Here is a 57,671-nt window from a genome sequence, read left to right as displayed (position 1 = left end):
GCTTGTTGATAGCTTTCTAAAAGTGCTTCCCTTACCTCTAGTTCTGTTTTCGCAAGCACATACTGACCACCGTACATGTGGACCGCATGTTTAAAATCAATATTTAGAGGTGTACCAAATAATGATTCGAAATGCTGTTTGTCATTTGCCTGTGATAAAAAAGAAAAAATGCCCCCACCGTTATTATTAATTAATAAAATAGTAAGTGGTAATTGATAATGCATAGCAGCATGCAACCCATTCATATCATGAAAAAATGATAAATCTCCTAATACAAGAGTTACTCTACTTCCAGCTGCACATGCTCCCAAACCACTTGATACGACACCGTCAATTCCGTTTGCCCCACGGTTAGCAAGTACTTCGATTTGCTTTTTTGTGGTCCAAAAGAATGAATCTAAATCACGTACTGCCATACTGTTTCCAACAAAAATACAGCTCTTTTCCGGGGTTGTCTCGAGTAAAGTACGTACTGCTTCCCCCTCTTTAAGCTCCTGATCTGGCTTATAGTTTAGGTGCTTTTTCGCAATCTCATTATATTGCTTCCAGATTTGCAACCATGTTTTTGAACCCTTTAGCGTTGCTGAAGCTGCAAAATCCTGGCAGCACTCAACTGCATCAGCAAAGATAAACGTGGTTGATGTACTCGTTGGTTCACGAAATCCTTCATAGTCTTCCACAACTATTTGCATTGCATGAGGATGTTGTTTTACATAAAATGAATATGCTTTGGAGACTGGCATTGCGCCAAAGCGAATAATAAATTCCGGTTTCAACCTTTCTCGAATTGCTTCATTGCGTAATAATGCGTCATAACTTTCAATAATTACATCTGAGACATGGCTTCCAGCTCGAACCTGTGATAATGGGTCTGCTAAAATAGGAATTTCCCATTTTTTAGCTAACGTCGTAATTGCCTCTGGTAATTCAGGATCTGTTTGTGGTCCGCAAACCAGAACACCTTTTTCCTTATTCGCTAATTTTAGTAATATCTCCTCCATCTGCTGTTTGGATAAATGTTTCTTCCCTTCATAAGCAGGTAAGATTGAAGTCGGATGAGAACGTTCATGAATCCCCCACACGTTTTCATACTGAAAATCTACCATTAATGGTTCCCGAAAAGGAAAGTTCAAGTGAACCACACCAGGGTTCCCTTCCAGAGCCATATAGCACGCACTTGCAGCTTTATTTCGTACATATTGAAGCATGTGCGGAGCAGCTTCCGGAAGTGCCATTTCATGAAACCATTTTACATAATCTCCATACATTTTTATTTGGTCAATAGCCTGAGGAGCACCAACATCCCGTAATTCATGCGGGCGGTCAGCAGTCAAAACAATTAGCGGAACCCTGCTATAATAAGCCTCGACGATAGCTGGAAAGTAATTGGCAGTTGCTGTTCCAGATGTACAAACAAGAATAACGGGTCGCTTTGTTTTCTTCGCCAGTCCAAGTGCAAAAAAAGCAGCGGACCGTTCATCAATAATAACCCATTCTTTCATCTTTTTATGCTCAGCCAACGTTAGCGCTAGCGGTGTGGATCTGGAACCAGGAGAAATAACGGCATCCGTTAATCCGTTGGCAACTAATTCATCGACAAAATTCGTCACATAGCGTGTCAAAACTTCTGTATGATTCATGCTTGTCCTCCTAAAACAGTTAACATTGGAAAGAATTTAATGCGTGTTTCTTCAAATTCTTCCTCTGGATTTGAATCTTTGACAATTCCACAGCCTGCAAACAAAGACGCTTCATCTTCTTGAATTAATGCCGAACGAATCGCTACTGCAAATTCCCCATGGTCGTTACTATCTAGCCAACCAACAGGAGCACCGTACCATCCCCGGTCTAACCGTTCATAATCCCGAATAAACCTCATTGACAAATCTCGCGGTACTCCACCAAGAGCTGGTGTAGGATGTAATTCTTTGACAACATTAAAAATCGTAAAACCATCTTTTAGCCTTCCTGTCACAGGCGTATATAAATGCTGTAGATTTTTCAACGGATATACAACGGGTGTATCTGGTATGTGCACATCCGTGCAATATTTGTTTAATCCTTGTTTAATCATTTGCACGACAAACTCATGTTCTTCCCTATTTTTCTGGTCATGTAATAGGTTGTCTGCCATTTGTTGATCTTCTACTTCTGTTTTACCTCGTGGTGCGGTTCCTGCTAGGCAAGTTGATAACAGCTCCTGTTTATCTACCTTTACAAGTCGTTCCGGGGTAGCGCCTACAAAGCAACTATTATGTTGTTCAAAAGCAAACACATAACTGTTCGACTGTTTTTTAATTAAATCACCTAAAATATGACTAATATTCACTTGCTTACTAAATTGAAGACGCAACTCTCTAGCAAGCACGATTTTATCCATTTGCTTCTGTTGGATCTCTTGTTTCGCTTTTTGTACAGTTTGCTTCCATTGTTCTGGAGCAATCACTTTGGAGTTTACTAGATGCGGTACCCCATGTGGATCTTTAGAAGCTTGAAACAACATCCTTTCAACATCCTCTATTGCTTTCATTAACTGAACAGGATGATCATCCTTACGTATCTTCAAGTTAATGGTAAAATAAACATCTTCCATATTCTTTGTCAGCATATATTCTGGTACAGTAAATTTAGCTCTAGGGAAATCAGCCCACAGTTCCGTTCTTGGCTTTTGTGGGTCAAAATCTAATCCACCTAGACTTACTAATCCGGTTCCAGGTGCTTGAAAAGGGTTATAAATTCGTACATCATCTAGTAGTTTCTTCCAAGTAATTTCTGTATAGTGAAAACGATCTTGGTTGGCACTTATTTCAAATACATTTCCAACCCCAACGATGGAAAAAGAATCCTTTGTGCTTGTCCAAAAACATCGCTCTTTATTTAATTTTGCAGCTGCTGCAAAGAAAAGAACTGGATCTTTTGGTTCTACCCGTTTCGTAATGCTAACAAGTTGAGTCTCTTTCGTTAATGGCATCTGGTGAATGGCATCCCGCAAGAGTTTTTCCACTTGCTGATCCTGTACTTCTATCATTTCAATTAACCTCCGTTAAACTAACAATGACAAACTTTCTTCTTCATTTTATTCTCTTTTAAGCTTATTCTCAAGGAAATCAATCGCAAGCGTTGACACTCTATCATAAATTCCATAGAATTAATATGATTATCGTTCTCATATTTTATTAAGTAGTAACAGTAGCTCATGTTATACACTTTATATATAGTAACAAACAAGGAGAGGGGAGAATAGATGCATTCATCCAATAAAGTTACCGTCAAAGATGCACTTAACGAAAGAGATGGTTTTCAGATCTGGTGGCGACTACTACGCCCTCATACATTAACCGCTTCATTTGTACCAGTGTTTGTCGGCTCTATGCTTGCTTTTCATGAAGGTCATATGAACATACTCCTTTTCATGGCCATGCTTATTGCTTCCATGCTTATTCAAGCTGCCACAAATATGTTTAATGAGTATTATGATTTTGTTAAAGGTCTCGATAACGAAGAATCTGTTGGTATCGGTGGTACGATCGTCCGCGACGGAATTAAACCAAAAACAGTCTTGCAACTAGCACTAAGCTTTTTCGGAATTGCCATGTTACTCGGTGTTTTCATTAGTGCTACATCAAGTTGGTGGATTGCAGTTATTGGTTTAATCTGTATGCTTTTCGGATATTTATATACTGGAGGTCCTTACCCAATAGCCTATACCCCATTAGGGGAGTTGTTTTCGGGATTCTTAATGGGCACTGTCATTATCGGAATCAGTTATTTCATTCAAACCCAAACCATCACGTTAGAAGTAATACTTGCTTCCATTCCAATTGCCATATTTATCGGAGCCATCTTGCTTTCCAACAACATTCGTGATTTGGACAATGATAAAGAAAGTGGTCGAAAAACGCTTGCGATTTTATTAGGTCGAAAGCGAGCTATTGGCTTTCTAGCGCTGATGTTTTTAACAGCCTTCTTCATCACCGCATGGCTTATTATAAAAGGTATTTTTCCATTATGGTCACTCATTACTTTTATCGGTGCCATAAAAGCTGTTGATGTGATCCAAAAGTTCAAAGGCAAGACACAGCCGCTTGAAATGATGCCTGCTATGGCAGCCACTGGTAAAACCAATTCCATTTATGGGATTCTGTTAGGTATCTCATTATTCATTAGTACGTTTATAAATTAGGAGGAAGCTTCATGGTTTATCCGAACACGTTAATGGAAACTCTTGGCATGGAGTCGGTGACGATGACAAAAGAAAAAGTCCAGCTTACAATGCCCATCGACCACCGAACTCGCCAACCATTCGGGTATCTGCATGGTGGTGCATCTGTTGCGCTTGCTGAATCAGCAGCTAGTATTGGTGCCAGTCTACATGTGGATCTCCAATCAGAAGCAGTTTTTGGAATAGAAATTAATGCCAATCATATCCGCAGTGCTAAAAGCGGACTTGTAACAGCAACAGCAATTCCTTTACACATTGGCAAATCAACGATGGTTTGGGAAATAAAGATTACCGATGAACAAGGTCAACTCCTATGTGTTTCCCGATGTACCATTGGTATAATTACCAAGAAAAAATAATCCTCGGACCTTCAGAAAGGGATTCTCCAATGAAAACATATCTTAGCCAAGATAAATTATTTGAGTTTCAAGAAAAACTCTTAAAAATGAAAAAAGAAACAGAAGAAGCTATCGAAGCGAATAAGACGGTAGCTCCCAACGAGGCTTTACAAGAATTAGCCGATTATGATAACCACCCCGCAGACATGGGAACAGAACAGTTTGAGCAGCAAAAACAAGCTAGTGTGAAGCAAATGTTAGAAGAACAATTACAAGCAATTGATGATGCGTTACAGAAAATTGAACTGGGAACGTTTGGATTAAGTGAAAAATCGGGAAAACCAATCCCGATTGAACGGCTAGAAGTACAACCTACAGCTCGTTGCTTGGTGGGGGAAGAATAGGAATCACACTTCATTTCAGTGGTGAATCCCCACTGAAATGAAGTAGTCATTTTCCAGTTAGAATCAAATAAACCTGCTACCCTTTTGGCTTAAACGTTTGGTAGGAAGGGACGTTACCCATCGAACTAGCTGAAATAATTGCTTGAACAATCGCTTCTTCGACTACTTTCACTGCCATGCTACCAATAAGATCAACGGAAACGCGTTTGTTCCCTGTTGCTAGTGTAAACATCGTATCGCCATCCAACATAGTATGTACAGGATAGATTGTCTTAGCTAGCGCATTATGCGCTATTTGTGAGATTTTTGTAGCCTCTGCTTTAGTAAGAGAAACATTAGCTGCTACAACACCAAGCGTCGTATTCATGCCAGGCGGTATTTGTATTTGGTTCTTTTGCATGTACGTAATACTGTCAATTATTTGTTGCGTATTTGGATCAATCGGACCTGCAAGTATTTTTCCACTATCTGGACACCTAATATCCCCAACTGCATTTACAGCTACTAATGCACCGATAATAATACCATTTTCTAATTCCATAGAAGCACTGCCAAGACCACCTTTCATACAATGTTTTATACCTGTTAATTTACCAACCGTTGCACCACATCCAGCACCAACATTTCCAAACATAAAGGTTCCCTTTTTAGCCTGTTTGGCTGCTTGGTAACCCATTTCCTTATCGGGACGGATATTCCCATCCCCAACAGCTAAATCAAATAATATCGCTGCTGGAACAATTGGCACTTTAGCAACACCAACATCTAAACCAATTCCTTGTTCTTCTAAATAGTCCATCACTCCATCAGCCGCTGCTAACCCAAAGGCGCTCCCTCCAGAAAGCGTAATTGCATGAACTTGTTCTACTGCATTCACTGGATTTAACAACGCTGTCTCACGGGTTCCTGGAGCAGCTCCTCGTATATCAACACCACAAACAGCGCCAGTCTCTAAAACAATTACTGAACAGCCTGTCATCGCCTCTGTATCCTCAACATTTCCCACCTTAATCCCAGGTACATCCGTTATATTACCGTACATTATGAAAACACCTCTTTCCTTCTTCATTTTTGCAAATAAAAGTTGTTGCTACTATAACATATTTAATCATAAGAAGATTAGCACATAAATTCGATTGACTGAATTCACTTTTCAATGGTAGCACTTAAAGACTGAGTGCTTACGAAATAAAGCATATGTGTTTATATTATCCACCTACTTAGACACGTTGCCACAAAGAATATCAGTCTCCGGAAGTGGAGTCTAAGAGCATCTTATTTATAGGATAAATTTCTACAAGCGTTATTGTATTTACATAATAGCTTTCTTAAAAACCATGTTATTTTGCAATGTGATTAAGCATTACTAAAAACTCACCTTTTCATCCAAAACTTCACGGGAAGGAGGGATTATTTATACTTCGTGCACAGCACATACACTTCACCAAAAACTCAACCTTAAACTAACACGAGCAACATTTCGCATCGAGCAGGTGGAACAAAGGCGCAAGGCGCCCGGTTAGCAACGTAGCGACTGGAACGAAGCAACTAAAGTTTTAGGAATCATGGTAAGGATACGAACCAATGATGACTTATCGTAGGGCGATTCGTGAAGTTGCCTAGTTGCTGGGCGCTTGCGACGGACGTGGCTAAATAACTTCGTAAGTTTATCCACAACGGCAAAATTTGATAATTTCCTAGACCGTAAAAAAGCAGTGCAGCCCATTAGAAATAAAGAACTGCACTGCTATATTTATTCATTTATAGAATTATGTTACGACGAAGCAAATTTTGCTTGTTTTACTTCAAGCCATGTACGTAGCTTTAAAAATAACGGAACAAATAATAAACCAACAATAATTCCTTTTATTATATTAAATGGTAAGATCCCACCATAGACAACTCCCCATTTAACCGCTGTACTGGACATATCCTCCCAACCCATGAACCACGCATATGCCGGTAAGAAAACGAAATAATTTAATACACTCATTCCAACTGCCATAATAATAGTCCCAGTAACTAAGCCAGAAACAATACTTTTCACGCCTTTAAATTTGTGATACAGCATGGAAACTGGTACGACAAACAATATGCCCGCTATTAAGTTAGCAAGAACACCGATTGGATCAGATGCTCCAGAGACGGCTAAATACAAAAGGTTTTTAATAGCCACTACAAGTACGCCAGCAAATGGTGAAAAGATTAATGAAGCCATTAAAGCCGGAACATCACTGAAATCAATTTTCAAAAAAGCTGGTAATAACGGCAGTGGAAAGTTCAAGAAAAACAATAATAACGAGATCGTACCTAATAAAGCTAATACAATAACTTTCATCAGTTTCGACGATTGTTTATTCATTGGTTGCATATTCTATTTCTCCCTTCATCATGTATCGATTCCAATCTCGTGATGAAGGATCTAAGCCTGTTCCTTTTTCTCACACTAAAAAACCCTAAAGCACCTAATCGGGGCTTTAGGGTAAACGTAAACAAGCATAGGAAAAAGCAAGGCACATATGTGTACCTATGATTCGGCTCGACATCTTCTCCCATCCAGACTGTAACTGTCGGTTCTGGACTTGCACCAGATCAACCACAATAATGATTGTGGGTCACGGACTTAAAGCATACGCTTTTTACCGTCGGTCGGGAATTTCACCCTGCCCCGAAGATGGAATCGATATTTTATTGTTACAATTATTTTACATGACATGCATTGGTTTTGCAAGAAAATAAAACGAAATAGTATATTTACTAGTGAGCTAGTTAGAAAAACAGAATAATAACTCCTATACTTTTTTTAATAATATGTAAGTGTCCCTAAAAAATTATACACCAACTAATTTACCTACAACATTTGGTTAAAAAACGAGTTATAGTTGCGGTAATCGAGTGCGAAGTATGGAGGTGAACTCTCAAATATATATTGTGGATAGTTTCATAGGCAGTAAAACGATGTAATAAAGAAAACTACAACGTGTCTAAAGTTCTATAGTCTCTGGCTAGATTTATTTCACTTTATCCTTAGCTCTAGACACTGAATTAGCAACCTATTGACCCCGCTCAGAACAAAGGCGCAAGCGCCCGTTTAGCAACGAAGTGACTGGAACGAAGCAACTAAAATTTTAGGAATCAAGGTGAGGCACGAACCAATGAGGACTTATCGTAGGGCGCTTCGTGAAGTCGTCTAGTTGCTGGGCGCTGAAGTCGGACGGGGCTATTGGGTTATATCGGTATCCCAAAGCAACAAATTTTATACTTTCTTACCTTTTAAAACAACCCTCGCATCCCGTTTGGATGTGAGGGTTTACAATAGAACTACTTTTCTACGTTAATCCATAATTTACCTTCCGCCTGCTTGCGTTGTTCATTGCCGTAATCATCTTCTACCTTGACTTCTATAACTGCACCTTCTGCAACCACACTGCTCGTTGCTGTCCAATAGCCGACATAATGACCTTCTGATGTTTCCATCATTGGCAGTTCCTTTGCGTTCGTTACAGTATTTGTTAGCGGCATATGGATGACATAGGTTGCTTTTAAACCTGGTTCACTGTCCAATTCGAATTTCACCGATTCTCCAGCTTTTAGATTAACATCTTCTGTCGGCGTTAAATTCTCGATTTTCGGAGCAGTGTAATCAACATCCAAGCTAATTTGTTCTTTTGTTTTATTGCCTGCTTCATCTTGCGCTACGACCTTAATTTTATTATTTCCATTATCTAGTAACATGCGCTTAGAATACTTGCCATTCTCCACTTTTGCTTTCTTACCGTTCACTTTAACGACATCCAGATGATCATCAGAGACAGTACCTTCCACAGTTACAGTTTCTCGATTAAATTTGTCCTTATCTTTTGGTGAGTCGATCGTTAATTCAGGCTTTTTCGTATCCAATGTAATATTTACTGGCTCCGACTCTCCTGTCGTTGTTCCTTCAAGCAGCGATACAGCCGTTAATTCATTTTCCCCTTCTGATAAAACTGCAGGGATGGCAAACGAACCATCATCGCCTATTTCAGCTGAGTCAAGCTCTTTACCATTATTCATCAATTGAATGGTCGTCGTTGGTGAAGCAGTCCCTTTCACCGTAACCTCTTTTTCATTCGTAATCGTCCCATCCTTTGGGGAGATAATCACAGGTTGCTCCACTTCGTAATTAACACGGGCACGGATCATATAGTTCCCTTCATCTGCTGGTGATTTTGACCATGCACCACCGACTAATTGATAGCTCCTATCCGAATTTGGACTACTCTCATCCGTGGCAAGTCCAGGTGCTCCTGTATTTGGTGCTGTTTGTACATAGACGACGTAGAATTCTTCTTCTACAACTATGCCATGCTTTTTTAAGTCAACAACCGTCCAATCATTTTCATCGCGAACGGCTTCTGCGTCGACAGGACCAGCTAACTTCTTACCCGGTGTACCATCAGTTCCAGTTGCATCCCAAATCTCTACTTGGAACGCGGTACCGCCTGGATCTGGAAATTCATCGTTCCAAAATTTAAAGACAGCTGCATCTACAATACCATTCTCTTCACCTTCTGGTAACGTCATCTTTACGCCCCAGCCATTTCCAGCATCATAGAAGGCCCGAGCATTTTCTGCAGTTCCATCATCATACGCAATTTCACCACCTGGCACGGTATAAAATGCTTCTAGTTCAATGTTTTCAGTAATATCGCCATCCTGTAAAACGATTTCTTTCTCGGTACCATGGTAGCCCGTTGCCAGTACTTTGAGCGTATACGTTCCACGATAAGCGGTTAGTGAATAATTCCCATCTTCATCCGTTATTACTGGATCAATATTTGCATCCTCTACTACTAGAATGGTAGCATTTGAAACAGGATTACCAGTTTGTTCATCCTTAACTGTGCCACTTACAGTGTATTGATCCATTTCTTCTAACGTAAAATCCGCTTCCGCTGTCCCATCTGCTTCAATAGTTACAGATTGCTCCTGAGACTCAAATCCATAAGCTTCTGCTTTTACAGTGAAATCACCAGCACCATGCAACAGAGAATAATTCCCTGTAGCTGGATCTGTAGTTACCGTGCGTCCACTTTCTAATACACTTACTTGTGCTTGCATTGGCAATAACGTTGGATTGATAGGATTTTGTTCGGTTTGTGGTTTCTTCTTTGGAATTACAGGCTTAATTTTTGTAGGGTCTACTTTTTCCTTCTTAGCTAGCTTTTTATCCTGTTTATCCTTAGCGTTAACACGTTGCAAACCACTAAATCCTAACAAACTAGGGTTAAGCTGCGCTTTTTTCAATGATACGCTATCTGTATTAGGTATATCAGTTAAGGCTACGTCATCGATATACCAGCCCTCTCGGGTGACGCTACTATCCGTATCTAAATTAAAACCAATATAAATCCGTTGCCCAAGGTAATCAGACAAATCGACCTCCGCATTCTCCCAACCATCGGATACATCCGAGATTTCTTTAAGTTGTGTCCACTCCTCCTGATCTGTAGAAATAAAGACATGACCATAGTCGTAATTATTCTCCAAATTATACCATTGGTTGAATTGTAAATAGGCTCCTCCTTCTTTAGGAAGATCAATTGGCGGCATCACAAGTGTTGTATTCGAATCACTCTCGTATTCACCTGCTAAATTAGTTGCATATACATTTTTTCCAGAAGCTCCACTTTCCGGTCCAGAAGTTGGCACTCCACGCTCCCAACTGTTGTTTTCACCAAATACAGTCCAGCCTGCAGAAACCGCTTCAAAATCTTCTTCATACCCAACCGTAATTCCCGGAAGTAGAGCAACCTCGTACGTCTCACTGTTCACTTTATTATTCCCAAAATCATTTATATGCCATGTATAAGATAGGGTTTCCCCGGTTAGGTGTGCACCAGGGATGGAAGCTTGATAGCTTCCATCCTTATAATCTCCAGAAACACGCTTTGCTTCTACTGTTTCCTTTTTTCCATCCGCTTTCGTATATTCTAAATTTACACCATTTATACTAATATTATCGCGGACTTGAATTAATAAATTCAAATCCATGCCTGTATACGCTTCTGCTATAGGTTCATATTCAAAAACTGGTGCTTCTGTGTCTTGTCCAGCTTTCGTTACTTGTCCTTTAATGGTTCCCAAACCAGAAACTAATGAAGAAACAGCGTCATAGGCATTAACTAAACCATGTCCATACCCATTATTTGGTGATTCGGGAAAATCACTATCCGTTAATGGATTTGCAGTTGACATCGCGATCTCTTCCATTTCATCAACTGTTAAGCTAGAGTCCGCTTGTTTCATTAATGCCAAAACACCTGAAAGTGCTGGACTCGCCATTGAAGTGCCATTCCATCCGCCTTCATAGCCTCCGCCTGGTACACTTGAACGTATATTAACACCAGGTGCTGTTACTTCTGGTTTTATTTCGTCATAAGGTGAAGGTCCAAGTAAAGAAAAACTTCCTAGCACATCATTAACGTCTGTAGCACCAATTGCGAATGATTCAGGATAATTAGCTGGTACTGCTACCGAACCAGGGCCGCCAGGGTTAAATAAGGTCGTATTTCCTGCAGCGAACGCTGGAAAAATTCCTGCTTCTCTCCAAGCTGTAACCACATCCCGATACCATTCATCCAGACCAGATCCCCCACCCCACGAGTTATTTACAATGTCTGGGGCCATGGAAGCGTCTCCATTTGGTGCCAACATCCACTCCGCTGCTGCTAATAACCAATTGTCATATCCACTACCTGCTGCATTTAAACCTTTTGCAGCAATCCATTTTGCCCCAGGCGCTACGCCTATTTGATTGGAACCATCTGGCTCGGCTCCAACCATTGTGCCTGTAACATGTGTGCCATGTCCATGATCATCATAGGCCTCTTCTTCTCCAGCGGTAGCATCGAAGAAACTAGCAGTATGGTCTACTTCACCGGTTTCTGAATTATATCCGCGATACTTCTCCTGTAGAGCTGGGTGGTCCCACTGCACACCACTATCAATGCTTCCAACCACAATTCCTGTCCCGTCAAAGCCCATATCCCAAGCAGATGGAGCTCCAACTCGCTCGACATTCCATTCTAGATCCGCATCTTGAGCTTTTATTTTTTTTGCCTTTTTATCAACTTTTACTTCAAACAGCTTTCGCTCTTCATTCGGCAAAATTTTCTCTACTTCAGGGTAAGTGGCAATTTTTTCAGCTATCTTTTTGGTAGCGGTCACTGACATCCCATTCACAATATGGTAGGCTTGGAATGTCTCTACTTCCCCTTTTTCTTTTTGCTTTTGTATATACTCTTTAACACTCGCTTGTGACTCAAGGGCAGTAGCTTTCAATTCCGAGATAACTGCAGAGCGTTGCGCATGCTCTATTTTTTGAGCTGTCAAGCTAGCTTTTTTCGCTTTTTTCTTTGCTTGTTTCGCGGCTCCTTTCACATCTGCTTTGTCAGCAAATTTCACAAGGAAAGTCACTTTATCACTAGCTTTAAACTGCTTCGTTAATTTGCTGCTCAGCTTATTTTCCATTACTTTACTGGAATCGCCTACCGACTCGTGCAATTTCGGTGAACCTTGCGCATTTGCCATTCCGGGTGTTAGTAAAGAAAATGCAATAAAGAATGTTGCGGCAATGCTGATCAGTTTGGATTGTCGCCTTCTTTGTCTTTTCAAAACTATTCCTCCCTTCTTTTTTCACCAAAGCTACAATGAAAGAACTCTAACTTATCGCGCCCCCTTCCTTTTTTGGTTCTATGCTTTTGTAGCTAGCATGTCAGTCTATGTTGTTAGACTAAGTATAGTAGAGAATTGAAGGGAAATTGTGTCGATACAAGTCGAATTATATATCAATATTCTAAATTGATTAAATAGTCACACTTTTTCTTTTATATATTCATGTAGCTTATTGCCGATTTCATATTTTTTTGCAAATAAAAACGCTGTTCATTCCCATAAAAATAGGAAAAAAAACAGCGTTTACTTGTTGATAGATGTTCAATTAAAAGGGAAATATCTGTAAAAAACGATAAAATTGACCTATTTATCCAAAATACAGATTGAATTTTTTGCTTGTAATAGGAAAAAACGAGACTTTAAACTTGCGGGTCACATTCCAGAAATAGATCATAAGCCTATATCTGTACCAAATCACCTTCCATATACCTATAAGTCCCGTGTTAATTATTTTCTCATTCAGAAAGTTGCATTATACCGTGGATATAAAAATCTATTTAAAGTTCAAGTGGACTTAAACTTTCTTCTCCAGTTAAGGAAGATATCATAGCCACCAATAGTTCAATTTCCTCCATTATATCTTTAATGCTTACTGTTTCTACAGGAGAATGCATATAACGCAGTGGCAACGACACAAGTGATATAGGGACTCCTTTTCCGGTTAGTCGCATTTTATCAGCATCTGTTCCAGTCATTCGCGGTGTAAGCTCATATTGAATGTCCATTTTTAATGATTTAGCTGTTTTTTCTAATAGTTGGTTCATATTTCGATTGATTGGTGCGCCTTTTGCTAATACCGGTCCTTTTTCTAAACGAACATCACCATACTTGTTCGTATTAACGCCGGGATAGTCCGTTGCAAATGTTACATCACAAGCAATTGCCATATCAGGCTTTACACCTGCAGCTGCAAAATAAGCCCCTCCCATATTTGTTTCTTCATTTACAGTGCTAGCTGCATAGACACCTACTTGACATTTCGTTTCTGTTAATTTTCTTAATACTTCTGCTACAATAAACGCTCCTGTCCGGTTATCCAATCCGCGCCCAGCAATATAACGATCTAACAATATTTCTGGCTCTGTTTTATACACTGCTAAATCACCAATATGTATTTGTTCCTCGGCTTCTTCCTTCGTTCGAAAACCGCAATCGATAAACAAATCTTCCAAGCCAAAATCATTTTTTAATCCGCCATGATGTTGGGCATTCACGCCGATAACACCTGTAACTCTTGTACTTTCTCCTAACACAGTCACCTTCATTCCAACAGCTGCTTTTGGATTAATGCCACCCATTTTATCAAAATGCAGAAAACCATGTTCATCAATGCGGTTAATAACAAGTGCAATTTCATCACAGTGACCAGCTAAAAGCACTTTAAATGGTGCTTCTGGATTTATAATACCAATTGCATTGCCAGCATGATCAGTTCTTATTTCATCCACAAATTTTTCAACATACTTTATCCACTTCTTTTGTATTTCCATTTCATAACTAGATGGAGATGGTGTGTTTAGTAACTCTAATAAAAATTCTTGATTTGCTAATTGCATCTAAATTCCTCCTATTCATCCAAAAGATTCTATAGTTATCATAGCAAAAAATCATTCCATAAGCACTTTTGTTTACGATTCATATATGTATCGGTAGACTTAATAAAAGCAATTGATTGGGAATTAAACTAGCAGATATCTTCATACAAAATTCATGGAGTTATGCTAAAAAATATGGAAAGGAAGCGATATGTGTGAATCTCCTACAATGGTTTGAAAAAGGTATAGAACCAGACGCCTATATCGAAGCAATGACAAAGCATAAGGAAAATTTGCTCACCATTTATGATCACTTCGATTTACCAGCTGACCATCATTTTTGGGAGCAAGTTAAAGAAAGGCAATTGCAGGTCATCGTAATTACAGAAGACTGGTGCGGTGATGCCATGCTTAATATCCCCATTTTACTTAAACTGGCAGAAGCAACCGATATGAACGTTCGAATGGTGTATCGTGATCAGAATTTAGAACTGATGGACCAATATTTAACTAATGGAAAATCGCGATCCATACCGATTTTTATTTTTATCGACCAGCATGGAAACGAAAAAACCAAATGGGGACCTCGTGCAGAAAGCATTCAAGCATTTGTAAATGAAGCGCAGGCAAAGCTCCCAAATAAAGAGTCGAGCGATTATCAGGAAAAGTTTAAGGAAATGATTCTATTTATGAATAAAACCTTCCGTGATAACACCCATTTTTGGCAAGATGTTTATAGTAGCTTAAAAAACGCATTGCAGCAAGCTCTTTAATGGTCGATTAAAAGATCTACTTTTAGCCCGATAAAAAGAAAACCTAAACTTATCGAAATATCTGTTACTTCAAATTAAAATTGCATTTAACCAAACTCGTTTATGAGCAAGTTAAACATCGTTTTCTTCTGGAAGCGGGGTATTAAAGTTAATACTGTTGTTTAAAATAAGCCACCTATTCAAACCTGCTTTCCAAAAACGCCCATCGCTTTATGGTTATAAAGGATGGAACTTGTCCATACTGTTTTAGAAAGATGTTCCGAAAAAGTTGTTGCATACTGTTACTTATACGAAAACGAAAAGTTTTTTTAGAGGAACTGTATTTACTTCCAGAATAAATTGCATTTTCCACAGTTCCTCTTCTGCATTTCGTTTACTATCTTGAATACTATGTCATGTATTATAAGGAAATCATTTTTTATTACAAATAACTTCTCGTTTGCAAATGACCTTGTTTCGTTATCCAACACGAAATGAACAAGTGAATTTTCCAACAGCAGGGTTTTCTTTCACCTCTTCACGGATTGTTAGTAGCTCAAGGTTATGACCAAAAGACCTCTTACGAAAACGGGTATTTAGGTGCTGTTATCTCCTACTTAGACTTATTGCAGTACAGATTATATTATCCTACTCCTGAAGTAGGGGTCTTACAGCGCCTTATATACGAGATAATAATAGCAGGTTTTCCATTATGATGTGATTATTATGAAGAAAGATATTTACAGTTTCCTTCGAGAAAGCATGCAGAGTCAGGTGAGTAGTGTGAGCATTCGTCTTATTAAACAAATCTATTTTAAGCTTCCTTTATTAATCAAACTGCTGATTAGCATTTTTTTATTTATGTTCATTTTTGGATATCTTATTCATATTGCGGAACCAGACCAATTTCCTTCCATTTTTGACGGTATATGGTGGGCATTCATCACTGGAGCAACAGTTGGTTACGGAGACTTCGTGCCGTTAACCCCTATTGGGAAATTAGTAACGATACTGTTAATTTTAACTGGCTGCAGTTTAATTGCTTTTTACATTACTTCTTTGGCAGCTTCCACTTTTCGTCAGGAACAGGCTATTGAAGAAGGAAGAGTAGCGTTTAAAGGAAGTCATCACCTTGTACTCATTGGTTGGAATGAAAGGAGCAGACGGTTAATTGAAATCATTGCTCAGTCCAATTCACACATTCAAATGGTACTTGTCGATACGACATTAGAGCATGTATCGTTTTCTGATTACCCCGTCCATTTTATACAAGGTGATCCGACAGAGGATCGTGTTTTAAAAAAAGCAAATATTAAATTAGCAGATCGCGTATTAATAACAACAGACACTGCCAAAAATGAACGCGATGCTGATAATATCACTATCTTGACGGCTGTTGCTATTCGCGGAAACCATCCAACCATTCCAATTATTGCAGAAATCGTTACGTCTACGCAAATTGAAAATGCACATCGTGCTGGAGCTACGACGATTATTCGCTCCAATGACTTTACCAGTGTGCTGTTTTATCAAGAGCTATTTCGGCAAGCAACATCCAAACCATTTGAAGATGTTTTTCATCTATTAGGTACCCAACAATTTTACCACGAAGAAGTACGAAAAGATCTGGAGGGTGTATCTTTTCAAGATACAGTTGCTCTATTACGGAAGAAACAACAAATTCTGTTAGGAATTATCCGCGATAACCGCTACCATATAAACCCTTCGCCTGCATTCCGCTTAAAAAAAGGGGATCAGTTAATTGGACTCATTCCGCGGGGTAAGTAATGCTTCCACTTCCTTTATACATTCCTTTCCTATGTCTATATATGTTTTAGGAATCTCCGTATCTGGGTCGGTTGGGGTTTGGAATTGATTAACCAGCCCCTGTATAGCCCCATTCCTGCTATCTTGATCATTTCCTCCTTCATATTGATGCCCTAGTAAGAACGGCTGCTGAATACGGACTGTAACACCTGGTGAGTCTAAAGATCCTGCAATGGATTCAAAAGGAATACGCAAAAAGAAATACGTACCTCGATCATCCAGCTTAATATCAAAATATCCATGATCATATTCCCAATTTGCTCCTATCACGAAACCAATGGGCTTTAGCACTTCTTCCATTTTATATAAGTGATAAGTTTTATTTTCTAAATTTGATTGTAAAGGTACCATTCGTTTTACTCCTTCCATCCTAAATAATAAAGCATGTACTTGAAGACATGTTAGTTGTATTTGTTTATGCTTTGATGATTTAATATTAACGGAATGCTACACTTATGTTTTGCTACATACCCATTATTATGCTAAAATATTTTATTGTGTAAAAAGAAACGAATAGAAATAGGAGTTGTTCAGCATGACAAGCAATTTTGAGATTGGACAAATTTTGGATGGAAAGGTTACTGGAATTCAACCATATGGCGCTTTTGTAGCTCTAAATGAAGAAACACAAGGCCTTGTTCATATTTCTGAAGTAACCCATGGGTATGTTAAAGATATTCATGATCATTTAACTGTTGGTGATGAAGTCAAAGTAAAAGTTTTACAAGTAGATGAAGAAAAAAACAAAGTTTCTTTATCGATTCGTGCAACCCAAGAAGCACCAAAGGCAAAACCAAAGCAAGTTAAGCCAAAGCAAGAGGAAACAGAGCCAGCTGGATTTAATACATTGAAAGATAAATTAGAAGAGTGGATGAAACAATCCAGCTACAATAAAAAATAACTATAAGGCAAACTCCCTAACATGAGTTTGCCTTATTTATTTATCGTTTCGCTCTTTCTGGTTCTCGCTGATCTGCAAAAGCTTCATCGGTTTTAAATAACAGTGGTATCAATACAAGCCCACTAAGCCCAACTAATGTATAGATAACGCGGGCAAATGCTGCACTTTGTTCACCACCAAATATTGCAGCCACTAAGTCAAACTGAAATAAACCAATTAAGCCCCAATTCACTGCACCAATAATTGTAATCGCTAAAGCTGTACGTTGTATACCATTCATGTTTACAACCTCCTTCCTTTAGTATCTAGAATAGTTTTTGTAAAATGAACGGAGATTATACAGTTTCTTTCTTGATTTCCCACCCTCTCTTGGGTAAAGTGAATAATGTAACAAACTTAATTTTATTTCTTCGAAGGAGGATTACAAATGACTCATGTAACATTTACGTATAAAAAAGCTCTTCCATTTATGAATGAGCAAGAGTTAGACCATTTAGAGAATGCAGTAGAAGCAGCACATCACGCGCTACATAATCGAACTGGAGCCGGAAGCGACTTTCTTGATTGGATTGACTTACCTGAAACATACGATAAAGAAGAATTCAAACGAATAAAGGAAGCTGCAGAAAAAATTCGCAACCATTCTGACGTGCTGTTAGTAATCGGTATTGGCGGGTCTTATTTAGGAGCAAGGGCTGCACTAGAAATGCTTAACCACTCTTTTGTACATTATTTAGCTAAAGAGGAGCGCAAAGCACCACATATCATATTTGTTGGACACCATATGAGTTCTACTTACATGCACGATTTAATGGACGTTTTAAAGGATAAGGATTTTTCCATTAACGTTATCTCTAAAAGTGGTACGACTACAGAGCCAGCAATTGCATTCCGTATTTTCAAGCAACTATTAGAAGAAAAATATGGCGCCGAAGCTGCAAAAGAACGCATCTTCGCAACAACGGATAAAGAAAAAGGCGCTTTAAAAGCATCTGCAGATCAGGCAGGATATGAAACATTTGTTATTCCTGATGGTGTTGGCGGACGTTATTCTGTTTTAACAGCTGTAGGGCTCCTTCCAATTGCTGTAAGCGGTGCTTCCATTGATGAGATGATGCATGGTGCTCGTGATGCGATGAACGATTTCAACGATCCAAGCTTAAAAAATAATGCTAGTTATCAATATGCTGCTGTCCGTAACATTCTTTACAATAAAGGAAAAACTACCGAGTTGCTTATTAATTATGAGCCAAACCTGCAATATTTTGCAGAATGGTGGAAGCAGTTGTTTGGGGAGAGTGAAGGCAAAGATCACAAAGGTCTTTATCCATCTTCTGCTAACTTTTCAACTGATTTACACTCATTAGGACAGTATATTCAAGAAGGGCGCCGTAACATTTTCGAAACCGTGCTTCGTGTCCAAGAGCCTAAGCATCAAATAACTGTAGAAAGTGATCCTGTTAATGCCGATGGATTAAATTATTTAGCTGGAAAGACGATTCATGAAATTAATGACAAAGCTTTCCAAGGCACACTTCTTGCCCACACGGATGGCGGAGTACCAAATCTTGTCGTAGAAGTCCCTAGGCTAGATGCTTACACTTTTGGCTATCTTGTCTACTTTTTTGAAAAGGCTTGTGCGATCAGCGGCTATCTATTAGGGGTTAATCCGTTTGACCAACCAGGTGTAGAAGCATATAAAAAGAACATGTTTGCTCTTTTAGGTAAACCTGGTTTTGAAAAAGAAAGAAAAAACCTGGAAAACAGATTATAAAAAGAAGCTTCAATCAGAGGGGTACCCGTTCATACCTACCGTAAGAGTATGACTTAAAGAACTAGCTGGATTTTGGCGCTGTTCTCCCCCTCATACATTCTTTGTCTACTTGGACTGCTTAAAGCCGGGTTACAGCATCTTACATGAAATAGGCCATAGTGGGGGGTTTCCCCCCTTTTTCTATATGTGAATTTGTTTTACAAATCGCTTAACTTGTAGGAGCTTTAGTAAATAAGTACCGAAAAGTTTAGCCATCCACATAAAAATGATAAAACGTGTACGTATTCATGTTTAAACTATTTTTTATTGGGTAAACTAAGGAATGTAAGACTTTCTCGTATTCCCCCTGTAGGCAAAGCGCTAATATCGCTTTGCTTTTTTCTTGGTCTAGGAAATTATAAAATTTTGCAGCTGTGGATAAACTTACGAAGTTATTTAGCCACGTCCGACTCCAGCACCCAGCAACTAGGCGACTTCACGAATCCCCTACGATAAGTCATCAATGGTTCGTGGTTAAGAGGAAGGCCGACTAAAAACGGGCTTGCCGCTCAGGCGTCGTCATACTCCTGTTGCAGGAGCATGATTCCTTTATCTTAGCTGCTTCGCTCCAGCCGCTACGTTGCTAAACGGGCGCTCTGCGCCTTTGTTCTTTGTTAACCACGACGCTTCGTTTTTCATAAGATCCTCATAACCTGTTTCGTGCATTTGGGATGTGAACATGAATAAGAAAAGCACTACGTGTTACGTCTCCAACATTTTAACTGATACTAACAATGAAACCGAATTTTAGGCCGTTATCTCCCGGTTGGGCCTCAGATCTTAAATCGGGAGTCTGATGGACCTCGCATACGGCGTAAATGAAGTTTATGTTGCCCACCATTGGTTGATTTGTCAAATCGCTGAAACTATTGCAAACCCTCTATATTTCCGAATACGGGAAGTAAATCTCAATCAGTGAGGGTTTAATTCCCTCCTATTGTTAGTAGCCCAAAGATACGCCCTAAAGGCCGCTTAGGAATTAAGGCATTTTGGTACTGTTATTTCCCACTTAGAATGGTTGCAGTGCAAATTATCCAACTCCTTGCAACACTTTATATACGGGGGTAAATAAATTCAAATATTCATTACTCTGCTCTTTCAGGATTTAATGAACATGTTATACTATAAATATGTGTTCGAGCAGATGGTGCGTAGGTAATCCGTTCATAACAAAAAACTGGATTGTGAACTATGTCTCCAACAGAATTCATATTCTAACAAAGCTGAAATACAAAAAGGAGGCTGGAAAATGAGTATATTTGAAATACAACATGATAGAAAAAATACCCGATCAGTAAAATGGGATATGTTAGCACCCGTGTTTCAGACTGACGATGTATTGCCGATGTGGGTAGCAGATATGGATTTTAAAGCGCCAGATAAAGTAAACGAAGCACTCATTGAGCGTGCTAAACACGGCATTTATGGCTATACGATGGTGGACGATGCCATCAAAGCATCGATTGTAAACTGGATTAACCGCAGACACCAATGGAAAATTAACCCTAACTGGTTATCGTTTAGTCCAGGTGTTGTAACTAGCTTACATATGGCAGTGCAAGCATTCACAGAACCTGATGACAAAATCTTGATTCAAACACCTGTCTACACACCTTTTTATCATGTAATTAAAAGTCACGGCAGGCAAATCGTTAAAAATCCCTTGCGCTATGAAGACAACTACTATCAGATTGATTTTAACGATTTTGAAGAAAAGCTAAAGCAAGGTGTAAAGGCGTTTATTCTTTGTTCGCCACATAATCCAGTTGGTCGCGTATGGAAAAGAGAAGAACTGGAGGAATTATCCAGATTATGTTTGGCGTATAATGTGCTTATTATTTCAGATGAAATTCATTGTGATTTAACTTTTCCTGATGAAATTCATATTCCAATCGCATCCCTTTCAGAAGAAATTAACAATCGAACGATAACGTGCATGTCACCTTCAAAAACCTTTAACTTAGCGGGCTTACAAGCTTCTTATGTTATTACTGCAAATAAAGAGCTAAGGGAAAAATTAAATGATCAATTGTCAAAACAAGGTGTGCATGGACTTAACACTATGGGGAACACTGCCTTAGAAGCTGCTTATATGCATGGAGACCATTGGCTTGACGAACTCCGTCAAGTACTAAAAAGTCATAAAGAATATGTCCAAAAAATGTTTCAAGCACAGATTCCTTATATTACTGTTACGAACTCAGAAGGAACATATCTACTTTGGATTGATTGTAGCACTTTAAAAATGGAACCTGACGCACTTCGTAAATTTATGATCCAAGAAGCTAGGGTAGGTTTAAATACTGGAAACGATTATGGAGAAGAAGGTTCCAGTTTTATGCGAATGAATATCGCTTGCCCGAGAGTAACCTTGGAAGAAGGAGTTGACAGGATCATCCAAGCTATACAAAACATAAAGTGAAGTGGGCTTTGACTCACCTTGTTCTAGGTGTTGAGAGAAAAAGCAGGGGAAGGCAATGTGCTTAACCACTTTCGTCCAAAACCTGCTTTTTTGCATGAGTGAACCTTAATAGCTCGAAGGAAATCATTCACCTTACTCTTCTGATTCGTCATTATTTTGCGTTGGATCTGTTGGCGATTTCCCACCTTTGCTTTTTTCTTTTGTCAATGTTCCACAAATAATTCTTTCTCCAGAATCGCCTCCTGGTTGAGTCATCCCATCATCTTCGTTTTTCGTAACAATAATGGATGTACCTTCTCCTGAAGTTAATGAATCCTTTCCATCCAATAAAGTAACTTGTGGCAACATTAGATCAGCATTAGCCACTCCACTCGCATCTGCTTCTATATTTGGCAAGTCCCCTAAGTGGGGACCTTCTGGGTGCATCAGGCCATGTTCTGCTCCTGTAGGATTAAAATGATTCCCAGCAGATTTAAAGTCTGGCCCTTCGCATTTAGCGTATTCATGGACATGGATGCCATGAAAACCAGGTTCCAACCCTTCCAGTTCTACTTTTATCTTCACTCCATCGGATTGTTCACCAAAAGTTGCAGTTCCAACCATATCACCGGATGAATTGTACATTTCCGCTTCTCTTGTTTTTTTGTCTTCCGGTTGACAAGCCACCATCAACAGGATGAGTAGAATGAATAGAAATGGTCGCATAATTTCGATCCCACCCTTTCTTTTTGCTTAGCTTTCCCGTTGATTAAAGAGCTACTCATATGTTATAAAATTGTTTTAATTTAATGTTCAAATGGTATGTCGATAGTCATTTTCCTTTTTTCTATTTTGAATACGAATAGCAAATCATCCTTCAATCTCATTCCATGTGCTTTTGCGTTAAATAAGCAATATATCCAAATGCAATATAATTACTATGTAAAAGTTAAACATGGACGCAACGCGACGAGGCTATTCGGTTATTTCATTATCCCTAAGCCACCTCATTGTATACTTTCTTATCTCTTAACAAAGGCGCAGAGCGCCCGTTTAGCAACGTAGCGGCTGGAGCGAAGCAGCTAAGATAAAGGAATCATGCTCCTGCAACAGGAGTATGACGACGCCTGAGCGGCAAGCCTGTTTTTAGTCGGCCTTCCTCTTAACCACGAACCAATGATGACTTATCGTAGGGCGATTCGTGAAGTCGCCTAGTTGCTGGGCGCTTGCGCCGGACGTGGCTAAATAACTTCCTAAGTTTAAGTTTATCCATAGCTGGAAAATTTTATAATTTCCTAGACAATAAAAAAACCCTCTTTTTTTATAAGAGGGCAGGCTCATTTATCACGTGATTCATTTAGTTCGTGATGATATTCTTGCTTGAATTTTTTTTCGTCTTTTTTTGACTTTTTATAAATAAAGTACATCGTGATCCCTGCAGCTATAAAAAACACGACTAATGTAATAATGGCAGGGATATATTCCGATTTATCCTCTGGAAAATAAAGAAAAGGCATCATTTCCCCTCACATCCTCCCACATCATTATATCAAACTTATCATCATTACCTAAAGATATAAAGCAAATTGTTCGCCAAACCTTCCGTACTGGTAATAACATCTCACTTTTCATCCTATGAAGTGAAAACACAGTAAAGTAGTCCGAAATCCATCTACCAGTATATGACCAATTTATTTAGAGATTTTGCTTGATCGTAATAGCCAGTGGCAGAAAGAAGAAGACCTGCGGATTGAAGTTATACTTTATTTTTGGCAAAATAGATAAAAAGAGCATATTTTTTATAGAAGGAGGCTGGATAGAATGGCAGACGTAGATATCGGGGAAATGGTAAAAGCGCATTATCGATCAGGCACCTATATCGGAAAAGTGATTGCGGATAAAGGAGACCGTTATGTAGTAGAAGTGCTAGCTGTAAAAAAACATCCGATGCAAGGAGACTTACATAATCCCCATCAAACAGAAGGTGTTTTCTTTCATGAACGGAAGGCACTAGCATTTGGCGAAAAAACCAACGTAAAAAAAGCAGCAGTGCATCGCTTCACTGAGAGTGTTCCAGATTATACAGACTCATTAAAGCAAGCGATAGAGGAATATAAGCAAAAGCTAGCGCAGGAGGATTCCGATTATAATCAAGCTGCACTGTCATGTTTGAATAGGCTGGAAAAAGCATACTATTAGCGTGTGATCAAAAATACCAGTGAAACGCATACCATTCTTCATGTTTTTTATCAGGTAACAGAGATACAGCTTTACTATAAAATCACAAGTCTGATTCTACATCAACATTATTTCTATCTCAAAGTAAAAAACTGTCAGCGTAAAAGCTGACAGTTTTTTATTATTCACCAAGATGCTCTTTAATAACCTCTTCGATACCTTTAAGTGCTTCACTTTCATCTGATCCATTAGCAGAAATCTTGATCTTTGCTCCCTTAGGAATACCAAGTGACATAACACCCATGATAGATTTTAAATTTACCGTTTTATCATTGTAAGTTATTTCCACTTCAGATTCAAACTGTCCTGCTTTGTTAACCAAAAGTGTAGCTGGACGTGCGTGTACTCCAGTATCTGCTGTAATTGTAAAAGTTTTTTCTGTCATTTTCCTTCATCCTTCCAAAGAAATTATCTTGTAACGTAATTAAAAATTATTAAAATGGCTCAGCAAGCATAGGATTTATTTATTTTTTTATACCATACTTTTAATCCGCTTACTTTTCCCAACGACATTAAAGATGATACCCCTTGCTTCCTTAACCTTGTTTTCTCCTACTGGAACAAGCTTTATAAGTATAAGGTATGCACTTCATCCAAGTGAAAAACTGAGCTAAACCTATTATATACAAAAAAATGATTTTTTGAAACAAAAAAGTGTTTTTTTAATAAAATATTGTATTTTTTTGTTTAAACATCGAGGAACATTATTTGCTTCTTCATTAACATACGTTTCCCAATAATAACTTATTTAACACTCCTTATTTCTTGGCAGTTGTTTTTAGCGAACGCCTATGATAACGTTATCTTGAAGGCTATTCACTATTATAAGGAGGCAATCATTATGAGTGTACATATTGGTGCAAAACAAGGAGAAATCGCTGATAAAATTTTATTGCCAGGAGATCCACTTCGCGCAAAGTTTATCGCAGAAACTTTCCTGGAAAATCCAAAACAGTATAATGAAGTAAGAGGCATGCTAGGGTATACAGGAACATATAAAGGTGAAAAAATCTCTGTTCAAGGAACAGGCATGGGAGTACCTTCTATCTCCATATATGTGAATGAGTTAATTCAAAGCTATGACGTGAAAAAATTAATTCGTGTAGGTACTTGTGGTGCCATTCAAAAGGATGTAAAAGTGAGAGACGTTATACTTGCTCAAGGTTCCACAACTGATTCACAAATGAATCGAATGGTTTTTGGAGGCATTGACTATGCACCGTTGGCTGATTTTGAGCTTTTAAAGAACGCCTATGATGCAGGTGTGGCTAAAGGATTGAACTTAAAAGTGGGCAATGTATTTACAAGTGATACCTTCTACCGAGATAACGCAAAAGAAGTTAACGAAAAATTAGCAGCTTATAAAGTGCTAGCTGTAGAAATGGAGACAACAGCCCTTTACACATTAGCTGCAAAATTTGATCGTCAAGCGTTATCCGTATTAACTGTTTCCGACCATATTTTAACAGGGGAAGAAACTACTGCACAAGAAAGACAAACAACATTCCATGAAATGATGGAGGTCGCATTAGAAGCGGTTATTAAATAACACACGCTAATTAAAAGATCTTTACCTTTTGCTTCATAAACATCTATTAGCCAACAAAAATGTTTCCATGACTACCATCGCGTATCCTGTTAGAGATACGCGATATTTCTTTTTGGTCCTTTTTAATACGATATTTATCAGTTCATCACTTCTTAAAGTTCTATCCCCTTAATTGTTAACCTAAAACTAAATTCGTTGACAAATAAACCAGAAACCGATAGTATGAATTCTATCATGCACTATTAATTAATATATTTTTATAGACAAAAGGGGGAAACTTTTATGAAACAACTCAAAACAATGGATCTTACATATGGAGCGGTTTTTGTTGTATTAATGGCAATTGGAGCAAATATTACCGTTTGGTTTCCGATGTTAACCATACCAATTGGTGGAGCTGACGTACCATTATCCTTCCAAACATTTTTCGCTATTCTTGCAGGGTTAATGCTCGGAAGAAAATTAGGCAGTTTTTCAATGTTGGCATATATGCTAATAGGTGTAGCTGGAGTACCTGTATTTGCTGGACTATCAGCTGGGCCTCGGATATTTATCAGCCCTACTGGCGGATTTGTGATATCATTTATTTTTGTTGCTTGCTTTGTTGGTTGGATAGTAAATAATCGCAGCAAAGACTATTCTATTATTCGCTATTGTGCCGCAGCTGTTATTGGTACATTTATCAATTATTTCATTGGAGTAACATACATGTATGCAGCTTCCAATATGTGGTTGGACGTGCCACTTAGTTATACCTTGGCTTGGAGTGGAATGATCCCATTTTTAATTAAAGATATTGCTTTTGCTGTTTTAGCTGCTTTATTTATGGAGCGTGTTATAAAAAGAATTCCTGTTTTAAGTCGTGCAAGATTAAGTGGATAACAATGGGATTCTCGGAAATTATTTCGCTGCCTATACACACAGCAGCTTTAAGCAAAACAAGAAAGTACTCTCTAAATGGATAGAGCACGAGGGAGCTTATATATGTACCTAAGAAAATCATGTATATCCATTTCTTAGGATACCTAAATTAGCACTGCAAAGCAAAAACGATCACAGTGCTAATTCGTCAGCACTACTATTTCCGAGACCGAAACTTCACCATCAAAATATACAGGCAAAAATTTCATGCGTGTCATTCTCCCTTATGGTAAGATAACATTATGTAAGATAAGGTGCATATCTTCCAGCAACAAGGGATACATTTTTTGAAGAGAGGGTGTTTGGCAGCATGGAATTATTTTTGAACTACCCCTTATGGGCAGCATTAACAGCAATTTTTTTCGCTCAAGTAATTAAAATACCTATTGCACTAATTGTTACCAAAGAATTTAAACCGGACTTAGCTTTTAGTACTGGTGGCATGCCTAGTAGTCATTCAGCAGCGGTTGCAGCTTTAACTACGGGTGTAGGTATTGTAGAAGGTGTATCCTCTACCATGTTCGCCATTTCTTGTGTATTTAGTGTCATTATCATGTTTGACGCTACTGGTGTAAGAAGGCAGGCAGGCGAACAGGCAATCGTTTTGAATCAACTTATCCGTGATTTCCAACTGTTTATAGACGGAGCAAAAGATTGGTCAAATAAAGAAGAATATGAGAAAAGACAGGAACTTAAGGAACTGCTGGGGCACCAACCTATTGAGGTCTTGGTTGGAGGCCTTACTGGAGTGTTAGTAGCGTTTATGCTTTATGTTTTTCTTTATTAAAAGGATCATATTTAGCACACAGCAAGGTTATCAACAAAGGCTGGGCGCCCGTTTAGCAACGTAGCGAATGGAACGAATCAACGAATGATAAAGGGAACCTTCCATCAACGGGGTTTTCTTCATCCCTGCTGATGGTTAGTAGCCCAAGGGGATGACCTAAAGGCCCTTGAACGAATCGAGGATTTAGGTGCTGTTACCTCCCGCTTCGACTTGTTCCGCTCACACCTTCCATGCTTAAACCGTGGGAGTCTACAAGGCCTTTTTACGGGATAAAGGAATCATACCAATAAAACAAAGGTATGCAGACGTCTGGGCGGCAAGCCCGTTTTTAGTCGGCCTTCCTCTTACAGGCGAACCGATGAGGCCTTATCCATAGGGCGGATTTCTAAAGTCGCATCGTTGCTGGGCCCATGCGCCGGACGTGGCTATTCGTTTTTCGTCCAAGCATTTAAGAATTTTATAGTTTCTTATACACTAAGAAAAAGGTATCGCAATTAGCGATACCTTTTCATCATTATAGGTTAGTTAGTCACCTGTTATATTCTGTCTAAACACTTGCAATGCTTTATTCTCATTTAACTGTTGCAGCTGTTTTTCGGTTAATTTTCCATTACCTTTTTCGATCATGTATACATCCACTTGTTTTTTTCCCCATTGATTATAGACATCTTCCACTGTCTCATAGTATAAATCAATCTTATTACCTGTTATAGCACTGCCTTTATCAGCAACTACACCAAAACCATAGTCGGGAATAAATAGAATCGTTCCTATTGGATAAACGGATAAATCTGCGGCAATAGTAGAATACAAGTCTCGCTTTACTTGAACACCCGAATAAGTTATCCCATACTCTGGATGTTCGCGATTTTTCCCTGTAGACTCTCTACCAGCTGTATAACCCGTTGCAACAACTTTCTTACTTGGATATTGTTCATAATTAACTGCTTCTTCTAACGTTTTTACATGGCCAATTTGATTGCTGGATATCTGACGCTTTTCCTCTTTCGTCTGATTAAAACCTTTTTCTTCCAAATTTGTTTGTCTAGTAGAAACATGCTTTCCTTTTATCATATCCTCTTGTTCGCTTAGTTTTTGTACACCAGAAGGAGCATACGACCAAAGCTTAGCGGAAGCTCCAGACACACCGTTAACTGCCATAATAACTAAACCGCATACAGCCACAAATAATAAACTCATACACATTTTCTGCATAACATTTTTGGTTTTCATGAAAAACACCTCTTTGGATGTCATCATGTCCAATCCCCAAAAAATTATACACTATTCTATTAAATTGCTTATGCAAAAAAAGAGTATAAAAGGGTTATGATATTCCTCATACTCGCTTTTTGGAGCTGTTCATTACGTTGAACAGGGACCACTATAGTCCATAAACTAACAGGTTTGACGTTGTTTATTCTTTTGGAACAAGTGTTTAAAACATTTGATATCCGCTCTTCCTTAATAAACGAATTACAATACCTGATACAATCGTACCAGCAAACCCAGCAGCTAAGATAGAAATATCTACAGCAGTAAGTTCTGTCAGACGCGTCAGTAGGTTAGAAAACGTTTCACTTGTTTTGGTAAAATAATTCCATGTTGATGTATTATCAACAATGATAATAACTACTAACGGATAGATAAACGCCATCAACCAAGTCGTGCGTAAAAGCATATTCAAAATAAATGCGATTCCAAAAAAAATAACGAAATATAATAAGATAGATACTACTAATTGAATCAAGCCTTGTTTCTCCCTTCCAATCATCCCTTTGTTATCTTTTATATCATCTCTTTCTCCATCATTTTAAAGGAAATTATTAAAAAAGCAAAGCTAACTTCCTTGAGCTTAGTTTACTTATAATTTTTTAGCCTATAAAGTGAATCTTCAATTAGTGCAGGTTTCCATTCATCTTTTACTAATTGTTAGACCCATGAATCGGGAATTTAGGTGCTGTTATCTCCTGCTTAGACTTGTTTGCCGTACAGATTATCCAACTCGTGAAGTGGGAGTCTTACAGTATATATACGGATAAAAACGTAAAAACAAATGTGTTACAATAGCTAAAATGGACGTGGAATCATAAATGAAAATAAGGAAACTTCCGAAAGAAAAAGGGAAAGATGAAGACAAGAAGAAGGGAAAAGCAACCCAGGTGGTAATTTAAAAGATGCATTATAAATAGAGATGGTAACGGAAGTCTTATTGATTTAGTTGAAGAGATTGGGTGGAAAGGAACAGGCCCCTTAGTATGATAACTCTAATTGGGAGTTTAGTTGATGCGCTATTTTTAAAACAATAGCTGTATAAAAAAACAGAAAAAAACGAAGTTTCATGGTGTCCTTAAATATCAAAAAGAATTATCGCTTTCCAGAGTGAAGCTGTAGCTTAAATTCATCTCGGCAATAGGCATATTTTACTTATATATCCCTATGTAGTCCACAATCAGATAATACGACGTCATAGACGTCTATTATAGACGCTATTTTTTAATATAACGTTTTTCCTGCCAAGCACCTCATTTTATAGTTTCCTATACAATAACAAAACCTGAGTCTCCTAAGATCTCAGGTACCTTTTACTGGTTACATTTCCCATATTTTTTTATTACTGATAAAGAATTATCTTCCAATTGACCAGTTCTAGGTAAGGGAATTTTTAAAATAATATAATGACTGCAATTAATTTATAAGCTATACCCGTTGATACACGTGTATGATTACTGATGTACACGTGGAAAAATGGTAAACTTCCCTTTTTGCAACAATAATCGAAAACCTCCAAGCTTAAAAAGGTAACGATTATCAATTATTTTTTTCATGACTGCAGCTTTCCATCCTAAAATCTGTTTATTTTTAAAGATGACTCCAATAGCATCTTGTTCTCCCAATGAAGCAACTGTTCCAAGAATATTTGGTTTGAAGCCTTCCATCTCCTGGTTGCGTATATAAGCTTTTATATTATAAGCCACTGCTTCTGATTCTTGGATAGCAATTTGTGCTGTTGGTGGATATGGCTTGCCCTTTTCAAAGTCCATAATCAAAGCGCAATCCCCAATGACAAATATATTGTCGTATTCAGGTGAACGCATATCATTATTTACTTCTATTTTACCTTGATTGGTAGTAAAACCTGATTCCTTTATAATCGAATTAGCTTTTACACCAGCGGTCCACACTGTGGTATAGGTAGGTATTTGGTTTTGCATACCATATTTTTCAAATGATACACTTGTTGGTGTACACTCTTTTAAAAAAGCACCAGTAATAAATTCTACACCACGAGCCTCTAAAGAATTCATTGCATATTCTACCAATTGCTCATCAAATCCAGGTAAAATTGTCGAAGACCCTTCAATGTTAATAATCCGCACGTTTTGTTTATCCACATTGTATTTTTCACAAAGCTCTGGAACACGATTTGCAAGTTCACCCAAAAATTCGATGCCTGTAAACCCACCACCTCCAATTACAAAGGTTAGTCGAGCTGAATTTTGTTCCTCTTCCTTTTGAAACATGGCAAAATTATGTTCAATATGTTCACGAAGCTGACGAGCATTCTTTATATTATTTATCGTAAATGCATGCTCTTCTAAACCAGGGATATCAAAGGTAGCTACTTCAAAGCCTAACCCAATAACAAGCACATCATAATCCAGCACTGTATTTTCCAACATTACTTTTTTCTCTTTTGGTTGAATAGACAGTACTTTATCTTGAATAAAATCAACTTTTTGCGGATGAATGATGTCTTTAATACGTATTTTTGTCCGCTCATCACGGATCGTCCCTGCAGCATTTTGATGCAACCAAGTTGTTTGATAATGATATTCATTAATATTTACTAAGGTTATTTTTGCTTCATTCGTGCGTAAAGATCGTTGCAATTTTGTTACAGTCATCATACCACCGTAACCAGCACCTAAAACAACTATATTTTTTTTCCCCATATCCATCACTTCCATTTATTCCCTTTTCGGAAAAATTTGTGACACATTTCACTTGAGTACGCCTATAAAAACCATCACTATAGCTCATAGTTAAATATGGTAAGATGATCATTTCACAAAATAAAATTCAGTATCAATTATATATTCATGTTAATTTTACCTATAAATGAATTAGATGATTAATTCACTTACATCTGCAGGTAATGTTTCTACTTCTATAGTCTATCATATATCTTATGGTAGCAGACGAATTGCTACGTTATGGTGTAACCTAAAATTCATTTCAATGTCACATAATCGTAAAATAGTTCCTTAGTTATAGTAGCCTGTTTAGATTTGCTTTTCAAGCCTATCCTAAATATACCTAATTATATGACTTTTCAAAATAGTTAAAAACAACTAGTTCTCTGACTCACGAGTACATTTATATTCTATTTTATTTAAGATATGATAGTATAAAATATGTCGTCATGATTATTTTGAATGGAGGGATTATAGTGACAAATGATATATACGATGTCACCATTATTGGTGCAGGCCCTGTCGGCTTATTCACCGCTTTTTACGGTGGAATGCGTCAGGCAAGTGTAAAGATTATTGAAAGCTTACCACATACTGGTGGGCAGTTAACTGCTCTTTATCCAGAAAAATATATATATGATATTGCTGGTTTTCCAAAAATAAGAGCTCAGGAATTAATCGACAACTTGGAAGAACAAGCTAATATGTTCCAACCTAAAATTGTGTTAGAGCAAGCTATTGAGCAAGTTGAAAGACTGGAGGATGGGACATTAAAATTAACTTCTGATAAAAATGATATTCATTATACAAAGACAATGATTATAACTGCCGGCAATGGTGCGTTCCAACCTCGTAAACTAAATGTAGACAATTGCGAGCAATTTGAAGATATAAACTTGCATTACCATGTCAAAGATATGAATCAGTATAAAGATCAGCATGTACTGCTACTAGGCGGTGGTGATTCTGCTGTAGATTGGGCATTGATGCTGGAGCCGATTGCTAAGAAAGTAACCATAGCTCATAGACGCGACAAGTTTCGCGCTCATGAACACAGTGTTAATAAGTTATATGCTTCTAATGTTGACATACTTACCCCGTTTGTCCCGAGCAGCATTGTTGCAAAGGATCGAATTGAACAAGTCATTCTAGACGAAGTAAAAGGCGAACGTAAGGTAGAGTTATATGTAGATGCAGTTTTATGTAATTATGGGTTTGTTTCTTCACTAGGACCGATTAAAAACTGGGGACTTGAGATTGAGCGAAATAGTATTGTCGTAAATTCTAAAATGGAAACAAACATACCAGGTATTTATGCTGCCGGAGACATTTGCACATATGATGGGAAAATTAATCTAATTGCCACAGGATTTGGAGAAGGGCCCACCGCTGTTAATAATGCGAAACATTACATCGATCCGAAAGCTAGAATACAACCAAAACATTCAACGAGCATGTTTTAAAGCACTCCTTCCGGTTACAGCTACAGCCAAGCTTTGTAAGCTTGGCTGTTTTTGGAGGAGGAAGGGATCAAGTGAATCTTCCACATCAGTGGGAGTTTTCATTTATCCCCCACGGCTTGTTCGTACCGTAATGGTATGGCCTAAAGACTGCTTACAAACTCGGGCATTTAGGTACTGTTATCTCCTACTTGGACTTGTTGTGAACAGATTATCCAATTCCTGAAGCAGGAGCTTTATACGGGATAGAACATGATTACTATAGACACCGTCCCTACTAAATGAAAAGCTAAAACTACCCGATTTCACGTATTAACAATCGCCAGGAGTGCCAACTTTATCTTTCGTTCTAAACGAAGATCCACAACCACAAGACACGATGGCATTTGGATTATCAATACTAAAACCGCCACCCATCATATTTTGTTTAAAATCGATCGTTGTGCCTTCTATAATTGGAATATCTTGGTTATTTAATACAACTGGGATGTCATTTATTATTTGCACTGTATCTAATTCTTCATTAATGTCGTATTCAAAACCTAATGCATAGGATAGCCCACTACATCCTCCACCTTGTACTCCAAAACGCAAATGAGCACCGTCTGATTCTTCTTTCATCATCTCAACAATTTGCAGTTTAGCATTATCTGTAATCGTAATCGTCATCAGCACAAATCTCTCCTTTCCGAAGTGCTTAGTTTAAGTATACATCTGTATTCATAGCCAATCAACTTTACCGTTCTGTTGTTTTCTTTGGTATACATATACGATTTATCATCGTGATACCATCGTTTGAAATGCATAAAGTGAAACTTCATTTAGTAGGAGGTTCCTTCAACTTCTACTAAATTGGTTGAAGAATTGGAGGTTTAGATGGTGTTAATTCCACTTTAGACTTGTTTGTTTTTACCTCTAACTCTTGAAATAGAAGCCTTACAGCACCTTACATGTCGGAATAAAAAACCCCTGTAGCAATGGTTTCTGCTCCGCCAGTCATCCAAACATTTCCGTTAGCGTCCCATGTAATATCTAAGTCTCCTCCAGGCAAATGAACGGTAACGGATTCATTGCGTTCTAACTGCCCGTTTAACACCCCTGCAACCACTGCAGCACATGCTCCGGTACCACATGCTTGTGTTATTCCGGAGCCTCGTTCCCAGACACTGAAATTGATTTCTACTGGGGAAATAATCTCAATAAACTCTACATTAGCTCCTTGCGGGAAACGATTATCTTTTTCAACCAGTGGGCCTAGTTGAGACACCTGCTCCTCATCTATCTGATCCACTAAAAATACTGCGTGCGGATTCCCCATTGATATTGCTGTTACCTCCAACGTTTGCCCTTGAATATCAAATGGTTCACTAATAACATGCTGTTTTGGAGTACCTTGCATCGGAATAAGTTCGCGCTCCAAATGCGGTTTACCCATATTAATGGTAACTTGGTCTACTTTTTCATTTGTCACTTGTACTTCTGCTTCCACTATATTGGCTTTCGTTTCAATTCGAAATCGCTTTTCAGCTACTATTCCTTGTTCAAATGCATACTTCGCAGTACAACGCAATCCATTCCCACAGCTTTGTCCTTCTGAACCATCCTTATTAAAGATGCGCATCCCGACATCAGCGATTTCACTTGGATGAATGATAATCAGTCCATCTGAGCCAATTCCTGTATGGACATCGGAAACACTTTTCGCCAATGCTGATAATTTTTCTTCATCTACTGTATATTGGAAAAAATCCAAATAAATATAATTATTTCCTAATCCGTGCATTTTGATAAAAGGTATTTGCATAAACTGTCCTCATTTCTGCGCTGATTGTAATGGTAAATCATATTGGTCCAATGCTTGGTAAATATCTTTCAACCGCGGAATCCCTTCAGCTACCATCTCATCATTAACAAACACGATCGGATAAAATAAATCCTCATCCATAATACGTTTAACAAAGTTTTGATGTTTTCCCACTGATGGAGGCTGTTCTATATCAATGTATTCATACGTTATCAACTCTGTATTATATTTACGTCCTAAAGCCGCTTGTAACCACTCATACGTATCTTTTGAGCCAGGAGCGCCAACACAACTAGCACATACCTGCTCTGTTCCGTAAACCGTAATCACAATTTCACTCATGCTCTCCCTCCATTCCATCCATTGATATCTTTTATTTTACAAAAAGTCGAATCAAAGTTAAAATAAAATTGATTATCTGCTTCGTTAAATAGATTTTTCACTGTATTCGTTTTATAATAGATAGAAAGAAAGGAGAAGATGGATAATGCGTGAACAAGTACAGGAAGTGTTAAATAAATTACGTCCATTCTTGCTGCGTGATGGTGGCGATGTGGAACTAATTGATGTTGATGAAAATGGCATTGTGCTTCTTCGTCTCATGGGTGCTTGCGGGAATTGCCCTAGCTCAACCATTACATTAAAAGCAGGAATTGAACGTGCACTTATGGCTGAAGTCCCTGGTGTAACTGAGATCGAACAAGTATTTTAAAAATCTCCGGATAGAGTAATTATAAAGAAAATTTTCAAGCAGTCGGGAGCTTTCGTCAACAAAGACAAGGCGCAGAGCGCCCGTTTAGCAACGTAGCGACTGGAAAAGAAGGCTTTAATTTAAGGAATGCCTTCTTTTTTATGCTTGTTATTACTTCATTTTCTGTTTTTTAAACAAATAGTGTTCACCATTCGTTTCCTTAGAATTCCATTAGACTGGTGTTTGGGGAGATCCCCCGTTAAGCACAGCAGCAACATTATTTAGACATAATTTCCACATATTCGTTCTCGTTTCCACACTTGCTGATCCAATATGCGGCAAAGCGACAACATTAGGTAGCTGTAGTAATGGATGGTTCCTCTGAATCGGTTCCTCTTTAAACACATCCAACCCCGCTGCTTGAATGTCTCCGTTTTGTAACGCATGAATTAAATCCGCTTCATTCACTACCCCACCTCGGGAAATATTGATAAACACAGCTGTCTTTTTCATCATTTGAAATGCATGCAAATGAAACATGTCTTTCGTTTCATTGGTAAACGGTACGACGGAAACTACAAAATCTGCTTGGTTTAATAAATCGTGAAAGCTTACATAAGTTACTCCTAGTTCTTTTTCTGCTGCTTCATCTCTGGAACGATTATGGTATATAATATTCATTCCAAAGCCCTGTGCACGTCTAGCCATTGCTTTTCCAATTCTCCCCATTCCTACAATACCAATGGTTTTATGATGAACATCAGCACCTGCTAGCAAATAAGGAGACCACTCTTTCCATTCTCCCTGCCTAATAAAATTATTTGCCTCTATGAGACGCCTTGCAGTGGCTAATAGCAAAGCAAACCCCAAATCAGCAGTCGTTTCAGTTAACACATCAGGTGTATTCGTTACAATGATACCTCTTGATTTTGCCGCTTCTATATCAATGTTATCGTACCCAACAGCTAAATTTGCGATTATTTTTAAATGGTCGGCATCTTTTAAAAGTGATTTATCAATGGAATCACTCACCATACAAATCAGTGCATCTGCTACTTGCAAATGTTTACGTAATTCTTCTCTGGGAACTGGCGTTTCTTCTTCCTCCCAACAGAAAAATGTAAATTTTTCTTCATAGGCTTTCAATAATTCTGTTGGTATGTTTCTTGTCACGTATACGAAAGGTTTTTTCATTTCCACTCCTCCTCTAGCGATAGTTTGCATAATAATTCAAAAGATAGCGAGTTTAAGTATGTTAAAAACCTCTGCATATAACTTCAGCTAGGAACAATGGTTTTTCACTTGAAAATTTCTTCAAGCAAAAAAGATGTGCCTCACGGTATGAACAGTTTTGTTACAGTTTCGTGATATCTGCTACAGCCAGTGTAACACAGGAATCTGTAAAATGTCACAGTCCAATTCCGCCCATTCAAAAAAACGACTGAGATTAGCTTCATACCTGGCTTGAAGCCGCAATAACTCCTCCAATTGCTCAAATCCATCCTCCTTTTGCTCTGCTAAAAGATTTCGTTCTAAACAGTCATATAAATGAATAGGAAACAATAATCTCGCATACACTAAACGCCAGAAAAAAACCGAGACCGGTTGTATAGTTTGATATTCACGCAAGAATTGAGTAACGGTTGCTTGTGGATTTTGTTGGAGAAATGCTTGTCGCAAAAATTCGGCAATATCTCTAGCTGGATGATCATATACTAATTCCATTGGCCACATAACAGACTGCTGCAATTGGTCCATATATCTACGAAAAGTGATGGTACCTTGATCCGATTCTTGAAAGCGTAATTCCTGATCACTCTCCCCAATATACTGAATCGCATTTTCACTAAGACCGATAATATAAGGTAACATATCCATGACCAATCGATAATAAGGAGTTGCTTTTTCTTGAGCTGCTTTTTCCAAGGTTTGTTCCATCCAGCTTACTTTGTCAATCCAAAGCTGCTTCCATTGACCATAGCTGGAAATAGCTTTCGGTTCATAGCTATACTGACTCCCCATTTGATGAAACTGCGCTAACATAGAACCATTTGTAGCTTTATAAGTAGGGCCACCATCGCTCCCTTGTACGACAATACATCGCTTATCTTGATAAGGAGTAAGCCACTCCCCTTGATGATTTGGAATCGGAATCGCCATATGATTATAAGAATTTTCTGCTATATAGTAGGCAACTACTGCTTGCTCCATATGTATAATTTCATTGTTTTCAATAGAAGTGATAAAATAAACATATTGACCAGCCTGATAACATTCCTTGCCCCCAACCCACCGTTTTGTTTCTGGATGAATCCTATAATGTTCGTAAAGCCAATCACTAATGTGCAAGTGTATACCTCCTTATATGGATTCTTTAAAACAATCCGTTATTTAAGAACGACATATGCTTTTATAACAGTTTATGATACGAGTGCAATGAATTTTCACAGAAAAATGAAAGGATGATGAAGAATGGACGTAAATACGAGTCGAAGTGAATTAGAAGTCAAGGCTAGACAATGGTTAACAGAGCGAGGCGTGACATTAGATGATATTGCAGAGCTTGTATACTACTTACAATCCAAATACCATGAAAATTTAACTCTTGACGTGTGTAGGCATAACGTGGACCGTGTCCTTAAAAAACGTGAGGTTCAAAATGCTATTTTAACTGGAATTCAATTAGATGTCCTTGCTGAGAATAAACAATTGCAACAGCCCTTACAAAAAACAATAGATACAGACGAAAGCTTATACGGAGTTGATGAAGTGATTGCTTTATCTATTGTTAATGTTTACGGCTCGATTGGATTCACCAATTATGGGTACATTGATAAGCAAAAGCCCGGTATATTAAAGAGGTTAAATGATAAATCTACAGGGGAATGTCATACTTTTTTAGATGATATCGTAGGAGCAATTGCAGCAGCAGCTTCCAGCCGTTTGGCGCATGGAACTGGTGAGGATGTATTATTAGATGACTAAATAGCAAACAGGAAGAAAATAAACTTTCTTCCTGTTCTACTGCCTTTACGACCTACTATAGCTTCTCCATCCATTCTTTAAGGTTGTGCACATAATGCGTAGGCGCAACGGCTAGTTGCTCATAATCCGAAAATGGAGTAACACCTGTAAATACCATTAACGTATCTATCCCCGCCCGTATCCCAGCTTGGATGTCGGTTGCATAATTATCTCCGACCATTAAAGCCTTCTCCTTACTTAGCCCCAATACTTCAAGCGCTTCTTCCATGATAACTGCTTCAGGTTTTCCAATAAAAATAGGATCAACACCGGTGCATATCGAAATGACAGCTGTAAGGGACCCGTTACCTGGCAATAATCCACGTTCATTTGGTATTGATTTATCTCCATTGGTGGAAATGAACGTTGCTCCATTGCGAACTGCAATGCTCGCTTTTGCTAGCTTTTCATACGTAATATTTCGGTCAATTCCGATAACAACCATATCGCAGTCTTCTGTTTCCGTGATGGTATGCCCTTCTTCCCGTAAGGCTTTATGTAACCCTTCCTCCCCAATAACGTAGCAACGAGATAGCCCGTGGTTTGCTTTAATATAAGAAGCGGTAGCTAGACTTGTCGTTACAATTTGATCAGGTTCTGCTGGTATGTCTAGCTTCCTTAATTTAGCAGCCACATCTTCCTGTGTTTTAGAAGAATTGTTCGTTACAAATACGTATGGAATTTGTTTATGATGCAATGTCTGGACAAAATCAGAAGCATAAGGAATGGGTTCATTCCCTTGATACATGGTCCCATCTAAATCGATTAAATAACCTTGATATGCTTTTGTCATCGTTGTTCCACTCTCCTAGTTTAAACACCAAATAAACAGCTTCTATCAGCTGTTTACACGGTAAAGTTATGTTTATTCCAAATGTAAGGTGCCCCACTATCCGCTTCCAAAATTCAGCCAGGAGACAACGGCACCTAAATTCCTAATTCGTTGGGCTTATAAGCTATCGTTAACCAAGTTGTGACACGGTGAAAAAATGTTTCCACTTTTTCAAAGCAGAAAAACTTGGAAAGTGACACTTCACACGCAGAAAAAGTATTTTTTAAGGACGGTTCTGCTGCGCTCTTACCCTTTAATTTACTATTTCAGGAGGCTAAAACGAAAAGTCCTTATTCCATGCTTTATTGTGAATCATTAGTAAACGCATGTGCAACTTGCTGATGTTCCTCAGTGAGATAATCACGTATATAGGTTGAAAACTGTTTATAATCATCGAGGTATGTTTGTATGGTTTGCATTATCTTATTATGGTCCACATTTGCATAATCTGAAATCAACATTCGCCTCAATGTGATCAGTTCTTTATACGCATTCTCCTTTTCAGCCGGGAGTACTTTTTCATCCAGTAAAATGTCAATGATATCATGATAGCTTCCTGGATCGCGCATAATAAATCCATCGATCATCATATTGCCAACATCAAGTGTAGATTCGATGAATACGTGTACAGCTCGTTCCAAACATAATTTTTCTTTTATTGAGTTAGGACGGTCCGATTCCAATACATGAATTAATTCATCCATATAATGCAATGTCGCCTCTAGCTTTTTTCGATCAACAAAATACATCGGTCACCCCTCCAACAAGGAATTACCATTATCATATCATATTCTGTAGGATTATGAAGCAAAACATGATATAGTTGGGAAAATAACACTTTTTTAAAATGGGGGATATAATGGGCAAAAAATATGATGTGATCCATGATGAAACAGTAAAAAAAGACGTACGTTATGTCAGTTTTATGGGGCAGTTACAACGATATGATTTAGCCATTCTAGATGATCATGAGGATGCAAATAAAAAGCTGATTATAAACCTACGCAAAAACCGTTGCTTATCTATTGGAAAAGAAGATTTGCAGGATAAAGGCGTTATTGAACACACATTCAAAGAAGCGAATATGGAAGCTGACGAAATTCGCCACTTTCTCCAGAACAACCTTTAATCCCTATAGCATGCTTTTCCCTTTAATTGTTAAACGTAAAGCGGTAAATATGGGATACATTAATAGTATACCGCTTGTCTTACAATAAGGAGGGTGAAAGGAAGCATGAAGAAGAAAGACTATAGTGATTTTTCAAATGTGAAGCATTCGCATGATCGATTAATACCTGAAGAATTTCCGGAGGGAGCTTTTGGGGCGCCGGTAAACGAGACTAAACCAGTAGAAGGGAAATCCACTCCTTGGGAAAAAGGGCAGCACCGAGATAGCGCCTTTGTTTATCCAGACCGTGAACAACATCAAGATGCTCCTAGAAGGATAGAGGGTTCTCATATTATCCATGATGAAAAAGAGCAGTAGAATGCACCTTGGCTACTGCTCTTTTGCAGTCAATTTTCTTAATACGAAATAAGCACAACCAAAATTACAGTATTCATATAAATAATCCTCTAAAGCGTTAATTTTCGCATCGACTGGAACTTTCACATGCTTATTATCATAAAAACCCTTTAACCGTAATTGATCATATCCCCAATCACCAACAATATAATCATACTTAGCTAGAATGTCAGAATATCTTTCCTCTACTACACTTTCCTGAAATCCACCTTTATGATCTTCCACCAGTTCATACATTTTTCCAAAAAGTTCAATCATACGTGTTCCCCCCACGATACTTTATCTTCTCAGTTTAACACCTTTTCTCAAAAGGCTCCAGAAAAATACAGTATGTTTTCTAATGGAGTAAACAAACTAATGATAATCCTTGAATGAGGAAATCAGTTATAGAATGGAGGGAATTATTCCAATGAAGAAGATAGTTCCAATTGGTTTTGCTGCAATCTTTTTAGCTACCGGTTGCATGGATAACAATACCGCTACAAATGAAAGAGACCGTATTCAAAATCAACTTGATCCAAATAACGAATTACAAGCTCCCGCTGATGAAGAATTGGATAACAGACTAGGCTATGTTCGTTATTCAAAAGAACAAATTAATAATGACACCGAAGATCAACGCTCTATGCGAATAGATCGTACAAGAATGGCAGATATGATTACGCGAACGATGTTAAGGGCAGACGCTTTCGAAGAAGTGGCTACATTGGTTACGGATGAAGAAGTACTGATTGCTTATGAGAAATCAAACGATACCGATAAAGAAAAAGCAACCCAAATGGCAGAGAAGACTGCCGCATCCATTATGCCTAGCTATTTTGATATCTATGCCACCGATAACACGAACCTTATTGATGATATCCAAAGCTTGCATAATTCGACGACTACCGAGGGCGACTACGATCATACAATTGAAAAAATCATTCAACGAATGGAAGAATCAAAATAACTCGTATGGAAGGACAAGCGTAATTTTTCGTTTGTCCTTGTTTTTAACAGATTATTATTTTGAAATTGGCTTTTCCCTGTTTTTTGTTCCTTTAAAACTTATATATACACCGAATAATTACTTCTTATTTTGAACTAATTCATTACCTTGCATATTAAAAAGCACATATGGAAAAGTTAAACACAACAAATAATAAGTTAATGTACAGAAATGGAAAATAAAGGGTGAAACAAATTGCATGTCAAACGTATTATTACAATCACAGTTTTTGTATGTACACTTTTTCTTGTGCCTGCTCCTACATTGGTTAAAGCTAGTGACGATTCTATACATGAAAAAAGAATGGCCTTGTTTAAAAAAACAGAAGCAATCACGCAAATACCTTGGTACTACTATGCAGCCATCGACAATTATGAACGAAATGCGAAACAGAACACGAATGATAAACAAGTTGTTTCCATTGAAATACCTACTGAAGCTTGGTTTGGACTTGGAAATGCAGCCATGATTACGGATGAACGGTTAATTGATTTTTTTAATGGCTATGGAAAAGATGGCAACGGGGATCAAAAAGCAGACCCAAATAATGCTGAAGATATCCTATATACGATGGGAAACTATATCCTTACATATGGACAAACAAAGGATGATATTAAAATCGCATTATGGAATTATTACAATCGGGATTTAACAGTTCAAACGATCATGAACACAGCTAAGGTTTTCAAAAAATTCCAAGACATTCAATTATTGGATCGAGATTTTCCTGTATCTATTTCCTATAACTATAGCTACCGAAGCACTTGGGGAGATCGCAGAGGCTTTGGCGGATTACGAATTCACGAAGGGACCGATATTTTTGCCGATTATGGCACTCCTGTTAAGTCGACAACCTATGGTGTAGTTGAAATGATGGGGTGGAATTTATACGGCGGCTGGCGAATCGGAATACGAGATATATACAATATTTATCATTATTATGGGCATATGAGTGGATATGAAGATGATATTGAAGTAGGAACAGTAGTGAAACCGGGAGATGTACTTGGCGGAGTGGGCTCGACTGGTTATGGCCCCCCTGGAACATCAGGAAAATTCCCCCCACATCTCCACTATGGAATGTATAAAGATAATGGATATAGCGAGTGGTCTTTTGATCCATATCCTTATTTAAAAAAATGGGAACGAATGGCCAAGCAAAAAGATTAATTAATAGTGGAATTAAAATTACCACAACCCAAAGCCAGTTTGCTTTGGGCTGTGGTAACATTTATTTTTGTCGTGATTTTTTCACGGCATAAGTAATACTTGCTGTGAGTCCTCCCCAAATAAGCACCATGCCTAAAATCATTACAAAGATAGCACTTGCAGTCATGTTATTTAGCCTCCCTTTGATCAGAATAACCGCTATCTTTTTCTTTAGAGCGCCATTTTGTGGCAGCCATAACGATACCTACTATAAGTGCTGCACCAGCAACTGACCAGCCAGAAAATAAGATAAACGTATCAGAATAGCCAGCATAATTTCCAGTCGACGTGTCAAATAATTTCAGTAAATTTAACCGTAATAAGTCAAACATCATATACCCTAACACTAGTGGTGTAATTACATTTAAACTTACTGGGAACCACCAGCCAAGCTTAATATCGGATATTTCATCTGCGTGACTTTTTAAATTTTTAACTTGACGAAGCACCCAAGCAATCAAGGCAACTTCGACTAAACCTAGTAATGCAACTCCAAACTGATTAATAAAATAATCAACCGTATCTAAGATAGACAAACCGCCTTGTGTTGCGTAAATAAGCGAGATAACTGCAGCTAACCCGCCGCCAAATACAACCGCTTTCCCGCGCGAAATGTTAAATTTATCGGAGAGTCCAGCAACGTACGTTTCCGTAAGCGACATTAATGAGGTTAAACCTGCTAAAACTAATGATGCGAAGAACAGGAAACCAAATAGACCATTTAAGCCAGGAAATTCATTAATAATCGCAGGAAATACAACAAAAGCCAAACCTACGCCATCAGAAACAACTTCATCTACTGCTACGCCTGATTGCGTAGCCATAAAACCAAGCACAGAAAAGACCCCTATACCAGCAAGTAATTCAAAACTGGAATTCGCAAATCCAGTAATAAAGGCATTGTTTGTAATATCTGATTTTTCCGATAAATAGCTAGAATACGTAATCATAATCCCAAATGCAATTGATAAACTAAAAAATATTTGCCCATAGGCAGCCACCCATACTTCGCCAGAAAAGATACTGCTAAAATCCGGTTCAAAAAAGGCTTGTAACCCTTGGATAGCTCCATCTAATGTTACAGCACGAATAACAATAATTAGAAAGATAATAGCTAATGCTGGAATAAAAATGCGATTAGCAATTTCAATTCCCTTCCTCACACCTCGGAATAAAATAAATAAGACGACAAACCAGACTAAAATCAGTGGTATGAGAACTCCAGGAACCAAGTTGCCCATCTGACCAGGATCAACCATTTTTAAATAATCGTTAAACAAAAATGTTTCCGTATTAGATCCCCAGGCCAAGTTAATGGAAAAATATGCATAAGCTATTGCCCAAGCAATAATGACAGAATAATAGGTAGAAATAACAAATGCTACGAGAACAGCCCACCAGCCAATGAATTCGGTTTTTTTGTTCATTTTTCGATACGTTAGAGGTGCGGACCCCCGGTATTTATGCCCCATAGTAAATTCCATAATCAGAATGGGAATACCTGCTGTTAGCAATGCAAAAAGATAAGGAATAAAGAACGCTCCACCACCATTTTCATATGCTACAGCTGGAAAACGCCAAATATTGCCTAATCCAACAGCAGAACCAATTGCAGCCATAATAAAACCTGCTCTTGTTCCCCATTGAGAACGTAATGCCATATTTTCCTCCTCCTTTCTTCCTCATCCTATCAGCCAGTAATAAGGAATGTTCCAAAAGTTTGGTTTTTTCAGATATTTATGTTTGTATTATAACGGTACTTGATGCATATGTCAAAAAATATTTTCATTACATTATCTATGGTGTAACTTCGTGTCATATATCCCTTCTAAACAACCGCATTCTCGTTCGCTAACCTTTTCATTCTATCAAAATCTAAGTAGAGAATAATGATAAACGAATAGAGCTTACCAAAAGCAGTACTTTTATTTTCATTATTTTTAGCCAAAACTTTTATTTTTTACACACATATAAGTAAAAGTCCGATATATTAAGCACATATGCTATCTCCAGCCTTTATTTCCTTTATAGGCTTCATTAGAAGAGGTTCTTATGAAACCTTCCCTTCATATTTGTTTACGATTTCCTTCCAATTCATAAGAGTCGTGTGATGTACGCGTACGTTTATGAATACATCTAAAGCTATATTCTTTATTTTCATATCCATCTAATACCAATTGTTTTTATTCAGTAGTATCCTTTTCTAGACATAAATATTTAATTCCCTTCTAAGTAGCAATTTTATCGTATTATCCAGAAGTGATGGTAACAGCTATATTTACGCGGACTTTAATCCGAAATATGCTCCACATGCTTTCACTATTTTACGAACCTACGATTATTTTTGTTTGCTGGTGGTAACTATGGCTGATAGAAAAGCCTAACCCCTGCTCAACAGTTAGGAATTACAGATACTGACTGAAATGACATTATTTATTTGTAATGACTAACTTTGAAAATTATGGATGTTTTTTGTGTTTTGTTATTTTTGAGTAAGATAATTATTGTGATACAATAATTATTTAAAGGGTAAAATTTTATGTCATTTAAAATAAATAGACGCAGAAGTAAGATCGAACGGAATAATACGTGTTAAAAATTAAACAAAATATAAATCAATGGGGTATAAAATATGGCGAAAGATATTATTGCAATACTTGCCATAGTTTCTTTTATGATATGGATTGCGGTTTCCCGAGAGGCTGTAAAACCTCCAAAAGAGATAAATTGGCGAAAAATGATAACCTTACTATCTGCGGGATCTTTATCGGCATTCGTTATAATCATTTCGCTTTTCAAAGCCTGCCGTTTTAGTTCTGTTGACGGGGGTGCGATTCATGAAGTCGCCTAGTTGCTGGTTGCTGGAGCCGGACGTGACTTATTCAGTTATTTTGTTATACATAAGCCATTAATTTTATGCTTTCTTAACTTATAAAAAAGGTAAAACGCAGAGGAATAAACCCTCTGCGTTTTCTTATGGCCTTTAAAACGCTAATAGCTGTTATATTTTTCCTCCCATTTGTAGTTCTGACTTTTAACGTTACATTAAATGTCATTTAATATTTTCATCATCGAAAGTGAATACTTACAACTTTTTATTCAGCAATCTCCGGATCTCCGATTCTTCCACCCCGTCTCATCTATTTCATGATTTAACTGTTTTTTTCCTCTTCCTTTTAAACATTTATCATTGCTCTATCGTATTTCCCCAGCATCTTTGGGTACTCCTTACTTATTCTTCTGTCCTTGTGTTTTTCATAAAATGAATAATGGTAGTAAATGCGATAACGATGGACAAAGATACAGCCAATGGTAAAATTACTTGATTTGTAAACCCAACTAGAATGTATCCAATGGAAGCAGCAAATGCAGAAATAAATGCGTATGGAAGCTGGGTCATGACGTGATCAATATGATTTGCCCCTGCTCCGGTAGCTGATAAAATGGTTGTATCGGATATCGGGGTACAATGATCACCGAAAACAGCTCCAGCTAATACCGCTGCCATAGACGGAATCAACATTTCCATATCCGTAATCGTGGTTACTTCTGCTGCAATTGGTAACATAATTCCAAATGTTCCCCATGATGTTCCCGTTGCAAGCGCCATAAAACCAGCAATAATAAAGAACAAAAATGGCAGAAAAGCAGGATTTAGCGACAAATCATTTACAATACCAGCTAAATATTCTCCTGTTTCCAATACGCCAATAATAGAACCAATCATCCAAGCTAACAACAAAATGTAAATGGCTGGCATCATCGTCTTTGCACCTTCAAAAACAATTTTCAAACTGGAATTTCTCGGTTTTCGTTGACCCATGTGAAACAAGTATGAGGTTAATACCGCTATAATCCCACCAGCAAATAAGGATAAATTTACATTTGTATTCGCAAAAATGGTAAGTATATTAACATTTTCTTCTGTCGCTATCACTCCTGTAATCACCATAGAAGATACTGTAGCAACAATAAGGACTCCAATTGGCACCAGTAAATGGTATATCTTACCTCCCTGATGTGGTGTGAATGTATCGCTTAAATCCCCAGGTACTTTATCCTGTTTTGGATCAATTAGCTCCCCGGTCTTTATAGCTCGTATTTCATGCTTTCGCATTGGACCAATATCTGCTTTTAAATAAGCAACTAAAAAAACAGATATGACTGCTGCGATGGCATATAAATTGTAGGGGATCATTTTGATGAAAGCTTCTAATGGCTCTAATGTTGTAATTCCATTTGCAGCAAACAACCCGCCCATAATTCCGATAATATAAGCTCCCCAGCTGGAAATAGGTGAAATTACCGTTACTGGAGCAGACGTTGAATCTATAATATAAGCCAGTTTAGCTCGGGAAATTTTGTGGCGGTCTGTTAATGGGCGAGCAATTTGGCCAACAGCTAAGCTGTTAAAATAATCATCAATAAAAATTATTAATCCTAACACTGCACTCATTGCTTGCGCTCCTGAACGCGTTTTTACTTTTTTAATCATCCAATCGCCAAATGCTCTACTCCCTCCAGAAGCCTGTAGAAAAGCTGTCATTACCCCTAATAACAGTAAAAACGTCAGTAATAGAACATTCCCTGTGTTTATTGTGCCATCAGATACGAACAGGGTATAAAACTGCATCCCGATTTCTTTAAACGAATCTAAAATTGAGAAATCATGGATGAGGAGAGCTCCCACTATAATTCCTGTTCCTAAAGATAGTAAGACATTTCTCGTTAAAAGGACGAGCACCAGCATTAAAACAGCTGGAATAAGTGAAAAAATTGTTCCTTCCATTCCGGTTACCTCCACATAAATTGGTAGCAATCGAGCAAGGAAACATACTGTTGATGGAAAATAGGATAAGTGAACCGAAGCATTATCCGTTCACATAGAAAAAGACAATGATAGAAAATAACCTACCATTGTCTTTGCAATATACGTTATCCTCCATTTCGATCAGTAGTTCTCCATGCATATTGCTCGCTGCATGACAGTATACCTCTTATTCAAAAGCATACCAGCGATAGTAAGCTTGACACTTATTATGCTTCGGCAATACATCCTTTCATCTGCTTTCATTGTTGTCATCCTCCAACAGACTACTCTTATATACTGCACCTCTACCTCACCGATCTGATAAGGTTGAAATATTCTATTTATAAAAATCATTATAGCAAATTAATTGTTCTGATTCAAGTCATCCTTAGGAATCGAAATATTTGGCGTGTTTTCACCATCGCTTCCATAAAATTGTGGTACATCTCCCATAATAACACGAGAATCTACATAGACTTTCGTGCTAATTTCAGCAGATTCAGTACTAAAAGGGACAACAATTTGCGCATTTACAGTGACCGGTATATATATTTCAATCAGTGCGGCATTGATTCCAAAGTCTTTCATAATATATTCAACATCTGATTGAATGCTGCCAACAATTTCAAAATGGACTGGAATTTTAGGACCAAGATTTGCCAAAATAGTGCTTCCTGTAGCCTGACCAATGGGAATTTCAACTACAGTAGGATCTTTGTCTGCCAATTCATCCGCCGTATCCCCATAATCCTGTGGTGGCATTTCCGGGTCATCTGTATCTAATGTCTCACCTTTATTCATTCCATATAGAAAATATTCAGCTCGTTTTGTAGCCGCACGAAGCGCCCGATTCACTGCTGCTGATTTCCAACCGACAATAGATACATTGTTTTCTGAGCTTACTTCCATTAAGTCGTCAAAGCTAATATTTTCTGTTGACTTCACTGCTTCATTAATGGTCCGTGTCGCAAACTCTCTCGTTTTTTGATTGGCTATATCCATTAAGGGAGGGGTGATTCCTTTGTCAACAATTAAAATACTAAAGGAGGTCAAAATGACAAAAGCAACTGTCGTCATCAGTAAGATTATTTTCATCGAAGAATCTGTTCGTATCCTACGTCCTGGTCGTTTTCTCATAAAAAAACCCCCTCAAAGCAAGTCTATGATTGCTCTGGGAGGATTAGAATGAAAATTCTCCTAACTAATCTTACTAACGTATTCACTTTCTTTGTGAGCTTCATTACGTCGTAAGCTACGCATTGAATTAGTTATTTCCTTTCTCTTCATGCATTTGGAATGGATTTACATTCACTATTTACCTGCTTTGTAAAGTTTGTGCCAATATGTCTCGTAGAAATTCCGGTAAATAATAGTTTTTGACCTCAGAGCGAGCAATCTCAGGGATTAATCTGCCAAAAGTAAAAGTATCAGCAGTAGCTAGCGTATAAATATGATCTGGTTGTAAAGGATTTCCGTCATTTTGAAATGCTTGTTTCACAAACAGAGCTTCGTCTTTTAATTCTTCCATTTGCAGTGTTAACCCAGAAAAAGCCATTCTACCCATCATTTTCCCCCGAAATCCAAAGCCCTTCAACTCAAACTCGATAAATTCCTCTGTTAACGAAGAACGAATAGCTTCTAACAACTCACTACCTGTTAATTCTACAACACACGTATTAATTGGATGTGGACAAATACGATGAATATCACCGTATGTAACTGTTCCTTCAGGTAAGCTTTCCAACAACACCCCTGCATTTAACATCGCACAGTCAGCATTTGTTTGTCGCTTGAGTGCATCTGTTAAAGCTTGTAAAATAGGGGTCACTTTACGCCAATTAACTTCTAAAGGTGAGGATAATTGTGCAACGGGCTTAGCCAATATACGTTCAGCACGTTTTTGATAAGCTGTAAGCAACTTCTCTGTATCCAAATCCTTTGGCAGATGCGTAATATTAGTAGCATATGCTTGCTTTTGTTTTAATCTGCCTTGGTTATGATCCCACGTTAAGATTACTTCTCCAATATAATGACAATGTTTTCCAGCAGCGGACAAAAGTGTATGATTCACATGTTCGCCATTTCGTAACAAATGATGAGTGTGCCCGCCGATAATTACATCAATATCAGGAAAGCGACGAGCTATTTCACAATCTTCACTATATCCTAAGTGAGACAGTAATATAATTATATCTGCTTGGCATTTAATAGTACCTAACATCTTCTCCAACTCCTCATAAGGTGGAGAAGCATACCAGCCAAGCAGCTCATAATACGCATTAAACGGTGCCGTAAGACCCACGACGGCAATTTTAACGCCGTGTTCTGAATTAACGAACGTATAGGATTGTAACCAATCGGGGGCTTTGCCTTCCTTTGAATGCAAATTAGCGCAAACTATTGTAAATCTTGCCTCCTCATATAATGCAACAAGTTCATCATGGGAAATAGTAATGCCTTCGTTGTTTCCAATGGTAGCTATATCGTAACCAGTTTCATTCAGTAAAGCAACATTTGCTTTCCCCTTAAAAGCCTCTGCTATTGGATGTACTCTATCTATATGATCGCCAATATCTACTGTCCAGCAGGAGTTGCCCGCAGCTTGACAGCGATGTTTTGCCTGCTTTAAAAAGTACGAAACTTGCGACCAGTTATCGAAATTACTATGTAAATCATTCGTATAATAAAAATAGATTTGTTCTTCCATTTAAAAAATACTCCTTATGATAGCCCTTGAAAGATCATTCGAATACCAATTATAATTAATACGATTCTTAAAATCCATTCAAGTGCTTTTCCAGATAAACAGTGATTGATCATAGCACCTAATTTTCCACCGATCCAGGCTCCCGGGATAAAAAACAGCGCATACATCCATTCTAGATGTCCCAATACAATATGTGTCCCCGCTCCAATTAGACTTATAAATAAAATCATAAACATGGATGTCGCTGTTGCCACATGCGCGGGTATACCAAATATAAGAATCATAGCAGGAACCATAATCGATCCACCACCAATACCAAATAAACCTGATAACAACCCTACAGATAAAGATAGCACGATTGCAATCCAGAGAGAAAATTTGTAATGATATGTTGTTCCATCGATATCAAAGGTACGAACGCGATTATTTTGTGGTTTAACTCGAGTTGCTGTTGTTTTTCGTTTCGCAAAAAACAACCCAGATACACCAATCATTACTAGACCAAAATAAAGTAAAAATGGTTCTGTATCCATAAACTGGTTGAGCCATGACCCAAGAATACTACCAGGAATGCTCCCTGATATAAGCCATAAACCTACTTTATAATCAATCCGTTTCGTTTTTACATAAGCAATAGATGATGATAAAGCTGTGAACACCATCGCAACAAGGGAAATACCAACAACCGCCTGTGGCGTCGCCCATGCAAATGCCTCTGAAAACTGATGTAAACCTAACAAACTGGGAATAAGTACAATTCCTCCCCCAAGCCCCATTAAAGCTCCTACCAGTGCAGTTATTATCCCTATAACAACACAAATGACAAATACCATCTTTATCCCTTCCTCAGAAAACCATCCTCTATTTCTATCCTAGCACTGATTTTTAGAAATAGGAACTTCCCTCTTCCCTTACATGAGGTTGTAATAAATGATTTGTTTACAGGTTCCAGCTTTACTTGTAAATCAATTGAAGCGATTGTTTTAGAACAATAAAAGAGCTGTATGTTAAATAAAACTATTTTACTAGCTTACATACAGCGCAAAAAAGCTTTATTCAGCAGGTATAACGTTACCAATCTCCGTCGAAGCAAATTATCCGTGCACGAATTTTTTCTCTACGTTTGTTAATAATGTCTGAAGTTCTAGCATTATATTGTTTATCAAGATTGCTTTGAATTCAGCATATTGAGAAGTCATTTAGTTCGTGAAAAAACCAGGGGGATATCCTTGTATTTCTTCCTCGTCTTATTTTACTACTAACACTTTACATTCGGCACGTTGTACAATTTGGCTGCTAACACTTCCTAACAAAAATCTTCCTACTCCACCAAGGCCGCGACTACCAAGAATGATAAGGTCAATTTGATTTTCCTTGGCATACTCTACAATCTGAGAACTTGGATTACGAAAAGAATAATCCAACAGCACCTCTGCCTTGCAGTTAATTCCTTCTGCTTCAAATTCTTCACGAATACGTTCCATTGATGGACGTATTTCCTCTGCCATATCCCCCATAAAACTGCGTGCAAGTGCAGCATTGGCAGTTGGTCCAGCATGTGTAATAACAGTCACAGCATATACTACAGCATCCTTTACAAGTTTAGCCTGCTTTTTTGCTTCTTCAACTGCTTTTCTACTTAATTCCGATCCATCATAAGCTACTAGAATATTTTCAGCCATTTATAACTTCTCCCCTCATGAGCGTTTTGTTCCCATTTTTATCATAACATATTTACTGGATAACTTTAACAATCCCATAAAGCGGATACAAACAATCGCTTCGTTCTTTTATTATTTCTTTCACTTTAATAGTATATTTCCTTCTTTTTTATCTTCAATGAAGTTCTCCTTATGCAGGGGGGGTAACAGCTTTTTAAGTCACAGTCCACTGCAATTCGATATCCTTCTTGGTAATATTGTTCTGCTAGTTTGATTGCTTGGTGAGCGTTTCTGCTATTTCGGAAGCCGAAACTGCTTTCTGAAAAATGGAGGGTTATTATAGGCTCAAGCACTTGGAGGGTGGCTTGTTGTACAACCCTATCCAATACACAAGGTATTCCCAAATATTTTTTCGAACCGTCAGGTTTTGGCTGGCAACTCTTTTAACTGGCTGAGGTTGGTAAGTTCCTTCCCTTAATTTCTGTTTGAGTGGTTGATGGGTATGCTTTCATACGTGTTTTAAGTTGATATACGGTAATACCATCTTGTTCTTTCATATCCATGTCGACATCCCTACGCACTCCTATATACCCTTCAGTTTCCAACTTATCTCTTCATAGGTAGCCCTCATTTTGGTCTATACCACGATGTTTTCTGCGTTTAGGCGGCGATGTCTACACCTCCTTGTTTTCCAAGATTGAACATTGTTCAGCCCTTCATTTCCATTGGAAACTAATATGGCTTCTGCTGACTTCTTACGATTCATCAAACTATCACTAATTTGATTGTTAATTGAGTAACCCTCGTAAGATCTCCCCAGATAAGGGCTATAACCTTCTTCCTATGTAACTGCTGTATTTACTGTATGGAACTGTGGCAGTATCCGACTTTGTCTTGTTTGGCAAACTCATCCGTTCCAATTCGGTCTTATATACAGTTTCTTTCCGTCAGTTCGGGATTTTGCTCCGACTTCCTTCAGATTCCACCACACGATAGACCCCCTTGCCCTTAGCTAACAGTTCCTACTGCCAAACCTGTAGTGGACTTTCACCACCGAGTTATAACCTATGCCGGGCGCACCCAAAAAGCTTGTAAAAAGTCAACAGACTTTTTACAAGCTGAAAATAACCATGTATTACATTAAATAGCTTTTAATTCTTTGATATAATTTTCTATCTGTTCTGGTGTAGATGTTAAAACTACGTTCACAAAATAAGAACCAATAATTGCACCATCTGCCCCATTTGCATACACACTTTCAACGTCAGTTTTATCTTTGATACCAAATCCAATAAAAACCGGGATTTGGCTAAGCTTTTTTATACGTTTCATTGTATCTATATAATTAATGGGAACATGATCAAAGCTCCCTGTTTTACCAACTCCACTCATACAATAAGCAAATAGACGATTATGATTCAATTGTTGTTGTAACATTTCGTCAGACATCTCTTCATTATAAAGTTGTATCGGAGAATGAAAGTCTACTATTTTTATAGTTTTATCAACACATAGCAAACCGTCGACCAAATCCCTGCCTAAAGTTAACAAATCATAAGCTTCAATACCCTCTTTATAAGTCATTAACACTATTTTAAAAGAATAATTTTCCTTTATTTTTGTTACTATTCGTTTGAAATATGTTTTGTTAAATCCTTGGTCCAGAACTTGTTTATGGCTAGTTTTGATAATCTTTCCGTCCATGTGAGGATTGAACGCTGGGATACCTAGTTCTAATATATCAACATTATATTTTTCCATCAGATCCAATACGTTAAAAAACTGCGTTTCGTTTGGATAGCAGCATGGCAAGTAAAGAGCCAGTTGTTTCATGCTCGATTATCCTCCAATCAATTTAAGTAACAAACCTAGAAGTGGTCCATACAAAGCGTAGTCGGTTTCGCTAAGTATGCGCATAATAGAAGCATAAGATCCTACTTGTGGAAGGAGGAATGCTTGTCCAAGAATCAGAATCAAACCATTGGCAAATGAACCAATCAATGCTCCTCTTACTCCTCCTGTTGAGTTTCCAAATATTGCAGTAGCAGCACCTGTGAAAAATGTTGGAATAAGTGCTGGAAAAACAGCAATTGGATAGTTGATAAAAGCTAAAATGATCATTCCAACAAATCCAGCAATTAAGCTAGTTAAAAAACCTACTATAACAGATGTTGGATAGTTCGGGAATAAAAGCGGAACATCCAAGCCGGGCTTCGCATTCGGAATAAGTTTATCGGCAATCCCATGAAATGCAGGAATAATTTCAGCTAATAACATCCTTACCCCAGATAAAATCACGGTAATCCACAAACCAAATTGTAATCCATTTAATAATGAAAATGAAAGAACGTCTCTTCCATCACTGATGTTTTCTTGCACCCAAGTTGGACCAGAGATAACGGATACAACTAAAAACAGTAGGAACATAATAACTGTAAGTGCTATGGTCATTTCGCGTAGAAAGTTAAAGGTTCTTGGGATTTTGATATCTTCCAAATCACGTTTTTGATTGCCGAACAATCCTCCAAGCTTTGCTGCAATCCAAACGCCACTTGAACTGGAATGTCCCAATGTAAATCCTTCTCCGCCTTTAACATTTTTCATAAGCGGAGCTACATAAGAACAAGTAAACGTTAAATAAAATCCAAGAATAAGTGAACCGGTCAATACAAGTGGAACAAATCCCATATCCGTTCCAAATTTAAGCAGTGCTGCAATTAAACCTGCATAAAAAAAGGATACATGGGCAGATAAGTGTACATATTTAAATGGGGTCATTCGCGCAAATAAAATGTGAATAATAAATCCTACCGCAAAAATAAGCGCCATTTCCGTTCCAATCTCCACAAAGCTTTCCATTTGAGCTTCAGCAAGTGTTGGCACCTCAGCATTTAAATGAAATACTTTACTAAGCATTGGCTGTAAAGGAAGTAAGGATATGCCTAACGATTGTGCTCCTGTGTTAATCAACAAGAAACCGATCATCGTTTTAGCTGTGCTGGACACAATGTTATCAAAGCTTTTCTTTTGTGCCAATAAACCTATTAAAACAACCATTCCAATTACGAAGACTGCCTGACTGAATATATTGTCAATTAAATACATGATAAAATCCATAAGCTGGTCTCTCCTTAGATTGTATTTGTGAAATAATTAACTTTAAGTGTAGAAAGGTTAAATATACACCCTTATCATTGGAAAAATCACTTGCAAAAATTTATAAAATCTATAGATCCATGCAGGCATTATATAGACATATCGTATTACTACTTAGTCCTATTAAACGCGTCAGCACATTTACAAAAGTCTATAGTTACATTTCCAGGTTGCCCAAAACAACAACATAATACAATTGGGCAACCCTTTAAAAGGAGAAATGTCATTCATTCATTACTTTCATTAATTCTGTTCTAAGCAATTCTTTATCCATCATATTATCAATTCTTACAACCTTTGCTTTCGAATTACGCAAAATATCAGCGAAATCAGATGTGGTTATCACAATATCGTATTCATCAGCGCTTACTGAACTAATATCTGATGCTTCCACAGTTGCTTGTATTCCTTCCTCAGATAAAACTTGCTGCGCATATACTCGTAACATCATACTACTTCCTACACCTGCTCCACAAACTGTAACAATTTTAATCATTATTTTTCCTCCATCTGGAAAACATCCATTATTTCTTTAGGTGTTTCAGCCTTTACAATTGCCGTTAACTTCTCTTCTTGATTTAAAACACTTACTAACTCAGATAAAGCTGTTAAATGAGTTTCATGATCAATTGCACAAAAGCCAATCACGATTTTCACTGGATCATTGGTTCTATGACCAAAAACAATTGGCTCTTTCAAAGTAACAATACTAAAACCAATATTCTTTGCTCCATATTCTGGTCTTGCATGTGGCATAGCTATTCCAGGCGCAATTACTATATATGTGCCGTTTTCACGAACATTATTAATCATTGCCTCAATATAATCTCGTTCAATTAAATTATTTTTCAAGAGCAGCTCACCGCTTAGTTTTACAGCACTATCTCTGTCTTGTACTTCTGATTGTGTTTTAATTAGATTTTCATTTAACACTTCAATTAACACAGGATTTTCCCTCCTCTCTAAACTTGGCATTTTCGCTGCATCATGTTGAAAGTAATGCTGCAGCTTATTTTGAAGAGCCAGAGAATTATGAATGGTACAATAAGGCTCAATAATTTGCAGTATATCCAACACAAGCAACTCTTGCCCCTCAAACTTTTCTAATAGCAAAGCTAGCTTTTGAATATCTGTTTTAGACAATACAGGGTTCACCTTAACTATTTTGGTTCCTTGCAGTTCTATTGGAACTGTGGTTACGACTAAATCAATCAATTCTTCTTGAATAATTTCAGAAGCCTGTCTAGCTGGAAATGCCCCTATTACACGAATATGAAACAAATTTTTCAGCTGTGTAGCTACCATTTGAGATGTACTCATCCCTGTATCACAAACAATAATAACAACAGGTTTTCTGCGAATTTTCTTCTTTTGCCTTTCTATAGCTGCAGTAACGTACATAGTTATAAAGGAAACTTCATCTTCATTAAACTTCACACCTTGCTGCGTCTCGATAATAGGAATCGCTTGCATTACTTGATGATGTACATATTGAAAATTCTCTTTTATAGCATTTAATACAGGATTTTCAATAGGTGTCCCATTTCTCAATCGATAAATTGCCGGTCGCAAATGCCCCATCAATCCATTAAATAGCTGTGCATCCTCCATTAGCGACATGTGAAATACAGTTTCAAGCTTTTCAATAAAAGTACGAGTGACCATTTGTAAAGGTAGCCATTGGTCATTAATAGTTCCGTATTGATGTCCCCCCTGGAGACTACTACTCACGAGTTGTGAAGCAAAATACATAACTTCATTTTCTGGGAATGTAATTTCAAAAACCCGATCAATTTCTTTTTTCACTATACAGGCTACCTGATACTCACGAGTTTCTAAAATCCGCGTAGAAATCGCTTCCTTATTAAGCACGCGTTGCTGTTTTACTCGAGTAATAGCCAAACCAAGATGAAGAATAACTCTAAAGTACGAATGATCAGAAATGGTGATCTGAAGCTCATTTTCCGCCATTCTAATCATATTTGAAAGATAGTCAATCTCTTGAAGTGACAAAAATTCATTTAATATAGAATGTTCCGCTTTTGTAATATGGATACGCTTTCGATTTTCTCGATAAACAGCTAGAAGTGCTTTTCTAATCGCTAATTCTGTGCCTTCTATTTTTAAACCTTTATAGGGATAGGACACCAGGGATAATTCTTGTTCTTGTAACCAAAGCCTCCATTGTTTCATATCGTTGATTACCGTGTTTCTTGATACTTTTAAAAAGTTGGAAATTTGATCAATAGTTACATACCCATGGTGTGTTAATAAATAATGTAAGGCATTTCCCCTTCGTTCTTCAGGTGTATAAAATCCTAACTCTTCTTTATCTAGCAAAAGCTTAAGTTTTTTTTGTTCCAGTTTATGAAGTTGTAATTTTATACCATTTCCTTTTTGACGTAGTAAAGAGGGAAGATCGT

General features: G+C 37.8%; 53 protein-coding genes, 1 pseudogene and 2 riboswitches (2 of these 56 cut by a window edge). Of the genes and pseudogenes, 20 read left to right on the top strand and 34 right to left on the bottom strand.

The window, feature by feature from the left end; all coding sequences use genetic code 11:
* Both menD and D1839_RS07285 read right to left on the bottom strand, forming a co-directional pair.
* On the bottom strand, positions 1 to 1,640 hold the 5' portion of the coding sequence (gene menD / locus D1839_RS07290; RefSeq protein ID WP_120379245.1) for a 2-succinyl-5-enolpyruvyl-6-hydroxy-3-cyclohexene-1-carboxylic-acid synthase. Its footprint begins 106 nt before the window's first position; 1,640 of the gene's 1,746 nt are visible here — the first part of the coding sequence; it begins with the start codon at positions 1,638 to 1,640; its stop codon lies off the left edge, out of view.
* The gene (locus D1839_RS07285; RefSeq protein WP_120379244.1) at positions 1,637 to 3,028 is read right to left on the bottom strand and encodes an isochorismate synthase; all 1,392 of its coding nucleotides are present in this window, start codon (positions 3,026 to 3,028) and stop codon (positions 1,637 to 1,639) included. Before D1839_RS07285 ends, menD begins: the two co-directional genes overlap by 4 nt.
* A gap of 216 nt (positions 3,029 to 3,244) precedes the next feature.
* On the opposite strand from D1839_RS07285, the gene D1839_RS07280 reads away from it, so the two are divergent.
* The 3 genes from D1839_RS07280 to D1839_RS07270 are packed head-to-tail and all read left to right on the top strand — an operon-like array spanning position 3,245 to position 4,964.
* Positions 3,245 to 4,183 carry a 1,4-dihydroxy-2-naphthoate polyprenyltransferase gene (locus D1839_RS07280; RefSeq protein ID WP_120379243.1) on the top strand — a complete coding sequence of 313 codons (939 nt, stop codon included), beginning with the start codon at positions 3,245 to 3,247 and terminating at the stop codon, positions 4,181 to 4,183.
* Positions 4,184 to 4,194: 11 nt separating this feature from the next.
* Positions 4,195 to 4,581, top strand: a complete 387-nt coding sequence (locus D1839_RS07275; protein ID WP_120379242.1) for a hotdog fold thioesterase — start codon at positions 4,195 to 4,197, stop codon at positions 4,579 to 4,581.
* A 29-nt stretch (positions 4,582 to 4,610) separates the two neighbouring features.
* On the top strand, positions 4,611 to 4,964 hold the full coding sequence (locus D1839_RS07270) for a hypothetical protein (protein WP_120379241.1): 354 nt from the start codon (positions 4,611 to 4,613) through the stop codon (positions 4,962 to 4,964).
* A 76-nt stretch (positions 4,965 to 5,040) separates the two neighbouring features.
* On the opposite strand, the gene D1839_RS07265 is transcribed toward D1839_RS07270, so the two are convergent.
* The 4 genes from D1839_RS07265 to D1839_RS07250 form a co-directional block, all read right to left on the bottom strand.
* Complete coding sequence (locus D1839_RS07265; protein WP_120379240.1) at positions 5,041 to 6,006, bottom strand: P1 family peptidase; 966 nt, start codon at positions 6,004 to 6,006, stop codon at positions 5,041 to 5,043.
* A gap of 732 nt (positions 6,007 to 6,738) precedes the next feature.
* Positions 6,739 to 7,335: an ECF transporter S component gene (locus D1839_RS07260; RefSeq protein ID WP_199690007.1), complete on the bottom strand. Its 597-nt coding sequence runs from the start codon at positions 7,333 to 7,335 to the stop codon at positions 6,739 to 6,741.
* A 169-nt stretch (positions 7,336 to 7,504) separates the two neighbouring features.
* Positions 7,505 to 7,644, bottom strand: a riboswitch (FMN riboswitch).
* Positions 7,645 to 8,285: 641 nt separating this feature from the next.
* Positions 8,286 to 12,620, bottom strand: a complete 4,335-nt coding sequence (locus tag D1839_RS07255) for a S8 family peptidase (protein ID WP_120379239.1) — start codon at positions 12,618 to 12,620, stop codon at positions 8,286 to 8,288.
* A gap of 557 nt (positions 12,621 to 13,177) precedes the next feature.
* Positions 13,178 to 14,236, bottom strand: a complete 1,059-nt coding sequence (locus tag D1839_RS07250) for a M20/M25/M40 family metallo-hydrolase (RefSeq protein ID WP_120379238.1) — start codon at positions 14,234 to 14,236, stop codon at positions 13,178 to 13,180.
* A gap of 194 nt (positions 14,237 to 14,430) precedes the next feature.
* On the opposite strand from D1839_RS07250, the gene D1839_RS07245 reads away from it, so the two are divergent.
* A complete protein-coding gene (locus D1839_RS07245) occupies positions 14,431 to 14,988 on the top strand; it encodes a thioredoxin family protein (protein WP_120379237.1) in 558 nt (185 codons plus the stop codon).
* 705 nt (positions 14,989 to 15,693) lie between these two features.
* Entirely contained in the window at positions 15,694 to 16,755 is a 1,062-nt protein-coding gene (locus D1839_RS07240; protein WP_199690006.1) for a potassium channel family protein, read from the top strand.
* Here the strand turns inward: D1839_RS07240 and D1839_RS07235 are convergent.
* Positions 16,726 to 17,145: a YugN-like family protein gene (locus D1839_RS07235; RefSeq protein ID WP_120379235.1), complete on the bottom strand. Its 420-nt coding sequence runs from the start codon at positions 17,143 to 17,145 to the stop codon at positions 16,726 to 16,728. The two genes, D1839_RS07240 and D1839_RS07235, sit on opposite strands and share 30 nt — an antisense overlap.
* Positions 17,146 to 17,329: 184 nt before the next feature.
* Here D1839_RS07235 and yugI point away from each other — a divergent pair, with 184 nt between their 5' ends.
* The gene (yugI, locus tag D1839_RS07230) at positions 17,330 to 17,695 is read left to right on the top strand and encodes a S1 domain-containing post-transcriptional regulator GSP13 (protein WP_120379234.1); all 366 of its coding nucleotides are present in this window, start codon (positions 17,330 to 17,332) and stop codon (positions 17,693 to 17,695) included.
* A gap of 40 nt (positions 17,696 to 17,735) precedes the next feature.
* On the opposite strand, the gene D1839_RS07225 is transcribed toward yugI, so the two are convergent.
* On the bottom strand, positions 17,736 to 17,975 hold the full coding sequence (locus D1839_RS07225) for a DUF378 domain-containing protein (protein WP_050350395.1): 240 nt from the start codon (positions 17,973 to 17,975) through the stop codon (positions 17,736 to 17,738).
* Between the two features lie 147 nt (positions 17,976 to 18,122).
* Between D1839_RS07225 and D1839_RS07220 the strand changes: the two genes are divergently transcribed.
* Positions 18,123 to 19,469 (top strand): glucose-6-phosphate isomerase, encoded by a 1,347-nt coding sequence (locus D1839_RS07220; RefSeq protein WP_120379233.1) that lies wholly within the window; start codon positions 18,123 to 18,125, stop codon positions 19,467 to 19,469.
* Between the two features lie 1,288 nt (positions 19,470 to 20,757).
* Positions 20,758 to 21,930: a MalY/PatB family protein gene (locus D1839_RS07215; RefSeq protein WP_120379232.1), complete on the top strand. Its 1,173-nt coding sequence runs from the start codon at positions 20,758 to 20,760 to the stop codon at positions 21,928 to 21,930.
* Between the two features lie 132 nt (positions 21,931 to 22,062).
* On the opposite strand, the gene D1839_RS07210 is transcribed toward D1839_RS07215, so the two are convergent.
* Positions 22,063 to 22,635 (bottom strand): superoxide dismutase family protein, encoded by a 573-nt coding sequence (locus D1839_RS07210; RefSeq protein WP_120379231.1) that lies wholly within the window; start codon positions 22,633 to 22,635, stop codon positions 22,063 to 22,065.
* Positions 22,636 to 23,246: 611 nt separating this feature from the next.
* On the bottom strand, positions 23,247 to 23,429 hold the full coding sequence (locus D1839_RS07205; RefSeq protein ID WP_120379230.1) for a hypothetical protein: 183 nt from the start codon (positions 23,427 to 23,429) through the stop codon (positions 23,247 to 23,249).
* 301 nt (positions 23,430 to 23,730) lie between these two features.
* Here D1839_RS07205 and D1839_RS07200 point away from each other — a divergent pair, with 301 nt between their 5' ends.
* On the top strand, positions 23,731 to 24,108 hold the full coding sequence (locus tag D1839_RS07200) for a kinase-associated lipoprotein B (RefSeq protein ID WP_120379229.1): 378 nt from the start codon (positions 23,731 to 23,733) through the stop codon (positions 24,106 to 24,108).
* Positions 24,109 to 24,268: 160 nt separating this feature from the next.
* Here the strand turns inward: D1839_RS07200 and D1839_RS07195 are convergent, their stop codons facing one another.
* Complete coding sequence (locus D1839_RS07195) at positions 24,269 to 24,532, bottom strand: phosphocarrier protein HPr (RefSeq protein WP_120379228.1); 264 nt, start codon at positions 24,530 to 24,532, stop codon at positions 24,269 to 24,271.
* A 456-nt stretch (positions 24,533 to 24,988) separates the two neighbouring features.
* On the opposite strand from D1839_RS07195, the gene deoD reads away from it, so the two are divergent.
* The 3 genes from deoD (at position 24,989) to D1839_RS07180 (ending at position 27,404) form a co-directional block, all read left to right on the top strand.
* Positions 24,989 to 25,696, top strand: a complete 708-nt coding sequence (gene deoD, locus D1839_RS07190; RefSeq protein ID WP_120379227.1) for a purine-nucleoside phosphorylase — start codon at positions 24,989 to 24,991, stop codon at positions 25,694 to 25,696.
* 282 nt (positions 25,697 to 25,978) lie between these two features.
* Complete coding sequence (locus D1839_RS07185) at positions 25,979 to 26,578, top strand: biotin transporter BioY (RefSeq protein WP_120379226.1); 600 nt, start codon at positions 25,979 to 25,981, stop codon at positions 26,576 to 26,578.
* A 349-nt stretch (positions 26,579 to 26,927) separates the two neighbouring features.
* Complete coding sequence (locus D1839_RS07180; RefSeq protein ID WP_120379225.1) at positions 26,928 to 27,404, top strand: divergent PAP2 family protein; 477 nt, start codon at positions 26,928 to 26,930, stop codon at positions 27,402 to 27,404.
* A 525-nt stretch (positions 27,405 to 27,929) separates the two neighbouring features.
* On the opposite strand, the gene D1839_RS07175 is transcribed toward D1839_RS07180, so the two are convergent.
* The 3 genes from D1839_RS07175 to D1839_RS07165 all read right to left on the bottom strand — a co-directional run bounded on the left by D1839_RS07175 (position 27,930) and on the right by D1839_RS07165 (position 31,360).
* Positions 27,930 to 28,637: a 3D domain-containing protein gene (locus tag D1839_RS07175; protein ID WP_286164743.1), complete on the bottom strand. Its 708-nt coding sequence runs from the start codon at positions 28,635 to 28,637 to the stop codon at positions 27,930 to 27,932.
* Between the two features lie 205 nt (positions 28,638 to 28,842).
* Positions 28,843 to 29,154: a YuiB family protein gene (locus tag D1839_RS07170; RefSeq protein WP_120379280.1), complete on the bottom strand. Its 312-nt coding sequence runs from the start codon at positions 29,152 to 29,154 to the stop codon at positions 28,843 to 28,845.
* Between the two features lie 976 nt (positions 29,155 to 30,130).
* Positions 30,131 to 31,360, bottom strand: a complete 1,230-nt coding sequence (locus D1839_RS07165; protein ID WP_120379279.1) for an NAD(P)/FAD-dependent oxidoreductase — start codon at positions 31,358 to 31,360, stop codon at positions 30,131 to 30,133.
* A gap of 497 nt (positions 31,361 to 31,857) precedes the next feature.
* On the opposite strand from D1839_RS07165, the gene D1839_RS07160 reads away from it, so the two are divergent.
* A complete protein-coding gene (locus D1839_RS07160; protein WP_120379224.1) occupies positions 31,858 to 32,844 on the top strand; it encodes an NAD(P)/FAD-dependent oxidoreductase in 987 nt (328 codons plus the stop codon).
* Between the two features lie 309 nt (positions 32,845 to 33,153).
* On the opposite strand, the gene D1839_RS07155 is transcribed toward D1839_RS07160, so the two are convergent.
* The 3 genes from D1839_RS07155 to D1839_RS07145 all read right to left on the bottom strand — a co-directional run bounded on the left by D1839_RS07155 (position 33,154) and on the right by D1839_RS07145 (position 34,987).
* Positions 33,154 to 33,510, bottom strand: a complete 357-nt coding sequence (locus D1839_RS07155; RefSeq protein WP_120379223.1) for a HesB/IscA family protein — start codon at positions 33,508 to 33,510, stop codon at positions 33,154 to 33,156.
* 277 nt (positions 33,511 to 33,787) lie between these two features.
* Positions 33,788 to 34,645, bottom strand: coding sequence for a diaminopimelate epimerase (gene dapF / locus D1839_RS07150; protein ID WP_120379222.1), 858 nt, complete (start codon positions 34,643 to 34,645; stop codon positions 33,788 to 33,790).
* A gap of 9 nt (positions 34,646 to 34,654) precedes the next feature.
* Positions 34,655 to 34,987, bottom strand: coding sequence for a YuzD family protein (locus D1839_RS07145; RefSeq protein WP_199690004.1), 333 nt, complete (start codon positions 34,985 to 34,987; stop codon positions 34,655 to 34,657).
* A gap of 145 nt (positions 34,988 to 35,132) precedes the next feature.
* Between D1839_RS07145 and D1839_RS07140 the strand changes: the two genes are divergently transcribed.
* A complete protein-coding gene (locus tag D1839_RS07140; protein ID WP_050350380.1) occupies positions 35,133 to 35,357 on the top strand; it encodes a NifU family protein in 225 nt (74 codons plus the stop codon).
* Positions 35,358 to 35,567: 210 nt separating this feature from the next.
* Here D1839_RS07140 and D1839_RS07135 read toward each other — a convergent pair whose 3' ends face one another.
* Together D1839_RS07135 and D1839_RS07130 are read right to left on the bottom strand one after the other, a co-directional pair.
* Positions 35,568 to 36,530 carry a 2-hydroxyacid dehydrogenase gene (locus D1839_RS07135; RefSeq protein WP_120379220.1) on the bottom strand — a complete coding sequence of 321 codons (963 nt, stop codon included), beginning with the start codon at positions 36,528 to 36,530 and terminating at the stop codon, positions 35,568 to 35,570.
* Positions 36,531 to 36,710: 180 nt separating this feature from the next.
* The gene (locus D1839_RS07130; RefSeq protein WP_120379219.1) at positions 36,711 to 37,685 is read right to left on the bottom strand and encodes a hypothetical protein; all 975 of its coding nucleotides are present in this window, start codon (positions 37,683 to 37,685) and stop codon (positions 36,711 to 36,713) included.
* 123 nt (positions 37,686 to 37,808) lie between these two features.
* On the opposite strand from D1839_RS07130, the gene D1839_RS07125 reads away from it, so the two are divergent.
* Positions 37,809 to 38,321, top strand: a complete 513-nt coding sequence (locus tag D1839_RS07125; protein ID WP_120379218.1) for a phosphatidylglycerophosphatase A family protein — start codon at positions 37,809 to 37,811, stop codon at positions 38,319 to 38,321.
* A 55-nt stretch (positions 38,322 to 38,376) separates the two neighbouring features.
* Here the strand turns inward: D1839_RS07125 and D1839_RS07120 are convergent, their stop codons facing one another.
* Positions 38,377 to 39,153 carry a TIGR01457 family HAD-type hydrolase gene (locus D1839_RS07120; RefSeq protein ID WP_120379217.1) on the bottom strand — a complete coding sequence of 259 codons (777 nt, stop codon included), beginning with the start codon at positions 39,151 to 39,153 and terminating at the stop codon, positions 38,377 to 38,379.
* 341 nt (positions 39,154 to 39,494) lie between these two features.
* Positions 39,495 to 39,941 (bottom strand): DUF86 domain-containing protein, encoded by a 447-nt coding sequence (locus D1839_RS07115; RefSeq protein WP_120379216.1) that lies wholly within the window; start codon positions 39,939 to 39,941, stop codon positions 39,495 to 39,497.
* Between the two features lie 110 nt (positions 39,942 to 40,051).
* On the opposite strand from D1839_RS07115, the gene D1839_RS07110 reads away from it, so the two are divergent.
* Together D1839_RS07110 and D1839_RS07105 are read left to right on the top strand one after the other, a co-directional pair.
* On the top strand, positions 40,052 to 40,321 hold the full coding sequence (locus D1839_RS07110; RefSeq protein ID WP_120379215.1) for an SAV0927 family protein: 270 nt from the start codon (positions 40,052 to 40,054) through the stop codon (positions 40,319 to 40,321).
* Between the two features lie 105 nt (positions 40,322 to 40,426).
* On the top strand, positions 40,427 to 40,678 hold the full coding sequence (locus D1839_RS07105) for a hypothetical protein (protein ID WP_120379214.1): 252 nt from the start codon (positions 40,427 to 40,429) through the stop codon (positions 40,676 to 40,678).
* A gap of 12 nt (positions 40,679 to 40,690) precedes the next feature.
* Here the strand turns inward: D1839_RS07105 and D1839_RS07100 are convergent, their stop codons facing one another.
* Complete coding sequence (locus D1839_RS07100) at positions 40,691 to 40,975, bottom strand: YutD family protein (RefSeq protein ID WP_120379213.1); 285 nt, start codon at positions 40,973 to 40,975, stop codon at positions 40,691 to 40,693.
* A gap of 151 nt (positions 40,976 to 41,126) precedes the next feature.
* Here D1839_RS07100 and D1839_RS07095 point away from each other — a divergent pair, with 151 nt between their 5' ends.
* Both D1839_RS07095 and D1839_RS07090 read left to right on the top strand, forming a co-directional pair.
* On the top strand, positions 41,127 to 41,666 hold the full coding sequence (locus D1839_RS07095; RefSeq protein ID WP_120379212.1) for a YhcN/YlaJ family sporulation lipoprotein: 540 nt from the start codon (positions 41,127 to 41,129) through the stop codon (positions 41,664 to 41,666).
* A 234-nt stretch (positions 41,667 to 41,900) separates the two neighbouring features.
* Complete coding sequence (locus D1839_RS07090) at positions 41,901 to 42,875, top strand: M23 family metallopeptidase (protein ID WP_120379211.1); 975 nt, start codon at positions 41,901 to 41,903, stop codon at positions 42,873 to 42,875.
* A gap of 61 nt (positions 42,876 to 42,936) precedes the next feature.
* Here D1839_RS07090 and D1839_RS07085 read toward each other — a convergent pair whose 3' ends face one another.
* Entirely contained in the window at positions 42,937 to 43,041 is a 105-nt protein-coding gene (locus D1839_RS07085) for a methionine/alanine import family NSS transporter small subunit (RefSeq protein ID WP_120379210.1), read from the bottom strand.
* 1 nt (position 43,042) lies between these two features.
* On the bottom strand, positions 43,043 to 44,575 hold the full coding sequence (locus D1839_RS07080; RefSeq protein WP_120379209.1) for a sodium-dependent transporter: 1,533 nt from the start codon (positions 44,573 to 44,575) through the stop codon (positions 43,043 to 43,045).
* A 971-nt stretch (positions 44,576 to 45,546) separates the two neighbouring features.
* Here D1839_RS07080 and D1839_RS07075 point away from each other — a divergent pair.
* Positions 45,547 to 45,765, top strand: coding sequence for a hypothetical protein (locus D1839_RS07075; protein WP_120379208.1), 219 nt, complete (start codon positions 45,547 to 45,549; stop codon positions 45,763 to 45,765).
* Positions 45,766 to 46,146: 381 nt separating this feature from the next.
* Here the strand turns inward: D1839_RS07075 and D1839_RS07070 are convergent, their stop codons facing one another.
* The 10 genes and pseudogenes from D1839_RS07070 to D1839_RS07025 all read right to left on the bottom strand — a co-directional run.
* A complete protein-coding gene (locus D1839_RS07070; protein WP_120379207.1) occupies positions 46,147 to 47,703 on the bottom strand; it encodes a Na+/H+ antiporter NhaC family protein in 1,557 nt (518 codons plus the stop codon).
* Between the two features lie 158 nt (positions 47,704 to 47,861).
* A riboswitch (Lysine riboswitch) is annotated at positions 47,862 to 48,040 on the bottom strand.
* A gap of 47 nt (positions 48,041 to 48,087) precedes the next feature.
* Positions 48,088 to 48,861 (bottom strand): sporulation protein YunB, encoded by a 774-nt coding sequence (yunB, locus tag D1839_RS07065; RefSeq protein ID WP_120379206.1) that lies wholly within the window; start codon positions 48,859 to 48,861, stop codon positions 48,088 to 48,090.
* A 178-nt stretch (positions 48,862 to 49,039) separates the two neighbouring features.
* On the bottom strand, positions 49,040 to 50,431 hold the full coding sequence (locus D1839_RS07060) for a bifunctional metallophosphatase/5'-nucleotidase (RefSeq protein WP_120379205.1): 1,392 nt from the start codon (positions 50,429 to 50,431) through the stop codon (positions 49,040 to 49,042).
* A 14-nt stretch (positions 50,432 to 50,445) separates the two neighbouring features.
* Positions 50,446 to 51,264, bottom strand: coding sequence for a sulfite exporter TauE/SafE family protein (locus D1839_RS07055; RefSeq protein ID WP_120379204.1), 819 nt, complete (start codon positions 51,262 to 51,264; stop codon positions 50,446 to 50,448).
* Positions 51,265 to 51,678: 414 nt separating this feature from the next.
* Positions 51,679 to 52,113 (bottom strand): universal stress protein, encoded by a 435-nt coding sequence (locus D1839_RS07050; protein ID WP_120379203.1) that lies wholly within the window; start codon positions 52,111 to 52,113, stop codon positions 51,679 to 51,681.
* Positions 52,114 to 52,238: 125 nt separating this feature from the next.
* A pseudogene (locus D1839_RS21300) lies at positions 52,239 to 52,511 on the bottom strand (reverse transcriptase domain-containing protein); the annotation flags it as partial.
* 721 nt (positions 52,512 to 53,232) lie between these two features.
* Entirely contained in the window at positions 53,233 to 53,925 is a 693-nt protein-coding gene (locus D1839_RS07040) for a tryptophan synthase subunit alpha (RefSeq protein ID WP_120379202.1), read from the bottom strand.
* Positions 53,926 to 53,931: 6 nt separating this feature from the next.
* Positions 53,932 to 55,209 carry a PTS ascorbate transporter subunit IIC gene (locus tag D1839_RS07035; RefSeq protein ID WP_120379201.1) on the bottom strand — a complete coding sequence of 426 codons (1,278 nt, stop codon included), beginning with the start codon at positions 55,207 to 55,209 and terminating at the stop codon, positions 53,932 to 53,934.
* 262 nt (positions 55,210 to 55,471) lie between these two features.
* Positions 55,472 to 55,744, bottom strand: coding sequence for a PTS sugar transporter subunit IIB (locus D1839_RS07030; RefSeq protein WP_120379200.1), 273 nt, complete (start codon positions 55,742 to 55,744; stop codon positions 55,472 to 55,474).
* A protein-coding gene (locus tag D1839_RS07025) for a BglG family transcription antiterminator (RefSeq protein WP_120379199.1) crosses the window boundary here: on the bottom strand, positions 55,744 to 57,671 show its 3' portion. It continues 145 nt past the right edge of the window; only the last 1,928 of its 2,073 coding nucleotides appear in the window; its start codon lies beyond the right edge, outside the window — the gene reads right to left on this strand; the stop codon is at positions 55,744 to 55,746. Before D1839_RS07025 ends, D1839_RS07030 begins: the two co-directional genes overlap by 1 nt.

It is taken from the genome of Roseburia sp. 1XD42-34 (assembly GCF_009917385.1).
Lineage (GTDB): Bacteria > Bacillota > Bacilli > Bacillales > Amphibacillaceae > Virgibacillus.
Note: the sequence above shows the minus strand (reverse complement) of the source record. Positions and strands in the feature narration are given on the sequence as shown.

What these genes read in the sequence shown, in the direction of transcription:
- D1839_RS07165 (WP_120379279.1), bottom strand. Translation starts at nt 31,360, where the DNA reads ATGGGGAAAAAAAATATAGTTGTTTTAGGTGCTGGTTACGGTGGTATG.
- D1839_RS07050 (WP_120379203.1), bottom strand. Translation starts at nt 52,113, where the DNA reads ATGGCTGAAAATATTCTAGTAGCTTATGATGGATCGGAATTAAGTAGA.
- yugI (WP_120379234.1), top strand. Translation starts at nt 17,330, where the DNA reads ATGACAAGCAATTTTGAGATTGGACAAATTTTGGATGGAAAGGTTACT.
- D1839_RS07035 (WP_120379201.1), bottom strand. Translation starts at nt 55,209, where the DNA reads ATGGATTTTATCATGTATTTAATTGACAATATATTCAGTCAGGCAGTC.
- D1839_RS07120 (WP_120379217.1), bottom strand. Translation starts at nt 39,153, where the DNA reads ATGACAAAAGCATATCAAGGTTATTTAATCGATTTAGATGGGACCATG.
- D1839_RS07240 (WP_199690006.1), top strand. Translation starts at nt 15,694, where the DNA reads ATGAAGAAAGATATTTACAGTTTCCTTCGAGAAAGCATGCAGAGTCAG.
- deoD (WP_120379227.1), top strand. Translation starts at nt 24,989, where the DNA reads ATGAGTGTACATATTGGTGCAAAACAAGGAGAAATCGCTGATAAAATT.
- D1839_RS07225 (WP_050350395.1), bottom strand. Translation starts at nt 17,975, where the DNA reads ATGAATGGTATACAACGTACAGCTTTAGCGATTACAATTATTGGTGCA.
- D1839_RS07235 (WP_120379235.1), bottom strand. Translation starts at nt 17,145, where the DNA reads ATGGTACCTTTACAATCAAATTTAGAAAATAAAACTTATCACTTATAT.
- D1839_RS07070 (WP_120379207.1), bottom strand. Translation starts at nt 47,703, where the DNA reads ATGGAAGGAACAATTTTTTCACTTATTCCAGCTGTTTTAATGCTGGTG.
- D1839_RS07205 (WP_120379230.1), bottom strand. Translation starts at nt 23,429, where the DNA reads ATGATGCCTTTTCTTTATTTTCCAGAGGATAAATCGGAATATATCCCT.
- D1839_RS07105 (WP_120379214.1), top strand. Translation starts at nt 40,427, where the DNA reads ATGAAGAAGAAAGACTATAGTGATTTTTCAAATGTGAAGCATTCGCAT.
- D1839_RS07265 (WP_120379240.1), bottom strand. Translation starts at nt 6,006, where the DNA reads ATGTACGGTAATATAACGGATGTACCTGGGATTAAGGTGGGAAATGTT.
- D1839_RS07080 (WP_120379209.1), bottom strand. Translation starts at nt 44,575, where the DNA reads ATGGCATTACGTTCTCAATGGGGAACAAGAGCAGGTTTTATTATGGCT.
- D1839_RS07110 (WP_120379215.1), top strand. Translation starts at nt 40,052, where the DNA reads ATGGGCAAAAAATATGATGTGATCCATGATGAAACAGTAAAAAAAGAC.
- D1839_RS07215 (WP_120379232.1), top strand. Translation starts at nt 20,758, where the DNA reads ATGAGTATATTTGAAATACAACATGATAGAAAAAATACCCGATCAGTA.
- yunB (WP_120379206.1), bottom strand. Translation starts at nt 48,861, where the DNA reads ATGAGAAAACGACCAGGACGTAGGATACGAACAGATTCTTCGATGAAA.
- D1839_RS07075 (WP_120379208.1), top strand. Translation starts at nt 45,547, where the DNA reads ATGGCGAAAGATATTATTGCAATACTTGCCATAGTTTCTTTTATGATA.
- D1839_RS07140 (WP_050350380.1), top strand. Translation starts at nt 35,133, where the DNA reads ATGCGTGAACAAGTACAGGAAGTGTTAAATAAATTACGTCCATTCTTG.
- D1839_RS07095 (WP_120379212.1), top strand. Translation starts at nt 41,127, where the DNA reads ATGAAGAAGATAGTTCCAATTGGTTTTGCTGCAATCTTTTTAGCTACC.
- D1839_RS07275 (WP_120379242.1), top strand. Translation starts at nt 4,195, where the DNA reads ATGGTTTATCCGAACACGTTAATGGAAACTCTTGGCATGGAGTCGGTG.
- D1839_RS07085 (WP_120379210.1), bottom strand. Translation starts at nt 43,041, where the DNA reads ATGACTGCAAGTGCTATCTTTGTAATGATTTTAGGCATGGTGCTTATT.
- D1839_RS07270 (WP_120379241.1), top strand. Translation starts at nt 4,611, where the DNA reads ATGAAAACATATCTTAGCCAAGATAAATTATTTGAGTTTCAAGAAAAA.
- D1839_RS07115 (WP_120379216.1), bottom strand. Translation starts at nt 39,941, where the DNA reads ATGTATTTTGTTGATCGAAAAAAGCTAGAGGCGACATTGCATTATATG.
- D1839_RS07180 (WP_120379225.1), top strand. Translation starts at nt 26,928, where the DNA reads ATGGAATTATTTTTGAACTACCCCTTATGGGCAGCATTAACAGCAATT.
- D1839_RS07210 (WP_120379231.1), bottom strand. Translation starts at nt 22,635, where the DNA reads ATGCGACCATTTCTATTCATTCTACTCATCCTGTTGATGGTGGCTTGT.
- D1839_RS07155 (WP_120379223.1), bottom strand. Translation starts at nt 33,510, where the DNA reads ATGACGATTACGATTACAGATAATGCTAAACTGCAAATTGTTGAGATG.
- dapF (WP_120379222.1), bottom strand. Translation starts at nt 34,645, where the DNA reads ATGCAAATACCTTTTATCAAAATGCACGGATTAGGAAATAATTATATT.
- D1839_RS07220 (WP_120379233.1), top strand. Translation starts at nt 18,123, where the DNA reads ATGACTCATGTAACATTTACGTATAAAAAAGCTCTTCCATTTATGAAT.
- D1839_RS07195 (WP_120379228.1), bottom strand. Translation starts at nt 24,532, where the DNA reads ATGACAGAAAAAACTTTTACAATTACAGCAGATACTGGAGTACACGCA.
- D1839_RS07060 (WP_120379205.1), bottom strand. Translation starts at nt 50,431, where the DNA reads ATGGAAGAACAAATCTATTTTTATTATACGAATGATTTACATAGTAAT.
- D1839_RS07185 (WP_120379226.1), top strand. Translation starts at nt 25,979, where the DNA reads ATGAAACAACTCAAAACAATGGATCTTACATATGGAGCGGTTTTTGTT.
- D1839_RS07200 (WP_120379229.1), top strand. Translation starts at nt 23,731, where the DNA reads ATGGCAGACGTAGATATCGGGGAAATGGTAAAAGCGCATTATCGATCA.
- D1839_RS07285 (WP_120379244.1), bottom strand. Translation starts at nt 3,028, where the DNA reads ATGATAGAAGTACAGGATCAGCAAGTGGAAAAACTCTTGCGGGATGCC.
- D1839_RS07280 (WP_120379243.1), top strand. Translation starts at nt 3,245, where the DNA reads ATGCATTCATCCAATAAAGTTACCGTCAAAGATGCACTTAACGAAAGA.
- D1839_RS07260 (WP_199690007.1), bottom strand. Translation starts at nt 7,335, where the DNA reads ATGCAACCAATGAATAAACAATCGTCGAAACTGATGAAAGTTATTGTA.
- D1839_RS07030 (WP_120379200.1), bottom strand. Translation starts at nt 55,744, where the DNA reads ATGATTAAAATTGTTACAGTTTGTGGAGCAGGTGTAGGAAGTAGTATG.
- D1839_RS07055 (WP_120379204.1), bottom strand. Translation starts at nt 51,264, where the DNA reads ATGGTATTTGTCATTTGTGTTGTTATAGGGATAATAACTGCACTGGTA.
- D1839_RS07040 (WP_120379202.1), bottom strand. Translation starts at nt 53,925, where the DNA reads ATGAAACAACTGGCTCTTTACTTGCCATGCTGCTATCCAAACGAAACG.
- D1839_RS07100 (WP_120379213.1), bottom strand. Translation starts at nt 40,975, where the DNA reads ATGATTGAACTTTTTGGAAAAATGTATGAACTGGTGGAAGATCATAAA.
- D1839_RS07145 (WP_199690004.1), bottom strand. Translation starts at nt 34,987, where the DNA reads ATGAGTGAAATTGTGATTACGGTTTACGGAACAGAGCAGGTATGTGCT.
- D1839_RS07250 (WP_120379238.1), bottom strand. Translation starts at nt 14,236, where the DNA reads ATGCAATTAGCAAATCAAGAATTTTTATTAGAGTTACTAAACACACCA.
- D1839_RS07175 (WP_286164743.1), bottom strand. Translation starts at nt 28,637, where the DNA reads ATGAAAACCAAAAATGTTATGCAGAAAATGTGTATGAGTTTATTATTT.
- D1839_RS07125 (WP_120379218.1), top strand. Translation starts at nt 37,809, where the DNA reads ATGGACGTAAATACGAGTCGAAGTGAATTAGAAGTCAAGGCTAGACAA.
- D1839_RS07135 (WP_120379220.1), bottom strand. Translation starts at nt 36,530, where the DNA reads ATGAAAAAACCTTTCGTATACGTGACAAGAAACATACCAACAGAATTA.